The organism is Microcystis aeruginosa NIES-843, assembly GCF_000010625.1.
Taxonomy (GTDB): domain Bacteria; phylum Cyanobacteriota; class Cyanobacteriia; order Cyanobacteriales; family Microcystaceae; genus Microcystis; species Microcystis aeruginosa.
In genome coordinates this window covers 3,600,001-3,657,671 of the sequence record NC_010296.1, presented here as the reverse complement: position 1 = coordinate 3,657,671, position 57,671 = coordinate 3,600,001, and the positions used below count along the sequence as shown (strand labels likewise).

54 protein-coding genes and 6 pseudogenes (2 of these 60 only partly in view) are annotated in these 57,671 nt (G+C 42.3%); 40 read left to right on the top strand and 20 right to left on the bottom strand.

Annotation, left to right across the window (positions count from 1 at the left end; genetic code table 11):
• The 6 genes from lepA to MAE_RS17205 all read left to right on the top strand — a co-directional run.
• On the top strand, positions 1-777 hold the 3' portion of the coding sequence (gene lepA / locus MAE_RS17230; protein ID WP_002762209.1) for a translation elongation factor 4. The gene continues 1,035 nt to the left of window position 1, outside the view; 777 of the gene's 1,812 nt are visible here — the last part of the coding sequence; its start codon lies off the left edge, out of view; the stop codon is at positions 775-777.
• 56 nt (positions 778-833) lie between these two features.
• Positions 834-2,012 carry an AAA family ATPase gene (locus MAE_RS17225; protein WP_012266710.1) on the top strand — a complete coding sequence of 393 codons (1,179 nt, stop codon included), beginning with the start codon at positions 834-836 and terminating at the stop codon, positions 2,010-2,012.
• 386 nt (positions 2,013-2,398) lie between these two features.
• Positions 2,399-4,213, top strand: coding sequence for an ABC transporter ATP-binding protein (locus tag MAE_RS17220; protein WP_012266709.1), 1,815 nt, complete (start codon positions 2,399-2,401; stop codon positions 4,211-4,213).
• 59 nt (positions 4,214-4,272) lie between these two features.
• The gene (locus tag MAE_RS17215) at positions 4,273-4,626 is read left to right on the top strand and encodes a DUF4164 family protein (RefSeq protein ID WP_012266708.1); all 354 of its coding nucleotides are present in this window, start codon (positions 4,273-4,275) and stop codon (positions 4,624-4,626) included.
• A 427-nt stretch (positions 4,627-5,053) separates the two neighbouring features.
• Complete coding sequence (locus MAE_RS17210) at positions 5,054-5,368, top strand: DUF4164 family protein (RefSeq protein ID WP_012266707.1); 315 nt, start codon at positions 5,054-5,056, stop codon at positions 5,366-5,368.
• A 673-nt stretch (positions 5,369-6,041) separates the two neighbouring features.
• Positions 6,042-8,687: a cation-translocating P-type ATPase gene (locus tag MAE_RS17205; protein WP_041804182.1), complete on the top strand. Its 2,646-nt coding sequence runs from the start codon at positions 6,042-6,044 to the stop codon at positions 8,685-8,687.
• Positions 8,688-9,241: 554 nt separating this feature from the next.
• On the opposite strand, the gene hemB is transcribed toward MAE_RS17205, so the two are convergent.
• The gene (hemB, locus tag MAE_RS17195; protein WP_002759384.1) at positions 9,242-10,228 is read right to left on the bottom strand and encodes a porphobilinogen synthase; all 987 of its coding nucleotides are present in this window, start codon (positions 10,226-10,228) and stop codon (positions 9,242-9,244) included.
• Positions 10,229-10,848: 620 nt separating this feature from the next.
• Between hemB and MAE_RS17190 the strand changes: the two genes are divergently transcribed.
• Both MAE_RS17190 and MAE_RS17185 read left to right on the top strand, forming a co-directional pair.
• The gene (locus MAE_RS17190) at positions 10,849-11,214 is read left to right on the top strand and encodes a phasin family protein (protein ID WP_002797138.1); all 366 of its coding nucleotides are present in this window, start codon (positions 10,849-10,851) and stop codon (positions 11,212-11,214) included.
• Between the two features lie 59 nt (positions 11,215-11,273).
• Complete coding sequence (locus MAE_RS17185) at positions 11,274-11,654, top strand: hypothetical protein (RefSeq protein ID WP_012266703.1); 381 nt, start codon at positions 11,274-11,276, stop codon at positions 11,652-11,654.
• A 79-nt stretch (positions 11,655-11,733) separates the two neighbouring features.
• Here the strand turns inward: MAE_RS17185 and MAE_RS17180 are convergent, their stop codons facing one another.
• From MAE_RS17180 to MAE_RS17170, 3 genes are all read right to left on the bottom strand, one after another.
• Positions 11,734-11,883, bottom strand: coding sequence for a hypothetical protein (locus tag MAE_RS17180; RefSeq protein WP_041804180.1), 150 nt, complete (start codon positions 11,881-11,883; stop codon positions 11,734-11,736).
• 196 nt (positions 11,884-12,079) lie between these two features.
• Positions 12,080-12,667 carry a retron system putative HNH endonuclease gene (locus MAE_RS17175; RefSeq protein ID WP_231859642.1) on the bottom strand — a complete coding sequence of 196 codons (588 nt, stop codon included), beginning with the start codon at positions 12,665-12,667 and terminating at the stop codon, positions 12,080-12,082.
• A gap of 40 nt (positions 12,668-12,707) precedes the next feature.
• Entirely contained in the window at positions 12,708-13,988 is a 1,281-nt protein-coding gene (locus MAE_RS17170) for an AAA family ATPase (protein ID WP_012266700.1), read from the bottom strand.
• 286 nt (positions 13,989-14,274) lie between these two features.
• On the opposite strand from MAE_RS17170, the gene MAE_RS17165 reads away from it, so the two are divergent.
• Positions 14,275-15,465, top strand: a complete 1,191-nt coding sequence (locus MAE_RS17165; protein ID WP_012266699.1) for a class I SAM-dependent methyltransferase — start codon at positions 14,275-14,277, stop codon at positions 15,463-15,465.
• A 228-nt stretch (positions 15,466-15,693) separates the two neighbouring features.
• On the opposite strand, the gene MAE_RS17160 is transcribed toward MAE_RS17165, so the two are convergent.
• The 4 genes from MAE_RS17160 to MAE_RS17145 all read right to left on the bottom strand — a co-directional run bounded on the left by MAE_RS17160 (position 15,694) and on the right by MAE_RS17145 (position 17,836).
• The gene (locus MAE_RS17160; RefSeq protein WP_002738935.1) at positions 15,694-15,933 is read right to left on the bottom strand and encodes a DUF4327 family protein; all 240 of its coding nucleotides are present in this window, start codon (positions 15,931-15,933) and stop codon (positions 15,694-15,696) included.
• A 676-nt stretch (positions 15,934-16,609) separates the two neighbouring features.
• Positions 16,610-17,098, bottom strand: a complete 489-nt coding sequence (locus tag MAE_RS17155; RefSeq protein WP_012266697.1) for a diacylglycerol kinase — start codon at positions 17,096-17,098, stop codon at positions 16,610-16,612.
• A 28-nt stretch (positions 17,099-17,126) separates the two neighbouring features.
• The gene (ybeY, locus tag MAE_RS17150; protein WP_002739052.1) at positions 17,127-17,639 is read right to left on the bottom strand and encodes an rRNA maturation RNase YbeY; all 513 of its coding nucleotides are present in this window, start codon (positions 17,637-17,639) and stop codon (positions 17,127-17,129) included.
• A gap of 11 nt (positions 17,640-17,650) precedes the next feature.
• A complete protein-coding gene (locus tag MAE_RS17145) occupies positions 17,651-17,836 on the bottom strand; it encodes a DUF3285 domain-containing protein (RefSeq protein ID WP_002739193.1) in 186 nt (61 codons plus the stop codon).
• 165 nt (positions 17,837-18,001) lie between these two features.
• Between MAE_RS17145 and MAE_RS17140 the strand changes: the two genes are divergently transcribed.
• The 7 genes from MAE_RS17140 to MAE_RS17115 all read left to right on the top strand — a co-directional run bounded on the left by MAE_RS17140 (position 18,002) and on the right by MAE_RS17115 (position 23,509).
• On the top strand, positions 18,002-19,453 hold the full coding sequence (locus tag MAE_RS17140; RefSeq protein ID WP_012266696.1) for a RecQ family ATP-dependent DNA helicase: 1,452 nt from the start codon (positions 18,002-18,004) through the stop codon (positions 19,451-19,453).
• A gap of 514 nt (positions 19,454-19,967) precedes the next feature.
• Positions 19,968-20,486: an AbfB domain-containing protein gene (locus MAE_RS30175; RefSeq protein WP_080507012.1), complete on the top strand. Its 519-nt coding sequence runs from the start codon at positions 19,968-19,970 to the stop codon at positions 20,484-20,486.
• A gap of 296 nt (positions 20,487-20,782) precedes the next feature.
• Positions 20,783-20,995: a hypothetical protein gene (locus tag MAE_RS17135; protein WP_002738649.1), complete on the top strand. Its 213-nt coding sequence runs from the start codon at positions 20,783-20,785 to the stop codon at positions 20,993-20,995.
• An 84-nt stretch (positions 20,996-21,079) separates the two neighbouring features.
• Positions 21,080-22,045 (top strand): hypothetical protein, encoded by a 966-nt coding sequence (locus MAE_RS17130; protein WP_002738865.1) that lies wholly within the window; start codon positions 21,080-21,082, stop codon positions 22,043-22,045.
• 30 nt (positions 22,046-22,075) lie between these two features.
• On the top strand, positions 22,076-22,309 hold the full coding sequence (locus tag MAE_RS17125) for a hypothetical protein (RefSeq protein ID WP_002739041.1): 234 nt from the start codon (positions 22,076-22,078) through the stop codon (positions 22,307-22,309).
• A gap of 607 nt (positions 22,310-22,916) precedes the next feature.
• Positions 22,917-23,192, top strand: a complete 276-nt coding sequence (locus tag MAE_RS17120) for a hypothetical protein (RefSeq protein ID WP_002739245.1) — start codon at positions 22,917-22,919, stop codon at positions 23,190-23,192.
• Positions 23,189-23,509, top strand: a complete 321-nt coding sequence (locus MAE_RS17115) for a clan AA aspartic protease (protein ID WP_012266692.1) — start codon at positions 23,189-23,191, stop codon at positions 23,507-23,509. The genes MAE_RS17120 and MAE_RS17115 overlap by 4 nt, the downstream gene beginning before the upstream one ends.
• Here MAE_RS17115 and MAE_RS17110 read toward each other — a convergent pair.
• A pseudogene (locus tag MAE_RS17110) lies at positions 23,496-24,539 on the bottom strand (IS630 family transposase). The gene MAE_RS17115 and the pseudogene MAE_RS17110 sit on opposite strands and share 14 nt — an antisense overlap.
• Positions 24,540-24,973: 434 nt before the next feature.
• On the opposite strand from MAE_RS17110, the gene MAE_RS17105 reads away from it, so the two are divergent.
• The 10 genes from MAE_RS17105 to MAE_RS30155 all read left to right on the top strand — a co-directional run bounded on the left by MAE_RS17105 (position 24,974) and on the right by MAE_RS30155 (position 29,140).
• Entirely contained in the window at positions 24,974-25,249 is a 276-nt protein-coding gene (locus MAE_RS17105; RefSeq protein WP_002752933.1) for a hypothetical protein, read from the top strand.
• A complete protein-coding gene (locus MAE_RS17100) occupies positions 25,246-25,626 on the top strand; it encodes a clan AA aspartic protease (protein ID WP_041804179.1) in 381 nt (126 codons plus the stop codon). The genes MAE_RS17105 and MAE_RS17100 overlap by 4 nt, the downstream gene beginning before the upstream one ends.
• 481 nt (positions 25,627-26,107) lie before the next feature.
• On the top strand, positions 26,108-26,326 hold the full coding sequence (locus MAE_RS17095) for a DUF4160 domain-containing protein (RefSeq protein WP_041804178.1): 219 nt from the start codon (positions 26,108-26,110) through the stop codon (positions 26,324-26,326).
• Complete coding sequence (locus tag MAE_RS17090) at positions 26,307-26,621, top strand: DUF2442 domain-containing protein (RefSeq protein ID WP_012266687.1); 315 nt, start codon at positions 26,307-26,309, stop codon at positions 26,619-26,621. Before MAE_RS17095 ends, MAE_RS17090 begins: the two co-directional genes overlap by 20 nt.
• A 170-nt stretch (positions 26,622-26,791) precedes the next feature.
• On the top strand, positions 26,792-27,022 hold the full coding sequence (locus MAE_RS17085; protein WP_002779924.1) for a DUF433 domain-containing protein: 231 nt from the start codon (positions 26,792-26,794) through the stop codon (positions 27,020-27,022).
• A gap of 3 nt (positions 27,023-27,025) precedes the next feature.
• The gene (locus MAE_RS35195; RefSeq protein ID WP_231859641.1) at positions 27,026-27,202 is read left to right on the top strand and encodes a DUF5615 family PIN-like protein; all 177 of its coding nucleotides are present in this window, start codon (positions 27,026-27,028) and stop codon (positions 27,200-27,202) included.
• A gap of 401 nt (positions 27,203-27,603) precedes the next feature.
• Positions 27,604-27,879, top strand: coding sequence for a hypothetical protein (locus MAE_RS17075; RefSeq protein ID WP_002752924.1), 276 nt, complete (start codon positions 27,604-27,606; stop codon positions 27,877-27,879).
• Positions 27,876-28,244 carry a hypothetical protein gene (locus MAE_RS17070; RefSeq protein ID WP_002752923.1) on the top strand — a complete coding sequence of 123 codons (369 nt, stop codon included), beginning with the start codon at positions 27,876-27,878 and terminating at the stop codon, positions 28,242-28,244. Before MAE_RS17075 ends, MAE_RS17070 begins: the two co-directional genes overlap by 4 nt.
• Before the next feature lie 109 nt (positions 28,245-28,353).
• On the top strand, positions 28,354-28,569 hold the full coding sequence (locus MAE_RS17065) for a PEP-CTERM sorting domain-containing protein (protein WP_080507010.1): 216 nt from the start codon (positions 28,354-28,356) through the stop codon (positions 28,567-28,569).
• Between the two features lie 418 nt (positions 28,570-28,987).
• Positions 28,988-29,140 carry a DUF4160 domain-containing protein gene (locus tag MAE_RS30155; RefSeq protein ID WP_012266684.1) on the top strand — a complete coding sequence of 51 codons (153 nt, stop codon included), beginning with the start codon at positions 28,988-28,990 and terminating at the stop codon, positions 29,138-29,140.
• A 213-nt stretch (positions 29,141-29,353) separates the two neighbouring features.
• Here the strand turns inward: MAE_RS30155 and MAE_RS17060 are convergent.
• A pseudogene (locus tag MAE_RS17060) lies at positions 29,354-30,445 on the bottom strand (ISAs1 family transposase).
• A gap of 76 nt (positions 30,446-30,521) precedes the next feature.
• Between MAE_RS17060 and MAE_RS35800 the strand changes: the two are divergent.
• Positions 30,522-30,653, top strand: coding sequence for a hypothetical protein (locus MAE_RS35800; RefSeq protein ID WP_269453992.1), 132 nt, complete (start codon positions 30,522-30,524; stop codon positions 30,651-30,653).
• Complete coding sequence (locus tag MAE_RS17055; RefSeq protein ID WP_002752921.1) at positions 30,634-30,942, top strand: DUF2442 domain-containing protein; 309 nt, start codon at positions 30,634-30,636, stop codon at positions 30,940-30,942. The genes MAE_RS35800 and MAE_RS17055 overlap by 20 nt, the downstream gene beginning before the upstream one ends.
• 71 nt (positions 30,943-31,013) lie before the next feature.
• On the opposite strand, the gene MAE_RS32490 is transcribed toward MAE_RS17055, so the two are convergent.
• On the bottom strand, positions 31,014-31,235 hold the full coding sequence (locus tag MAE_RS32490) for a hypothetical protein (RefSeq protein ID WP_148204762.1): 222 nt from the start codon (positions 31,233-31,235) through the stop codon (positions 31,014-31,016).
• A 239-nt stretch (positions 31,236-31,474) separates the two neighbouring features.
• On the opposite strand from MAE_RS32490, the gene MAE_RS17050 reads away from it, so the two are divergent.
• Positions 31,475-32,959, top strand: coding sequence for an IS1380-like element ISMae9 family transposase (locus tag MAE_RS17050; RefSeq protein WP_012264152.1), 1,485 nt, complete (start codon positions 31,475-31,477; stop codon positions 32,957-32,959).
• 1,750 nt (positions 32,960-34,709) lie between these two features.
• Here the strand turns inward: MAE_RS17050 and MAE_RS17045 are convergent.
• Positions 34,710-35,384: pseudogene (locus MAE_RS17045) on the bottom strand (ISKra4 family transposase); the annotation flags it as partial.
• A 79-nt stretch (positions 35,385-35,463) separates the two neighbouring features.
• Between MAE_RS17045 and MAE_RS33470 the strand changes: the two are divergent.
• The 4 genes and pseudogenes from MAE_RS33470 to MAE_RS17030 form a co-directional block, all read left to right on the top strand.
• Complete coding sequence (locus tag MAE_RS33470) at positions 35,464-35,613, top strand: hypothetical protein (RefSeq protein ID WP_012263821.1); 150 nt, start codon at positions 35,464-35,466, stop codon at positions 35,611-35,613.
• Positions 35,614-35,802: 189 nt separating this feature from the next.
• A complete protein-coding gene (locus MAE_RS17040; RefSeq protein ID WP_012265278.1) occupies positions 35,803-36,873 on the top strand; it encodes an IS630-like element ISMae27 family transposase in 1,071 nt (356 codons plus the stop codon).
• 771 nt (positions 36,874-37,644) lie between these two features.
• A pseudogene (locus MAE_RS17035) lies at positions 37,645-38,253 on the top strand (IS701 family transposase); the annotation flags it as partial.
• Positions 38,254-38,473: 220 nt separating this feature from the next.
• A pseudogene (locus MAE_RS17030) lies at positions 38,474-39,100 on the top strand (IS701-like element ISMae34 family transposase); the annotation flags it as partial.
• Positions 39,101-39,119: 19 nt separating this feature from the next.
• Here the strand turns inward: MAE_RS17030 and MAE_RS27945 are convergent.
• The 3 genes and pseudogenes from MAE_RS27945 to MAE_RS17010 all read right to left on the bottom strand — a co-directional run.
• A pseudogene (locus MAE_RS27945) lies at positions 39,120-39,506 on the bottom strand (ISKra4 family transposase); the annotation flags it as partial.
• Positions 39,507-40,481: 975 nt separating this feature from the next.
• Positions 40,482-41,339: an IS5-like element ISMae4 family transposase gene (locus tag MAE_RS17015; RefSeq protein ID WP_012266673.1), complete on the bottom strand. Its 858-nt coding sequence runs from the start codon at positions 41,337-41,339 to the stop codon at positions 40,482-40,484.
• 595 nt (positions 41,340-41,934) lie between these two features.
• Positions 41,935-42,660, bottom strand: a complete 726-nt coding sequence (locus MAE_RS17010; RefSeq protein ID WP_012266672.1) for a GDSL-type esterase/lipase family protein — start codon at positions 42,658-42,660, stop codon at positions 41,935-41,937.
• Positions 42,661-43,319: 659 nt separating this feature from the next.
• Here MAE_RS17010 and MAE_RS17005 point away from each other — a divergent pair.
• The 5 genes from MAE_RS17005 to clpB all read left to right on the top strand — a co-directional run bounded on the left by MAE_RS17005 (position 43,320) and on the right by clpB (position 48,498).
• Positions 43,320-44,213, top strand: a complete 894-nt coding sequence (locus tag MAE_RS17005; protein WP_012266671.1) for a methylenetetrahydrofolate reductase — start codon at positions 43,320-43,322, stop codon at positions 44,211-44,213.
• A 119-nt stretch (positions 44,214-44,332) separates the two neighbouring features.
• The gene (locus MAE_RS17000) at positions 44,333-44,635 is read left to right on the top strand and encodes a hypothetical protein (RefSeq protein ID WP_012266670.1); all 303 of its coding nucleotides are present in this window, start codon (positions 44,333-44,335) and stop codon (positions 44,633-44,635) included.
• Positions 44,636-44,657: 22 nt separating this feature from the next.
• A complete protein-coding gene (locus MAE_RS16995; RefSeq protein WP_012266669.1) occupies positions 44,658-45,092 on the top strand; it encodes a GNAT family N-acetyltransferase in 435 nt (144 codons plus the stop codon).
• Positions 45,093-45,145: 53 nt separating this feature from the next.
• Positions 45,146-45,274 (top strand): hypothetical protein, encoded by a 129-nt coding sequence (locus MAE_RS32480; RefSeq protein ID WP_422730579.1) that lies wholly within the window; start codon positions 45,146-45,148, stop codon positions 45,272-45,274.
• Between the two features lie 563 nt (positions 45,275-45,837).
• Positions 45,838-48,498: an ATP-dependent chaperone ClpB gene (gene clpB / locus MAE_RS16990; protein WP_012266668.1), complete on the top strand. Its 2,661-nt coding sequence runs from the start codon at positions 45,838-45,840 to the stop codon at positions 48,496-48,498.
• Between the two features lie 101 nt (positions 48,499-48,599).
• Here clpB and MAE_RS16985 read toward each other — a convergent pair whose 3' ends face one another.
• On the bottom strand, positions 48,600-49,139 hold the full coding sequence (locus MAE_RS16985; RefSeq protein ID WP_002797116.1) for a zinc ribbon domain-containing protein: 540 nt from the start codon (positions 49,137-49,139) through the stop codon (positions 48,600-48,602).
• A 164-nt stretch (positions 49,140-49,303) separates the two neighbouring features.
• Positions 49,304-50,380, bottom strand: a complete 1,077-nt coding sequence (gene acsF, locus MAE_RS16980; RefSeq protein ID WP_012266667.1) for a magnesium-protoporphyrin IX monomethyl ester (oxidative) cyclase — start codon at positions 50,378-50,380, stop codon at positions 49,304-49,306.
• A 578-nt stretch (positions 50,381-50,958) separates the two neighbouring features.
• Here acsF and MAE_RS16975 point away from each other — a divergent pair.
• A complete protein-coding gene (locus MAE_RS16975) occupies positions 50,959-52,065 on the top strand; it encodes a hypothetical protein (RefSeq protein ID WP_012266666.1) in 1,107 nt (368 codons plus the stop codon).
• Positions 52,066-52,390: 325 nt separating this feature from the next.
• Here MAE_RS16975 and lpxC read toward each other — a convergent pair whose 3' ends face one another.
• Both lpxC and MAE_RS16965 read right to left on the bottom strand, forming a co-directional pair.
• On the bottom strand, positions 52,391-53,203 hold the full coding sequence (gene lpxC, locus MAE_RS16970) for a UDP-3-O-acyl-N-acetylglucosamine deacetylase (protein ID WP_002797109.1): 813 nt from the start codon (positions 53,201-53,203) through the stop codon (positions 52,391-52,393).
• A 99-nt stretch (positions 53,204-53,302) separates the two neighbouring features.
• Positions 53,303-55,288 (bottom strand): BamA/TamA family outer membrane protein, encoded by a 1,986-nt coding sequence (locus tag MAE_RS16965; RefSeq protein WP_012266665.1) that lies wholly within the window; start codon positions 55,286-55,288, stop codon positions 53,303-53,305.
• Between the two features lie 561 nt (positions 55,289-55,849).
• On the opposite strand from MAE_RS16965, the gene MAE_RS16960 reads away from it, so the two are divergent.
• On the top strand, positions 55,850-57,064 hold the full coding sequence (locus tag MAE_RS16960) for an ISL3-like element ISMae36 family transposase (RefSeq protein WP_012266664.1): 1,215 nt from the start codon (positions 55,850-55,852) through the stop codon (positions 57,062-57,064).
• 83 nt (positions 57,065-57,147) lie between these two features.
• On the opposite strand, the gene MAE_RS16955 is transcribed toward MAE_RS16960, so the two are convergent.
• Positions 57,148-57,671, bottom strand: partial view of an Hpt domain-containing protein gene (locus tag MAE_RS16955; protein WP_041804175.1) — the 3' portion only. It continues 355 nt past the right edge of the window; 524 of the gene's 879 nt are visible here — the last part of the coding sequence; the start codon falls outside the window, past its right edge; its stop codon occupies positions 57,148-57,150.

Sequence of the window (57,671 nt, the reverse complement as noted above, 5' to 3'; positions counted from 1 at the left end):
GGTTTCTTGGGACTGCTACACATGGAAATCGTCCAGGAAAGACTAGAAAGGGAATATAACTTAGATTTAATTACCACTGCTCCCTCGGTAGTTTATCAGGTCACTACCACCGATGGCGAAATTGTCGAGGTGGATAATCCTAGTTTGTTACCTTCCCCACAAAAACGGGAAAAAATTGAGGAACCTTATATCCAAGTGGAAATGATTACTCCGGAAACCTATGTAGGCGCTTTGATGGAATTATGTCAAAGTCGTCGGGGAGTTTTCAAGGATATGCGTTATTTTACTAAAACTCGCACCGCTTTGATTTATGAGTTACCTTTAGCGGAAGTGGTGACAGACTTTTTTGATCAATTAAAATCTCGATCGCGCGGTTATGCTAGTATGGAATATCAATTAATTGGCTATCGGGAAAATGAGCTAGTTAAATTAGATATTATGGTCAATGGTGATCCCGTTGATGCTTTAGCGATGATCGTTCACCGGGATAAAGCTTATTATGTTGGTCGCGCTTTAACTGAAAAGTTAAAAGAGTTAATTCCCCGGCATCAATTTAAGGTTCCCATTCAAGCAGCTATTGGTTCTAAAATTATCGCTAGTGAACATATTCCCGCTTTAAGAAAGGATGTCTTAGCTAAGTGTTATGGTGGTGATATTAGCCGCAAGAAAAAGCTGTTAGACAAGCAAGCAAAAGGGAAGAAACGGATGAAAGCGATCGGAACTGTTGATGTACCCCAGGAGGCATTTATGGCAGTCCTAAAACTCGATCCTCAGTAAAGTCTAGAGGGTGAGTTAATCCTCACCCTTTTTAGTTTTGGCAGTGGGGAATTATTATGAAACTTTTGAGATTATCCTATCAAGATTTATCCTCTGGATTAAGTATAGATTCTTGCAAATTTTTTCCAGATTTGAATTTATTAGTTGGTATCTCAGGTGCAGGAAAAACCTCGATTTTAAAGGCTATTAGTAATTTAAAAAGAATCGCTAACGGTGAGTCTATAAATGGAGTCAAATGGGATGTAGAACTTTTAACCAATGATCATGTTCGTTATCATTGGTTGGGTGAATTTGAGGTTAGAAAAGCTCGTTCTCTCATCAAGATTGAAGAAGATGAAGTCAATGGTAATGACGGCGAAAATAGGGTTAGTATAATTAGTGAAACTCTTTTAAAAGATCAAGAGGTTTTGATCGCAAGAAATCAAGAGGTAATTGAGTTTAAACATTCAAAGACACCAAAACTACCATCTTATTTAAGCTGTATAGAGCTTTTCAATCAAGAAGAAGATGTTTTCCCTGTTCGACAGGAATTTAACAAAATGATTTTCAATCCACTTGAGTTTAATATCTCATATTCAGCAGTTGATAAAATCTTGGAAAACGACGAATATGCCAAATATAACTCTCTCTCTGAATTACAATCGAGTCAACTTCCTATTTCTGACAAACTACTGATCACATATCAAAAATATCCCGATACGTTCGAGATAATAAAGAGAAAGTTTTTAGATATTTTTCCTCAAGTTGAAGATTTAAAAATAGAATTTTTAGAACCATTGAAACTAGGTGATCTGATTGTTTCATCAAATAGAATTGTTTTACTTGAAGAGCCACCTCGCGTACAAATAAAAGAAAAAAACTCTCATGTCTGGATTGTAGAACCAAATATCTCCTCTGGAATGATAAAAAGCCTGATGTTCTTAGCAACGATCGAATTATCTCCTGATGGGAGCGTTATATTAATCGATGAATTTGAAAATAGTTTGGGGGTTAACTGTTTGGACACTTTAACAGAAGATTTATTAGTTAATTATCGAGATTTACAGTTTATTATTACCAGTCATCATCCCTATATAATTAATAATATCAGTCCTGCCTATTGGAAAATAGTCACTCGTAAAGGAGGAGTAATTCAGGTACACAATGCAGCTGATTTTCATATTTCTAAAACTCGACAAAAAGCCTTTATTGATCTTATCAATGTCTTAGAAGAATTTCCCCAAGGAATTAGTTAATCGATGAATATTTATTTTTTAGTTGAAGGAAGAAGTACCGAAAAAAAGCTTTATAATACAGCGTATCGATAAAACCGAACACTTAAAAACCTTTCAGAAATTTATTAATTTTTGTGATAATATTCGCCAAAATTTCCGATAAATTGATCTGTGGTGCTTCTGCCAAGGATGAAATATAAGCTGATCTGGCATCGTCTCCTGACTAATAGCTGATTGAGAATACAAGACTATGACAAGGCTTTTGTCCTATAAATTTCTAGGTCGGCAGATTTTTGTAGTATTGTAGTATAATGGTAACTCCAGAAAAACAATCCCAAAAGTGCCTTTAGTCTCTTCAGTTAGCAGTTACCAGATAGAAGTTAAAAATTGGCAATTTACTTGATGTTATGGCTTCCTTACGCGATATTCTCAGTTACTATCGCAATTATCAAAAAGCCGCCTTTTTGAGCATTGCTGCATCCAGCGTCTTTGAAATTATCGATCTGATGGTTCCCTACGCTGTCGGACAGATTCTTAATGTTCTTTCCGATCAACCTTTAGATGGATTCGTGCAATCTTTGGTCGATCGCACCATGGTTTTAACTCCCTTTGCCTCAGAAAAGTGGGTTAGTTTGGCAGTATTATTAGGCTTAATTTTCCTAACCACGGTAATTAAAGCACCAATTCAGCCTTGGCTGGGTGTATGGTTTCACTGGGAAATATCCTTAAGAGCGCGACGAGATCATCTCAACAAAATTATTGCCAAAATTCTCACCTTACCCCTATCTTTTTACGATGAAAATAATCCAGGACGCATCGCTAACCGGATCGCCAAAGGGATAGAAAATCATACTTGGACTTATCCCGAAGTGGCGGGAATGATGATCCCAAAATTGTTTAGAGTTTTCGGTATTTTTCTTGTTATTTGGGTAATTCAATGGCAGATCGCCCTCGCTTTTGTTGTTTCTTTTGTATTAATTGTAGCTTTTATTTTGAGAGATTTAAAAGATTTAATGCAAAAAGAAAGAATTCTGGATCAGCACATCGAAAATACCCAAAGTCGCAATTCTGAGATTATTACTAATATCAAAACTGTCAAAGCTTTTGCCACAGAAGGACAGGAATTATATCGTCAGAAACAGCGTTTAGAGAGAGAATTTACCTACGTTATCTATCGCATTCATAAGGGTTATGTGGACTTAATTACTTGGGAAAAAACCCTCGTCCAAGCTAGTTTATTTGGAGTATTTTTCTTTACTCTCCTAGCCACCGTTCAACAGAAAATCTCGATCGGGCATTTTATCACCACCTATACCCTCGCTAGTATGGCCTATGCGGAATTAGATCCCCTATCCCAAATGGCAGAAACTTTCGCTCGTCGCTATGCTTCTATGGCACGTTTACAGGAATTTATCAACTTGCCTAGTGGCACTGATGCTGGTAGTCTTTTAGCCGATCATGCCCAACACAATCCCTATCATTTTACGGGGAAAGTAGAATTAAGTAATCTTAGCTTTGGCTATAGTCCTGAAAGAAGGATTATAAAGGATATTAATCTTCTGATTGAACCCTATCAAACCGTGGCATTAGTGGGAAAATCTGGTTCAGGAAAATCCACTTTAGTTAAGTTACTTTTCCGCTATTTTGAACCGAGTCAAGGGCAAATTCTGATAGATGGCGAGGATATTAGTCGCTTGGATGTGACTTGGTATCGGCGACGGTTAGCGATTGTCCATCAAGAAGTAGATGTGTTTAATGGTACGGTGTTAGAAAATCTCACCTACGGTAATCCTAATATTAGCTTTGAGAAGGTAGAAGAAGCCTGTAAAATTGCCCGTGTTGATGAATTTATTCAGGAATTACCTAATGGTTATTCCACTATTGTAGGGGAAAGGGGCGTGCGTCTTTCGGGGGGACAAAGACAGCGTTTAGGAATTGCTAGGGCGTTAATTGTTGATCCAGATGTGTTAGTTTTTGATGAAGCCACTTCTAGCTTAGATTATGAGTCAGAAAGAGCCATTCAACTAGCCATGAAATCCATCTTAGGCACTCGCACCACGATTATTATCGCCCACCGTCTCAGTACTGTTCGAGAAGCTGATCAAATTGTCGTTTTGGATAATGGTCGCATTGTCGAGATCGGTAGCCATGACCAATTATTAAATCAGCAGGGAATCTATCAACGTCTCCACTCTTTACAAGAAAGCGGTGAACTGGTTTAGTTTTAAGATAGTCCCCGATAGCAGACCGAGAAAATATGATCTAATGGGAGTTGATCACCATGTCTAACGAAACCGTTACCTATTCCCTAGAAGCTGTTTTGACTAGGATTGAGGGGAAAATTGACAATCTCCAAAAAGATGTTAACCAAAAATTTGAAAGTCTCCAAAAAGATGTTGACCAAAAATTTGACACTTTCCAAAAAGATGTTAACCAAAAATTTGACAAAATCGACGAACGGTTAAATAAGCTAGAGGTAGGACAGGCAAAGTTAACCGAAAAGGTTGAGGGAATCGATAATCGCCTAAAATCAGTGGAAGGAACCCAAAAAAATCAGGTCTGGACATTAATTATTCTTTTGGCAAGTGCGATCGCTACAGCCGGTTGGAAAGTATTTTTTTCAGGTAATCCCTAGAACCCACATTCCGCACCCTAGTTGTTGAAATCAAAAGTTGCTCTAGCCCTTGTATAGTAAGACTTTTAGCGATTACTAAGAATTATGAAGTGTCACACTCTAGTCAGCGATCGCCAGCTTAATGAGAGTTTCTCTCAATAATTTAGTATCAGAACTATCAGATTTTTAGGGCTAATTGTGCATCGGCTGGGCAAACAAACTAGCCTGTAATTCAGAGCCGGCAATCGTTTTGACGATTTAGATAAAATTTTCAATGTGACACTTTAGGGTGCGGAATGTGGGCTAGAATTAACCCGTGGCTATTAGTCACAGTTTCAAGTTTTGTCATCCCAGAAAAACGATCTTCTCAGACAACCTCGAACCGGTTTAGTCTTAAAATAGTCCCCGATAGCGGACTGAGAAAATATATCTAATGGAAGTTGATACTATGTCTAACGAAACCGTTACCTATTCCCTAGAAGCTGTTTTGACTAGGATTGAGGGGAAAATTGACAATCTCCAAAAAGATGTTACTCAAAAATTTGAAAGTCTCCAAAAAGATGTTAATCAAAAATTTGACAAAATCGATGAACGGTTAAATAAGCTAGAGGTAGGACAGGCAAAGTTAACCGAAAAGGTTGAGGGAATCGATAATCGCCTGAAATCAGTGGAAGGAACCCAAAAAAATCAGGTCTGGACATTAATTATTCTTGGGGCAAGTGCGATCGCCGTTGCTTTCCTGACAACCTTCTCAAAGATTTGATCTAATCTCAGACAGAATTGACATACCCCACGCCGTAAACGGACGTGGATTTTTCTAGCATCACTGCTGTGAATTTCTGGCTCAACGAGTCCACTTGAATTAGATTCCTGGCGAAATCCCACCTAGAGGTGGTTCTCTCCTCAGACTTTCGCGACCTTACAGAAGCCTGTTTTCGTCTGCCCGACGATACAGTTCCAAACCTCTAAAATAATTGGTTTCTTTGGTACTTGGTGCTGAGAGCTTTTACCTATAGGAGCATTCCCCTAGAGAACCCCATAACTCTAGTTTTCAAGGTGCGTTCATCGGTTGATGACTGGGTTTTTTCAGCGGTTGCTTACCCGGCCCCCTATTTTTAATATTATACATCATATAAAGTCGCCCTCAAAGGGCGAGGCTTTAAACCCAATTTTTCGGTAAGCCGGAGGCAATTACCAACGGGAGCATCTCACTTACGCGATAAGTAATTATACTTAGCCTAAAAGCCACTCTTAATCGTGTCTTGGAACGAAATAGAGGCTTTTAAAGACTGCGTACATGGAGAATTAAAACAAGAATTACCCTCGAAAAGCCTATTTTTCCACTAAGTATTTATGCTCATTGCAAAGGTGAGATGCTCCCATTACCAACTCTTTATATGCGAGAATAGCCTGTGTGAAAAACCTAGGTAAGTGTTATGGTTGCACCTATGCAAAATAGGCAGTTTAACGGGTTGTCTAGCCAAGAAGCTGGCGATCGCTTGAAACAGCATGGCTACAACGAACTGCCCTCAACCCAGCATCGTACTTTTTTAAGGATCGCCCTAGACATTATCCAAGAGCCGATTTTCTTGCTCCTGATTGCCTGTGGTGTCATCTACCTCTTTTTGGGTGATGCTCAAGAAGCTCTGATTTTGTTGGGGTTTGTCTTTTTTATTATTGGCATCAATCTTTACCAGGAGCAAAAAACGGAACGTTCTCTAGAAGCACTGCGGGACTTATCCAGTCCTCGGGCCTTGGTGATTCGAGATGGGGAGCGGCAGCGGATTGCGGGGCGAGAAGTGGTACAGGGCGATTTGATCGTGGTGGAGGAGGGCGATCGCGTTCCTGCGGATGCGATTTTGCTGTGGTCGACTCACTTGACGATTGATGAATCGCTGTTAACCGGGGAGTCTGTTCCGGTCAGGAAACGCACCATCCAGCTGGAAGAAGACCCAGAGAAACTTTCAGCAACCTTGAGACCGGGTGGAGACGACTTACCCACTGTCTATTCTGGCACTCTTGCGGTGCAAGGGCAGGGCATTGCCCAGGTGCAAGCAACGGGCATACATACTGAAATGGGAAAAATTGGCAAAGCTCTGCAAACGGTTGAACCGGAAGACACGGTCTTACAGAAAGAAACCCGTCGCATTGTCGGTAAATTGACGATGATTGCGCTTGCCATTTGCGCGGCGGTGGTCGTGATTTATGGACTAACCCGGGCCGATTGGTTGCATGGCTTTTTGGCAGGATTAGCCCTGGCGATGGCAATTTTGCCCAATGAAATTCCGGTGGTGCTGGCCATCTTTCTGGCTCTGGGAGCGTGGCGATTCTCGCAAAAACAGGTACTAACTCGTCGCATTCCAGTGGTTGAAACCCTGGGTTCTGTCACCGTTCTTTGTGTCGATAAGACTGGAACCCTGACATTGAACCAAATGGCCGTCAAACAATTGTTGGTTTACAGCGGCTCCAATGCTTATCTGTACGATGTGACGCTCCACGAGCGCGAACCCTTGCCCGAAGTCCTTCATCCCCTGATCGAGTTTGGCATTCTAGCGAGTCGCAAAGATCCCTTTGACCCGATGGAGAAAGCGTTGCAGCAAATTGGTTGGGATTACCTGGCCAAGACTGAACACCTGCATAGCGATTGGCAACTACTGCGCGAATATCCCCTGTCCACCGATCTCTTGGCCATGTCCTGTGTCTGGGAATCCCTGACGGGGGAGCTTACCGTTGCGGCAAAAGGGGCCCCAGAAGCGATCGCTGATCTCTGCCATTTCAGCCCGATTCAACAACAGGAGCTTGCCGAACAGATCCAGTCCATGGCCAGAGAAGGTTTGCGAGTTCTGGGAGTCGCTCAAGGACGCAAAATTGGAACATTACCCAAAACTCACGCTCTTGAGTCATCTGGGCCTCTAGCCTACTTGGAATCTGACGATCGCTTACCTGTGCAACAACACGACTTTGAGTTTGAATTTGTGGGACTCATCGGCCTGGAAGACCCGGTGCGCCCTACTGTTGCACCTGCGATCTCCGAATGCTATGGTGCGGGAATTCGCGTTGTCATGATTACGGGTGATTATCCGGTAACAGCCCAGAACATTGCCCGTCAGATTGGACTCAGGCCTTTAGACAAGGTGATCACCGGTAGGGAACTGGAGCAAATGGGTGAGTCGGAACTGCGCGATCGCATTCAAAGCACCAACATCTTTGCCCGTGTCGTCCCCGAACAAAAACTATTGATTGTCAATGCACTGAAACGCTCCGGGGAAATTGTGGCCATGACCGGTGATGGTGTCAACGATGCCCCGGCCCTCAAGTCTGCCCATATCGGCATTGCCATGGGTGAACGGGGTACCGATGTAGCGCGAGAGTCTGCCGATCTGGTCCTGTTGAAAGATGATTTTTCATCCATCGTCGAATCGGTCAAACTGGGCAGACGTATCTTTGACAACCTGAAAAAGGGGATGGCCTATACCTTGGCCGTTCACGTTCCGATCGCCGGTATGTCCTTGATTCCAGTCATGTTTGGCTGGCCCTTGGTGCTACTCCCGATCCACATTGCCTTTCTGCACTTAATTATCGATCCGGCCTGCACGGTTGTGTTTGAAGCTGAACCGGCAGAAAGCGATATTATGCGTCGCCCCCCCCGTAATCCCAAAGAACCCTTGTTCAGTCGTCGGACGTTGCGATTGGCCTTGCTTCAAGGAACCAGCGTTTTAGTGGTACTGGTTATTGTATTTGCGATCGCCTATAACAACGGCAATAGTGAATTTGATGCTCGTGCCTTAGCATTTACGACATTGATTATCTCCAACCTCGCTATGATCTTAACCAATCGTTCCTGGTCCCGAACGATTCCAGAAATGCTCCAAGCTCCTAATCAGGCTTTGTGGTGGGTGATCGGCGGTGGACTCCTGTTTTTGGGATTAGTTCTCTATGTTCCCCTGCTACGACACCTGTTCAGCTTTTCATTTCTACATACTGATGATTTGCTGGTCAGCTTAGTTTCTGGAGTTGTCAGTATTTTCTGGTTTGAAGGACTAAAACTGTGGAACCGTCGGCACTTGAACATCCAAAAATAAAAAGCATCATAGATTCCACGATCGGTTACAAATTGTTGCAGCAGTGCGCTATGTAGGGTTTGCTGAAAAAGTTTTTCCTGGGGGCAGGGTGTGGGGTGTGGGGTGTGGGGTGTGGGGTTTTACCAGTTTTGAGGTGGCCAATTACCTAATTTTCAGGGAAAAAGTGCCTAAATTTCCCCCCGATCACTCCCAGATCCAGTACTTTTTGATTGACAAAAGGTCTAAAAGTCTTACCCAACAAAGTTTTTAGATTTATTCAGCCAGCCCTATGTAGTTGCTGGAATGAGAGGTTATCTACCGCTCCTGAACTCAATCGTTGGAAAGTATTTTGGCTCTTCTGGTTTCTGTGTGGAAACGAGGTCTATACTGATAGAATATCCGCAAAGTAGTCCTAAAAGTCTTGCCAAATAAGCACTTCAGGATTACATAAGCAAAAATTGTCACACAAAAAATTCGAGAAGAGCCAGTATTTTTTTCAGGTAATCCCTAGAATTAAGAGTAGCAACCTCACCACCCCCTTATCCTGATCGGCATGGTGGGTTCAATCATCAAGTTTAACCCTCTGCTAACCAGCGCACGGCATCCTTAGCGTGGTAGGTTAAGATAATATCGGCACCCGCCCGTTTAAAGCTGGTTAAAGTCTCTAAAGTCACTCGTTTTTCGTCAATCCAGCCATTTAACGCCGCCGCTTTAATCATTGAATATTCCCCCGATACATTGTAGGCAGCCACGGGTAAATTAGTCATTTCCTTGATTCTCCAGATAATATCCAGGTAAGACAGGGCAGGTTTTACCATTAACATATCTGCTCCCTCTAATACGTCTAATTCCACCTCTTTTAAAGCTTCCCTGGCATTACCCGGATCCATTTGGTAGGTTCTGCGATCGCCGAATTGGGGGGTAGAATCGGCGGCATCCCGAAACGGCCCATAATAGGCAGAGGCATATTTAGCCGTATAGGAAAGAATCGGTGTATCACTATAACCGGCCTCATCCAATCCTTGACGAATTGCCTGCACAAAACCATCCATCATTCCCGACGGTGCAATGATATCCACTCCCGCTTTTACCTGGGAAACGGCGGTTTTTTGCAATAATCCCAGAGTGGGATCGTTTAACACCCTGCCGGTTAAATCTCCCGTTTGTAGATAACCACAATGACCGTGGTTAGTATATTCACACAAACAAGTATCAGCGACAATGAGTAGATCGGGAACTGCCTCTTTAATTGCTGTGGCCGCTTTTTGGACAATACCATGATCGTGCCATGCTCCCGTCGCCTCTGTGTCTTTACTTTCCGGCAGCCCGAATAAAATAATCGCTGGGATTCCTAAATCCCGCACTTCCTTGGCTTCGTCAACAATTTTATCGATTGATAATTGGTACACCCCCGGCATCGATTTGACTTCTCGGGCAATACCTTCCCCCGCCGTGGCGAAAAGGGGATAGATAAAGTCATTGGCTGTCAAGACGGTTTCACTCACCAGACGGCGCATTTGAGGGGTTTGACGCAGACGACGGGGGCGATGAATAGGAAACATAGTTTTTTGTGATTAAATCGGGAATCTTGTCTCGATTCTTTAGTTTAAATCTTTGCTGAGGATGAACACAAATCGATTCAGCCGGCAGCCAGCTGCCGGCAGCTATCCGCAATATTTAGTTATTTTGAGCTTAATCAAACTATTTAGGTCAAAAATGACCTGATGAGGCTCTATCGTCGTTTTGAGGGCGAAAAACCAGCAATTTGACTAAAATTTAATCTTTATAGCGATCAATTTTGGTGTCGCCACCACCGCATCTATTTACAAAACTTTACCTCATCAGTTATCAGTTACCAGTTACCAGTTATCAGTTATCAGATGTGATACTAAATCCGTTTATTAAAAACTGATTATTTATTCTCCCTTTTGCCTCTTGCCTTTTGCATGAGTGCCTCTCCTCATAACTAGCTTATACTCAACGGATTTAGTATGAGTTTTCAGTTCACCGATGGCTCTCTTGGATATTGGCTGAAAAATGTTCACGGTGTTACATTAGCGGCGCAAGCGTTCACTGATTACTGTTTACTGTTCACTGTTCACTCACTCCCAAAACCCATCTCCATTTGGGAGAAGGATCGTTTATTCTAGGAAGTAAGAGCGATCGATTCAGGATTTTTGCTATGGCGAACTTAGGTGATTTAGTCAAAAAAGCAGTTTATTTGGGCGTAGGCATTGCTACTTATGCCGCCGAAAAAGCTGAAGTAAATTTACAAGAATTAAGAAATCAAGCCCAAAAATTAGCCGATGAAATGATTTCTCGCGGCGAAATGACGACAGAAGAAGCGCGCAAATACGTTGATGAGTTGGTGAAACAGGCACAACAGCAAACGGTGGCAGGTAACGAATCTAATATTCCCCATGAACCCCGACGGATAGAAATTATTGAAGATGAGGAGGACACCAAAGCAGCCGATCCAAAAGTAGATGAATTGCGGCAACAGGTGGAACGTCTTCAGGAGGAATTACGGAAACTGCAACGGGATTAAAACCTAGATTTTAGCGACAAATAATTAATTATTACCAGACAAGGGATGCAAGTATAAACATGAACGATTGGCCGAAAGATTTTTGGGAAGTGATCGAAACTGTGGCACTGGGAATTGAAACTTTTTTCCAAGAAGTTACCCAAACTATCGAAGAAATCAATGAGGAAATTATCATCGATCTGGAACAGTTTATTCAAGAGGTTTTACCCCAGGAATTAGAAGAATTTTTTAACCTCGATGAGTCCCTATTTTCGGAATTAGATGAACCCTCGGATTTTACCCTCACTCCTAAGGTTAACCCCGATCCTAACACCCATCCTGCTTGTATCGGTTGCCGTAATTATCACGGTTATATCTACGGAGGTAATCTTCTCGTCTGCGGTTTCCATCCCTACGGTTGGGATAGTGATAGTTGTCCCGATTGGCAAGCAGAGGATTAATTATTTTTCTATAAAATCAGGTAGGGTTATTATCCCTACCCATAACTTTTATCTCAAAGCAACTATCTGTCATTTTTAGTTAAGAATTACTCTTGGGAGCATGGTAAGGTTCAGAATCAAAAGGCTGCATCCCCACATCGGGATACTCATCATTGTTGGGGCTAAAAATGCGAGCAAAAGCCTCCGTTAGGTACTGGACAAAATTGTGTAACGTATCCTTGATATTCATTGCTTTTCTCTCCGACTCTCGACAACAATCTCTTTTTCGGATCAGGTTGATTCACCCCTCCATCCCAATTATCTGGCCAGAATCTCATCAATTGTTGACTTTTGAGATAATTCTTGAATAATCTTCATAAGACTTGATATTTTTTCTTGTTTATCTAAACTTTTATAATAATCCTTGTATTTTTGTAAAGGAAAGATTATTCAATTAAATCGCTGAACAGATATTTGATTGTTGTCCAGAAAGGAGTGTATCTTTGTTGATCATCTAAGCATAAATATCCATTGACAAAAACTTTTAATTGAGCATTATCTATCTCCTCATCCAAAAAAGGATCGATGGCTGCCTTACGAAGTGCCTTGAGTTTATTGAGGTTTAATCCCAACTTTTCGATAGTATTAATTGCTTTTTGATCATCTTCTTGTGCGGGTTTAATTGTACCATCATAGTTAAAGGCAAAGTGAGACTCACAATCGGGATTAAGTGGAGAGATTAAGAGATTTTCATCAAACCAGTTATTTTTTAGATTACCACAGTGCCGAGGTTCACTAGGCGTAAGATTTGCCTGACAGGAACATAGCAAATTGGCATAATCTAAGGGATCAACAGTGGGATCACTCTGAGGTTTAAAATGTTCTATATGGCATTCACCATAAACCAATCGACTTTCACAATAACAACATATTTCCCCCTGTTCTGTCATCAACGCTTTAATTAGTATTTCTTTTAGTTTTCCCCCTAAATTTCTAAAGTCGGGCTGCCAATCTGAGTAGCTTGCTCTTTCCAATTCTTAAACTCTGGTGGTTCTTGTCTTTTTCTAATATACTTCATTTTCCGATAATTTCCTTGCGTCGAATAATAACTTCAGCTTTAATTAATTCTGGATCATCTTGAATTTTAGCTCTGAGATCATTGATTTTATTTTTAGCTGCCTCTAATTGATTTTGAGATATTTGTTCATAGATATCTTTCAAAGCTTCAGCGATTTCCTTGGGACGAGTTGTCTCTAATCCCATCAAATCTTCTAAAATTCGATCAACATTTTTGCCGTAGGACTCTTGCACGGTATGAACTTTTATTCCCATTTCTGTTTGTTCCATGAAGTGTAAACTTTCTGGTTGAACATGAGTGATAATATTAGGAGAATGGGTGGAAATAAAAAAATGACAGTTAGGAAAAACTTCTAGTAATTTAGGTACTACAAATCTTTGCCATTGAGGATGTAAATGTAAGTCAATTTCGTCAATGATAATAACACCATTACCCGTTAAGGGATCAGGATTTTGAGGATTAGCAATCGCCATTCTTCGAGCTAAATCTCCCAGCATAGCAATCAGACATTTTTCTCCATCAGAAAGTTGATTAACAGTAACTATTTCATTCTTTTTTGTTACTTCCATTCTCAAGGGATTACGACGGACGCTAAGATTAGTAAAATCGGGTAGAAAACGTTCGATCGTTTCCCGAACTGCTTCCAATTGGGGATCGGGAAAACAAAAACCTTCTGGTTTAATTAGATAATCCTGATATTTTCTATTTTCATTTTCTAAATCTTCGCGCTCGCGAAACCATTCAAAAAAAGTGCGAAAATCTGATCCACTGGTTAAAGCATTTTCGTAGGCACTTAGAGAATCAAATTGATGTTTTGTTTTAATTTTTAAGGGTATATCTACCACTGCTCGATTAACAGAATAATAAACAAATAAAGGTAAGTTAATTTGTCCTTGATGTTCAGTAATTTGTCGTTGTATTTGTTGAGTGTATTCATTTAATTGGCTAAAATTACTCCGTTCTCCAGCGTGGATATATCCAGTCCTAGTTTTTACTATTTTCCAAGTAATCTCTTGACTATCTTCCGTCAACCCAGTGATTTCAATTATAGCCGTACCCTGACCATTATTAATCTCGGTTTCGCTAATCTTTCGTCCACTGGCATTAGTATTTTTTAGGCGATTAACTAACCATGAAAGCATAATCGCCAAACTATCTAAAATGGTGGATTTTCCAGCACCATTAACTCCTATAAATACGTTTAATTGACGATGAAAGTCGATGTTTAAACTAACTACACCTCGATAATTATCAAGCTTTATAGACTTAATTCTCATGGTTTTTTGTATCGGCAAGATTTGCTTATATTTGAGATAATTGTTAGAGAATGACTCTCGAATAATTGCCAGTAAAACTTAGATAGGGTTAAGAGACAGTAGGACAAGGAATAGAAAAAAATATCGACCAAAGAAATAATATCTAGTTTTGGCACAGAACTGGATAGTCATAATGATTATTTATCATTTACCCTCGACTAACTCAAAAAAACCCCGGCTGACTTTCCCGATCGCTGCCGTCTGTGAGACAATCGATCGATTGTTATCCTAAACTCCGCCAATTTTCATGTCCGACGACGCTACTATTCGCACTGCTGTACAACGTCTCTACAATACCTATCCTTTCCCCCCCGAACCGCTCCTAGATGAACCTCCTCCGGGTTACAATTGGCGCTGGAATTGGATTGCTGCCTATAACTTTTGTTGTCATCGTAAACCTGAACGAGAGGATATCCGCATTCTCGATGCAGGTTGTGGTACTGGTGCGGGAACTGAATATCTGCTTGCGCTCAACCCTTTCGCTCATGTAGTCGCGATAGATATCAGTGAAAAAGCTCTAGAAATTGCCAAAGAACGCTGTAATCGTTCGGGAGTTGCGACAAAGCACCGAGGTTCTCTGGATTTTCACCATTTACCCCTTGAATCGGCCACTAATCTCCCGGGAGAATTTGATTTAATTAACTGCGTCGGGGTGCTGCACCATCTCCCGGACCCGATTAAAGGTATTCAATCCCTCGCGCAAAAACTGGCCCCCGGTGGTCTGCTGCATATTTTCGTCTATGCTCAATTGGGACGCTGGGAAATCCAGTTAATGCAATCTGCGATCGCACTTTTGCAGGGAGACCGACGCGGGGATTATAAAGATGGGGTCGCTGTCGGCCGAGAGATTTTTGCCTCTCTACCAGAAAATAATCGCATTTTGAAACGGGAAAAAGAGCGTTGGTCAATGGAAAATCATCGCGATGAGTCCTTCGCTGATATGTACGTTCACCCCCGGGAAGTGGACTACAATATCGATACCCTCTTTCAACTGATTGATGCGTCAGGATTAGCCTTTATTGGCTTTTCTAACCCTTCCTACTGGCAATTAGACCGTTTATTGGGTAAATCCCCCGAATTGATGGCTAGAGCGCAAAATTTAGGGGAAAGGGAACGTTATCGCTTGACGGAATTATTAGACCCAGAAATCACCCACTATGAATTTTTCCTCGCTAAACCACCGATTTTGACTGCCGATTGGTCCGGGGATCAAGTCCTAGAGAATGCAGTGGCCGAAGTTCATCCCTGTCTTTACGGTTGGCCTAGTGCAAGTGTTCTAGATTACGATTATCGGCCGGTTAATCTCTCGGAGACAGAATTTGCTTTTTTACAAGCTTGTGATGGTCGTTTAACCGTGGGAGAAATCGACGCTCAAGTTGCTTTAGGATTAACTGCTGTGCGTTCTTTACAACAGCGCCAACTACTGATTTTAAGTTAGGGAAAATTTGGGGATGTTAGAGATAGCGTCCCTTGGCAATGGGTAACTTTTAAACTAACTTGGCTAAATCTTACAAAAACTTCTTTTTTCTCAACAATTATCCCCCTCCTATCCCCATAGTTTCAGCCCCAGAATTAACCGGGGCTGAATTATAATAGTTTAAGAAAGTGGACAAGGCTGCTAAATTTCTGATCAGTCCGATTTTTGCCCATCGGCAAACGGGAGAATTTAATCATTATCCCAAGATTCCGAGGCGATCAAGTCACCAATTTGATCTCTGAGAAGGTAGTCACATCGTTCTAGTTCACATTCAACACAAACCCACTCCCGGGGGGGAATGAACTGACAGAGGGTGTAGATCGGTTGGTGTCTGCTCACTACCCCCTGTTCTACCATCTGACGGACTTCGTCCTTAATCATCCTGATAGAGTAAGCGGTGGGAGCGGTGGAGAAAGTTATGGCACTCATGGGAGATTTCCTGCAAGATCTACAAAAGAAGTCTTATCACTAACTATATTCTAACCTATATGGGGACAAAAGAGATTTTTTGCTGTATCGACGATTACAATTTTTTATATATAGCGAAACCCTCTCCCCTCGCCAGTTTAGGCTTAGGTTAAGAAAAGTTAAATTTATCGGCTAAAAGCTGTCGAGTCCCCTTATGCCAAATCAGTTATCAGTGATCAGTTATCAGTGATCAGTTAAGCTGTTGACTATCTAGGGTTGGCTGAATAAATGTGAAATGTAGGCAAGGTAAGGGTTTTGGGGCTTTTCTTGCGAAACAGGTGCAAGATTTTGAGAGAATCGTGGTTCAAAACCTTGCATCTTCATCGGCCCGCGTCCTGTAGGGGCGAAGCATTCGGGCAATAACCTATCGGTGAAACCGGAGATTTTCTATCCGAATGCTTCGCCCGTACTTTTTCAGCAAACCCTATCTAAATTACTGGTTAAGACTGCACCGCAGTGCCGGAGTTGGCAGCAGGGAGAGGAAGTTCGAGCATTTGTACTGAATTTTCCCCTAAGCGTTTTAAAATCAGTACAGCTTATCAGTGATCAGATTTGAGTTTTCAGTTCACTGTTCACTGTTTACTGTTTACTGGACGGCTACGCCGTGCCTTTGGCAACACTGAAAAAAGCTTCCAGCTTAAACTAATAAATGGGGAATAAAAATAAAAGCCGCTACGAGTAAAGCGGCGATCGAGGCGATTAAAACGGCACCAGCGGCACAATCTTTCGCTATTTTGGCTAAATCATGGTAGGATTGCCCCACTGTCAGATCTACCACTGATTCTAGGGCAGTGTTAATTAATTCTAAGACCATCACCAGAGCGCAGGTAAGGGTGACAATCGCCATTTCCATGGCATTAACCCGCAAAAATAAGCCCCAACTAACCGCTACTAGGGTAATCAGGGTGTGAATGCGAAAATTTCTTTGACTAACAAAAGCATAACGGACTCCGGCCCAAGCGTAGCGAACACTGACTAATAGATTCGAGGCGACTTGCCAAGCGTATTCTCTTTGAGTCGAATTGTTGCCCTCACTCACCTGTCCCGATCGAGGGATAAAATTATTGTTGAGATAGGGATTAGATAGGCTGGTAGATTGGTTGGCTTGATGATAATTTGTCTTCATATTCCTCAATAATGCTTGACAAAAATAACTAACTATGTATCGGCATTTCGACGGTTTTTAACAAAGTTTCCTGTAAAGATAGCATTTCTAACAGACTTGTTTCATCGGGATGGTCCCAACCCAAAAGATGTAAACAAGCGTGGGCAGTTAACCAGGCCAATTCTCGCGCCAAAGAATGATTTTGTGTTAAAGCCTGTTGTTGTGCTGTCTCCACAGAGATGATAATATCCCCCAAATATAAAGGTTCTGTCTCTAAAATGCGCTCATCGACTGGGAAATCCACTTCGAGAGTGGCAAAAGCGAGAACATCCGTCGGTTGATCTTTGTGGCGATATTGGCAATTATAGGTCTGAATTTCTCGATCGTCTGTTAAACGCAAACTTAGTTCATAACCGGCGGCAACGGGGAGATAATCCGATAGATAGCCTAACCATGTCTCCAACCAATAGTGCCAAGTTTCCCCATCCACAGGACTATTTCCGGGATCAAAATAATTATCCTGTAGGCATAAATCCACCCCTAGGGGCAAAGTCTCACTCACCAGATTTCACCCTAGGGACGCGTCAGATAGGAAATACCGACAAAAAAGCCTAATAGGGCTGCTGTAGTCAAAAAAAAGTGTTTTAACGAGATGCCTTTTTTCTTGACCATATTCCGCATCGCCAGCTTGACGTAACTGGGTTGCGCTTCCGTGGCGGTTTCTACTGCGGGGTCAGTGGTGCTAACAGGTTCAGTCATCAGTAATTCCCCAGACAAGGATTGATCGCTATAAGTGTAACAGATTATTAAAAAAGTGCCAAAAAAATTCAATTATGGGAAAAATTATTACCCGTCCGGGATAGTCAAAACCGCTCAACTCCCCCACACCCCACACCCCACACCCCACACCCCAGCAGTTAACCCATGTCTTCCCACAATACCGAAAGCATCCAGACTATTTTTCAAAAAATTTGGGGCTATGATAGCTTTCGCTTTCCCCAACAGGAGATTATCGAGACAATTCTAGCGGCAAAAGATGCTCTGATTGTCATGCCCACGGGATTCGGTAAATCTATCTGTTTTCAATTGCCCGCTTTATTAAAAACTGGCTTAACCCTAGTGATTTCTCCCCTGGTTGCCCTGATGGAAAATCAGGTGGAGGAATTATTAGCCAAAAAACTACCCGTCGCCCTGATTCATCACGAAATCCCCCGACAACAGAGAAAGAAAACCTTAGCAGCGATCGCAGATCAAACCCTGCGACTTCTCTATCTTTCCCCAGAAACCCTCTTAAGTCCGCCCCTCTGGTCAAAATTAACCCTTCCCCACGTTAAAATTAACGCTCTCATCCTCGACGAGGCCCATTGTTTAACCCAGTGGGGCGATAATTTTCGTCCTGCTTACCGTCGTCTTGGGGCTGTCCGTCCCGCTCTGCTGCAATCAAAACCGACCGGCAGCCAAATAGCGATCGCTGCTTTTACCGCCACCGCTAACCCCGCCACCCGTGAGACTCTCACCCGCATCTTACAACTAGAAAAACCACAACTTTTCTTAATAAATCCTTACCGTCAAAACCTTGACTTAAGCACCAAAATATGTATTAGCCCCGGTTGTCGTCGTCATCAACTATTAAACTTCCTCACCAGTCAACCTCGACAATCCGGCCTGATCTATACTCGTTCCCGTCGCCATAGTGAAAATTTAGCGACATGGTTGCAATCTCTCCACTATCGCACCAGTGCCTATCATGCCGGTTTATCGCCCTTTCAGCGTCGGGAAATAGAACAAAATTGGCTGCGGGGGGATTTAACTTTTGTTGTCTGTACCTCAGCTTTTGGCATGGGTATCAACAAACCCGATGTGCGTTGGGTTGTCCACTACCAACCCCCAGCTTTACTATCGGAATACCTACAGGAAATCGGCCGCGGTGGTCGCGATGGCGGCAAAATGCAGGCTCTCACCTTAATTAGTGAACCGACGGGATGGTTAGATAATAGCGATAAAAACCAGCAAAAATTCTTTAACTCCCAACAGGAACGCCAATACCGACAAGCTTGGCAAATTTTAGCCCAAATTCCCCTAGAGGGCAAAGTAGAGGCGATTAGTGCCGAATTTCCCGATGGTGCGCTCATTCTCTCCCTTTTACACAGTCTCGATCGCCTAGAATGGCTCGATCCTTTTCATTATCGGCTTATTTATCGCCATAATTCCGCCAAGATGACTTTTAAACCCAAAAATGAGATGTTTCCCTACCTCTATACCCGTCGCTGTCGTTGGCACTTTCTCTTAAATGCTTTTGGTTTTCAGGAAAATGCCGATAATTTTCGCTGTGGTCATTGCGATAATTGTCGTCGCAATCGACCTCTGGCAAACTAGGGAGCGCCAGAGCAGGGAGAGCAGAGCTTTTGTACTAAATTTTCCTGTCTTTTTTCTCCTCCTGTCTCGGATTCTCCTCACTTAAGGTCAGATTTTTGATTTTTGCAGGAGATTTATAGCGGTTTTCCCAGAAGTTAGTCCCGATTGAATCTATCAAGGGATTTACCATACCTTACCCGAAATAATAGTGAAATTCTGTGACAAAGTGCAGCCAGATACAAGAATCTTTGCTAGATTTCTAGAAAGCTTCTGTGATAAGTCTCCTTAAAAGGAGGCTGTTTGCAGTAAGCTAATCTGGCTAACACGCTTTTGGGCGTGATATCGGGAAAAGTTCGGGCGATTGCGCCTAAATGGAGTGATATGCCGAAAGTTGAATCATATCGTTACTCTGGAGAGTTTTTTACGGAAAGTTTCTGTATAATATGTAGTTATGCCGAAGCCCGCGAAGTCCGTTAAGGTTGTCTGTTTTAGGTTTCTCTACTACTAAGGCTCAATATCAAATAAAGGAAAGAAAATGAATTTATTGAAATCAAGTTTAATTGTGTGTGTAAGTGTAGGTATGGTGCCTGCTATTCTTAATCAAGCACCTGCAACAGCTCAGCCACGCTTTATATATGCTCGATTTGAATCTGTAAATTACCCAAGAAGATATATTCGACACAGAAACTTTCAAGGATATGTTGAGCCTATTAGCACGAATCTGGATGAACTTGATTCAAGCTTCAGAATTAGAACAGGCTTGGCAGACCCCAACTGTATTTCGTTAGAATCAAAAAATTTTCCCGATTATTTTTTGCGTCATCAAAACTTTCGTATAGTGCTGTCATCTAATGATGGTAGTACACTCTTTAGGAAAGATGCTACATTCTGCCCTAAAACTGGATTGAGTTCTAAAGGTGGCACTTCTTACGAATCCTCGAATTTCCCTGGCTATTATATTAGACACCGAGACTGGGAACTTTGGCTTGATAAATTCAATGGTAGCCGCCTTTTCCGCGATGATGCAAGTTTTCTTAGAAGACCTACCCCATAGTGCGATCGCAAAGATTAAATTTTGATAAGCGATCGGGGCATAACAAATCATTGGAGCGGACAATATTAGGGATTTTGGTGTTGAGTTGAGAAGCGATCTATTGCCGCTCAATTCAACCGTTATGCCGACAAGCTTCCGAATAGTCCCTAGTTAGGTTAAATTACACATTCACGAGGAAAAAAGTCATACCACGTCTTAAAATTCAGATTGATGCTGACCTGTTTAGTGCAATTTCTGATGAGGAAAAAGCAAAAATTTCAAGAATCTTAGAAACAACTAATTTAGCAGATGAAGGAGTGGATATTGAAAGTAATGGAGTAGCTAGTGGGCAAGCAGCGATCGCTGATCCTCAAGGCATTTTTGATAATATAGGAAAAGATTTATGTAAAATTGGTTGTGATACGGCGGTGGCAGCAGCAGCTTGCAGCGGTTTAAGCGGGGGAGTCGTTATCGCAGCTTGTATTCCAGCAGCGGCAGCAGCCAGAGAACTTTGTCGTGATGCGTGCTAAAATTTTCTAAAATCTAGGCTTAAAGATTTAATTATTCTGGATCTTTAAGCCTGTTTTTTTATCAAATAAGGAGTTAATTAAAAAATGAGTAGTCGTCTAGTTCCAACCCCTGAATTATTACAAGATGCTAAGAACTTTAAGGGTGAGTTTTTAGTAAGAATTTTTGGTGCGTTCCCTCAAATAGTAGGGGCTTCTCTACTAAGTGGAATACCCAATAATAGCAATATTGTTGGTGTAGGTTATGGGGTAAAAATTTCAGGAGATACTGTTATTGATGATCTTGCTTTAAGAGTTTACGTTCGTTCTAAATTACCCAAAAGTCAAATTCCTAATAATGAACAAGTTCCTGAAGAAATTAATGGTAAACTCACCGATGTAATTCCCGTTTATGACTTAAGTGCTTTAGCTAGACCTGTTGAATGTGGGACTTCTGTGGGACATTTTAATATTACAGCAGGAACATTAGGCTGCTTAGTTAAAAAAACAGCAGGAGATGATAATGAAATCTTTATTCTCTCTAATAATCACGTTTTAGCTGATTCTAATCAAGCTCAAATTGATGATAATATTATTGAACCTGGTAAATTGGATCAAGGAACTGAACCAATTGCTAAATTAACAGACTTTGAAACCATTTTTTTAGATGATAAGCCTAACTTTATTGACGCCGCGATCGCCAAGGTTATTAACAATAATGATGTCAGACCTAGTATTCTAACCATTGGCAATGTGCAACAACCTCCGATGACATCTGCTTTATATCAATCTGTTCGTAAACATGGACGTACAACAGGACACACAATAGGTGTAATAATGGACATTGCGGCAGATGTTCGAGTCCGCTTTGGTCAAAAAATCGCTAATTTTGAAGATCAATTAGCCATTCAAGGGGTTAATGGTTTGTTTAGTCAAGGAGGAGATTCAGGTTCTTTAATTGTTGATGCGATGACTCGTCGTCCTGTGGGATTATTATTTGCAGGAGGCGGAAATCAAACCTTTGCTTGTCCCATTGATAAAGTGCTGTCTCGGTTTGATATTGATATACTGTAAAGGTAAAGAGTGATCAAGGAGAGGGTAATTATGAATTCTCATCAAGAATTGTCCCAAAGCAAACCTGATTTAGCGACTGTCAAAAAGGCTGTTAAAAAAGAATATCAGCAAATTGCAGGAATTGAAGGGGTAGGAATTGGTGATGGTGTTATTAATATTTATGTTAGTAACCCAGATGTCATTAAACAGCTACCTTCTACTTTTCAAAACGTCCCTCTTAATTGTGTTATAACGGGAATTATTGAAGCCTTAAATACTCCATAATCTCCTTGATGACTTAAAAAACACAAGGATGGACTCAAGACCTTTGAACTTAAGACTATATGCTCAGAGACGGTTGATCCGTCCCACAAGTGCGATCGCTGATCTTGTAGGGTGCGTTCCCTAATGTGGCTCCTACTGCTCCAGCGATCGATTTTTGGGGAACGTACCATGCACATTAGACCTCTTGCATAAATCCGAAAACAAACGATAGAAACAATAATGGGAAGGACTTTCAGTTAATTATTTATTAGTAGTTGATAATCTTCAAAAATGTGGCTCTTCGGGAATTGTTATGCAAATAATTAACTTAAAATAAAATTCGATGAGAGCGCCTACGCTCAAAAGTAGCTGAAATTTATACAGTGCGATCGCCGATCTTGTAGGGTGCGTTCCCTAATGTGACTCCTACTGCTCCAGCGATCGATTTTTGGGGAACGCACCATGCACATTGATTGCAGCTGTGGGTTTAAGTGCGATGCCGAAGGCACTGCGTAGCAGTACACCAATCTTATAGAGACTTAGTAGGATGGGCATTAGCTCATCCTACAGACCTGTGAGATATTATAGAGGGGTCTCCAGAAGTCAAATCGTAATCAGGAGTTAGTATATGCAAGCAATCCTTTTAAGCCGTGAAGAAGTTGCTCAACGTGCAGAGAAACTGTACGAAAGCAGAATCCGCCAAGAGGTGGAAGTTGAAGAAAACATTGGCAAGATGGTTATCATTGACATTGAAACAGGTGACTACAAAGTTGATGAAAATGGCTTACACGCTGCTGACTTATTGAGCGAGAAACACCCCCATGCTCGGCTCTTTGGGATCAAAATTGGCTACAACGTTGCTGCCGCTTTTGGTGGGGGTGTTATGGAGCGTGTAGTTAAGTGATTTCAGGTATTGTGGCTAATGGACACCCGCTTATCACTATCCCATTTCGGATTCCAAATCGCGCTGACTTTCCGATTGAGTTTGTAGTAGATACAGGATTTACAGATGAGCTTTGTTTACCACCCGAAGCAGTAGCATTACTGAATCTTCCTTTCAGGTACGATATGCGTGCGAATTTAGCAGACAACAGCCAAGTAATGCTGCCTCTTCACAAAGCAATTATTATCTGGAATGGTGAGGAGCGAGAAACTCGTGTATTTGCCACAGGGCGGCGACCCCTGGTTGGAACTGCTTTATTATACTTTAGACGTTCATAATCTGAGATTTATTAAACTTCTGAAATCGTAGAGTGAGCAAGGAATCCAGTTCTTTTTTATGTTTCAGGTGGGCATCATTCAGACATTCATAAATAGCTGAAGAAAAGTCAGAAAAGTTTTCATAGTATTTACCATACAAACATTTCTTTTTGACAAATTTCCACAGCCTTTCAATTAAATTTAGATTAGGCGAATAAGACGGCAAATAGAGTAGCTCTATTGACAAAGAAAGAGCCAATTCTTCAACAATTTTACATTTTTGATAGCGGGCATTATCTAAGACTAGAGTGATGGGAATAGTTATTCCTAAAGCAGCTATTTTTGACCGGAGTTCACAGACTTGAGTTGCTGTAATATAAGTGTCATTCGTAACCAGAATAACTTCATGAGTTATTGCATTTAATGCTCCTAAAACATTGAAGCGTTTACGCCCGCTCGGTGACTTAACAAAAAGTCTCTCAAAACACCAAATAAAACCGAGAAATGCTCCCATGACGAAGTGAGCGGCATCAACAAAAAAAACAGCCCTTTTTCCTTCTTTAGCCTCATTTAGTCTGGGTTCTAGCTTTTTTTCTTTGTAGTCCTCTTGTTCATCCCGGTCAGCTTTAGAAGGAAGAGAACCTACTTTTAAACATTTCATTCCCATTGATTTTAAAAATTTTCTAACTTGGGTAGGACTTCGTTTTATTCCCGTTAATTCTTCTCTCCTATATACAGCTTCATTTATTGTGGCTGGTGGATTTTTCTCGAAGTATTTTTTGAGCGTTTCTTTTTGAGACTCTAATTCACTTTTAGGGCGATAGAAGTTGATTTGTTTTAATTTTTCTATTCCGCCTTCTTCATAATCTCGAAGATAGGTTAATAAGGTATTTGGCGAGATTCCTGCTAACTGACAAATTTTTTGGTGCGGTATCTTTTGGCTCTTTAACCAGAGAACTTCCATCTTCAGTTGAACCCGGGGATGGGGATGATGAAATCTTTCCTAAGACAGTGAGTTCTTTTCTTCTTCCGTGAATTCTAGGTTAATCATGTTTTTAATGAGTGCTTTGCTTCTAATTATGACTCTTAAACTATATTATTGTCCTTGAGTAAAAAATGCAAGTTGTAGCCGTGCAAAGTATAGATAGCCATGAACTTGTGATTCAGTTTACGGAAGGTGGGTTGGTAACGATTGATGATTTGTAGTGCGATGCCGAAGGCACTGCGTAGCAGCACGCCGATCTTGTAGGGTGCGTTCCCTGATGTGGCTCTTACTGCTCCAGCGATCGATTTTTGGGGAACGCACCATGCACATTTACTGTGGGTTTAAGTGCGTTCCCTAGTGCAAGTTAAAGTCAGATGTAGGCTGGGTTGACAAAAGGAAACCCAACAACTTCTAGTTTAATCCCCTCCGCCACCTCAACGATAGACACCTCCATTGCTCAGGGTAAAATGAAGGGGCATAGTTGAAAAGAGGTCAAATCTATGACAGTTCGACAACCCCGCTACAGCAAAGAAGAGTTTGCCCGACGTGGCGATGAGATTTATGAATCTCAGGTGCGCCCCCAAATTGAGGAAGGTAATCATGGCAGAATTGTGGCGATCGACATCGAAACTGGAGCGTTTGAGCTTGCTGACGATACGATGACTGCGACTCGGCGACTTTATGAACGATTGCCTGATGCTCAGCCTTGGGTTGTTCGGATCGGCTATCGCGCCGTTCATCGTTTCGGCGCACGGAGTTTGAAAGACGCTCTATGATGATGCAGGGTTACGTCAATCAGAATTACGAAGCAATGCTTTCCTTGGTTGTGAGGAACGGCGACAAACTTAAATCCATTACTGCTGTGATCGATACAGGGTTTACAGGGTTCTTGAGTCTCCCGATTGCTACTATTAGAGAACTTGAACTGTCTTGGAGTTACCGCGATCGGGCAACCTTGGGCGATGGTAGCGAAGTCTTATTTGATATCTATGATGGCATGGTGATTTGGGGTGGGCAGTATCGAGAAATCGAGATTAACGCTGCAGAGACAGAGCCATTGATTGGAATGAGCCTGTTGCGCGGTTATCGGTTGCAAGTCGATACAGTCAAAGGCGGATTGGTTACGATTTCGGAGTTACCGATCGCAGTTTAGAAGCTGATCGTCAGACACGGTCTAACAGGAACGTTAGTGCGATGCCGAAGGCACTGCGTAGCAGATCGCTGATCTTGTAGCTTGGGTTGACGAAAAGAAATCCAACACCTTCGGAACTAAACTGCGAACGCTAATCTTGTATTGTTCTTAACCTTAAATAGGGTTTGCTGAATAAATCTAAAAACTTTGTTGGATAAGACTTTTAGACCTTTTGGAAATCAAAAAGTACCAGTTCTGGGAGAGATCGGGGAAAATTCAGGTACTTTTTCTCTGAAAATTAGGTAATTGACCAGATGAGAATCGGTAAAAACCCACACCCCACACCCTGTTCCCACACCCTGTCCCCACGAAAAACTTTTTCAGCAGACCCTAAATAGCCTTTGGCCTACATGAGCATATTCACAGATTGACAGTCAGCGAGGCATTCAGCTATGTTTGAGATATTTAGAGCAAAACTTTTGAATGCCCACGCTGTTGACCGTTGGCCCATATCGATTCTTTTGCTACGCAGGCGATCGCTTCGGAGCCACCTCACATCCATGTTGAACGAGATCGAGAGATCGCTAAATTCTGGCTTCAGCCGCTTCGTCTTCAGAGTAACCAAGGATTTAACCGCACCGAAATTAACCGCATTCAAAAACTTGTTCAAGAAAACCAAGAACAATTACTAGCAGGCTGGAATGACTTTTTTAACGAATGAAGTATTTGAAACATTGGCTATTCAGCAATTGGCCATCACAGATGACACACTCAGTGTAGATTTGTCTGATGGGCGCACTATATCTGTTCCCCTGGCATGGTATCCTCGGCTCCTGCATGGCTCAATTGAGGAGCGCAATGATTATCGCTTGATCGCTGGTGGCAGTGGAATCCATTGGAATCAACTAGATGAAGACATTAGCACTAAAAACTTGATTCTTGGCCAACCATCAGGGGAAAGTCAAAAATCCTTGAAGCGTTGGTTAAATAATCGAGTGCGATCGCCGATCTCGTAGGGTGCGTTCCCTAATGTGGCTCCCACTGCTCCACCGATCGATTTTTGGGGAACGCACCATGCACATTGATTGAAGTTGTGATACCAAATCCTGTTATAATAAAACGAGATATTGTAGGGTGCGTCCCACGCAGCCTTTACCTTTTTGAAAACACTTTCAATGATGTAGCTATGGACTGGGAAACTCGAATTACACTAAATCCCGATATTTTGGTGGGAAAACCTATCATTAAAGGAACAAGGATTGCGGTTGAATTTATCATCGATCTTCTCGCCCAAGGTTGGAGTATTGATGAAATTCTGCGAAACTACCCAGGTATTACAGTAGAAGATATTCAAGCTTGTCTTAGCTATGCTAGTGTAATGCTCAAATCTGAGAAAGTCTATGCTATTCCTGCTTAACTGATGCGTTTTCTAGCGAACGAAAATTTCCCCCTTGATGCGGTTGAAGCCCTACGACAAAATGGCCATGATGTCCTGTGGATTAGGGTGGAATCCCCCGGAATCTCGGACCGTGAAGTTTTAAGTCGCGCCCAAGCAGAAAATCGTATTCTCTTGACATTTGATCAAGATTTTGGATAACTCGCCTTTCGTTCAAGGTTGCCGGCCAGTGTTGGTATTATTTTGTTTAGAATAAGAGTACCTTCTGCATCTGTAGTCGCTGAGAAAGTTGCCAAGGTTATCTCATTGCGGGATGACTGGTATGGACACTTTACAGTTATTGAAGAAGACAAAATTAGAATGAGAGACTTAACGGTGAGATCGCCGATCTTGTAGGGTACGTTCCCTCATGTGGCTCCTACTGCTCCAGCGATCGATTTTTGGGGAACGCACCATGCACCTTGATTGAAGCGCCGATTCAAATTTGAAGTGCACCACTGGGGGGCTTGCGATGAGGCGGCTCATCAGTAGTAGAGCGGGAGCACTTCGTTAGAATAACTCAAAGTATAATTAAGGCAAAATACTGAGTTGAGGTCAACCAGATGGCAGTTCGTCAACGGCGTTATCCCAAAGATGAGTTAGCCGAGCGAGGGCAAAAACTCTACGAATCTGGCATTCGGCAGCAAGTCGAAGCCGGTAATGAAGGTAAGATTGTAGCGATCGACATTGAAACTGGAGAGTTTGAAGTCGATGAAAACGTTGTGCCTGCAACTAATCGGCTCTTTGAACGTCACCCCGATGCCCAACCTTGGATCATTCGTATCGGACATCGCGCTGTTTATCATTTCGGGGCACGGAGTTTGAAGAAAAATCCATGATGGAAGGTGTTGTAAATTTGCGGCGTGAAGCCACGCTAAGGATTGTAGTCGGAAACTCAAATCGGCAACTGCAAGCGGTTGACGCGGTGATTGATACCGGGTTCAATGGATTTTTATCTTTGCCCTCTACAATCATCGCTACATTAAATTTACCTTGGAGTGGTTCTGATTTTGTCACGCTGGGTGATGGCAGTGAAACTTATTTTGATCTGTACACTGGGACTGTGATATGGGATGGGCAGTACCAAGAGATTGATATTGCAGAATCAGAAACAGAGCCTCTACTAGGAATGGCGCTGCTTTACAGATATCGGTTGCAGGTCGATAACATTGAGGGCGGTAAGGTCAAGATTGAAGCCTTATGAGCCAGTGCTAGAAGAGATTCGGTGAGGCGCGGTCTAACAACGCAGCCGTAGGGTGCGTTCCCTAATGTGACTCCTACTGCTCCACCGATCGATTTTGGGGGAACGCACCATGCACATTGATTGCAGCTGTGGGTTTAAATGCGATGCTGCTCCTCCCGCTACAACCCCGGAACCCTCTGCCCTCGTTGGTCTGGGGGCTGTCGTCGCTCTGGGAGTTGGCTTCAAGCGCCGCCGCGCCCAAGCAGACAAAAACTCAGCTTTAATTGAAGGTATTACAACAGGATATCTGCAAGGGTCTCTTTTTTTGTGGGTAATTGTGAATTAGAGAAATTGACATTTGACATCCTCGCCGCCGTAAAACGGACGGCGATTCCTCACCACGCCACTTTTTTAGGGTGGTCGCGTCAATGGGGTTGACGCAGATAGCGAAAAACGCTTAATTGCTTAAGTCTGACTCTTTCGACCCGTCCGTTTTGAGTGTCCGAATGCTGGACGGCCACTTTGAACAAGTCGAAAAAATCTAATGTTCAACCTTATTTCCTAGAAAGTTTTACTCGTTCAAGGCCGAATTTGAATTCTTTTCTGAACAAAACCCCCTACTATCTGTGGTCAAGGTTCAGTTTTTAGCTTGGTTATCGCTTTTTCCATTGTAGCTTAAAGCCGTCCTAAAAGGACGGGGTTTTAACCCAAATTTTCGATAATAAGAGCATAGAGCTAAATATACCTTTAAAATAGCTTTTCTCATGCCTACCGTCCTTCAAGTTGGGCCTTACAGTTTTATCTTTTTCAGTTCAGATCAACAAGAGCCAGCCCATATCCATGTCAAACGCGATCGCAAACTCGCTAAATATTGGCTTGATCCCATTACCTTAGTAGGGTTGATTCATTTAAATTAAGTACAGCGGATTTTGAGTCAATAAATTTGAATGAAAATTCTCAAGTTTATCTTTTTCTAATCAAAAAAGTTAGTGACAATAACTAATCTTTAATCCTCTGCCAATATTGATTATGAATAAATTGATAAAGCTTGTTCCCAAGCCACTAAAAGCCTATCTCTCTTCAAATTTTCTGAGAGTACATCCTGTTAATTTAGCTAATTTTTCTGCTTCTTACGTCGATAAAACTATCAGTTTTTCCCAACGTTCAGCTAACCACCTCTGTCCCTCTGTTATTGAGAGAAAACCCAAACCTCTGAAAAGATTCAATCCTATAGTTGTGAGAATTGACCAATTGCTGGCCGCTTGAAAATCACTTATCTCGCTTTTATCTTCCTCAAAAATTACATCTTTTACCCAATGTAACTGATTTTCTATTTTCCAATGTCCTCGAATAATTTTAGCAAATACTTGGGCGGATTCGGTTAGGCTACTGATATAGTAAGCTGTTTCTTCATAAGTTTTATCCCCGCGACTACCCCTTCTTTCTACTTTAATAATTCGGCGCAGATTTTCAAACCCTTGTCTTTCATTTTTCCTCACTTTAAAAACTTCTATTTTTCTGGATATTTTTCGACCATGACTATTATTTTGTTCAAGAAAGCAACTTTCTGGCTTTGAGGAATTACTCAGGTCTTGTATTCGCTTATAAAGATTTTTCTGATTTCCTTTAACGGTGATAACATAGTCATTTTTACTCTTGGCTATTAAGCTGATTGTTTTTTTCTGACAGTGTAAAGCATCGCCAGTAAAAACTTTATTTTGGAGAGAGCAATCCTGAATTATAGCTTGATCTTCGTCGATTTCAGACCCTTTTTTGTTTTCGATTCTTTTTAAGTGTAATACTCATCCACTTTCTTGAATAAACAATGAGACAAACATAATAAAATTTTGTTGTTCATTGTTAGGATTCTTTAGGGTATTTTTGAGACTTTTTCCATCTATGCCTAGCCAATTTATATCACTTCTTTGTCCATATTCTTGTAATGCCCATTCATTAAACATTTTTAACAAAATCTGCCATTCAACTCCCATCATTACCCTTCTAATTGTTGAATAGGATGGGACTCTTTCTGGAATTATGTTAAATTCTTGACTGAGCCTGTGCCGATTATTTTTAGCGAACTCTCCTAGCTCTCTATAACCTGAGTATCCTAGCATTGTTCCCAGTATTATTACTATTAATACTATCCATAAAGGGTGTCTTTTTCCTTTATCTTTCCGAAAGTCCTTGACTTGTTTTAGTTTTTCTATTAAGCTCAACATATGTTTGAAAAGTTGGCGGTCACTTATCATTTTACCTGACAGTGATCGCTTTTACTTTTGATATTCTGATGGGAGAATGAAACAGCCCTACATTACCTTAGAGAAAAACCGAGGATTCAAAGAACATGAATTAAACCAGATTGCTAAACTAATAACAGAACATCAACCCGCAATCCTAACCCCATGGCATGATTACTTTGACCCTTGAAACCGAGCCAATTGCCCATCAAGTGACCCTAACCGACGATAAATTAATAATCGACCTAGCCGACGGTCGCAGCATCACCGTTCCGCTAACATGGTACCCTCGTTTACTGCACGCCTCCCCCGCCGAGCGTCAAAATTGGCAACTCTTAGCGGATGGATGTGCTATCGAATGGCTCGATCTAGATGAGCATATTGGTATCGAAGGACTATTAGCTGGTCGGCGCAGTAGCGAGAGTTCACGCTCCCTGAATCGATGGTTAACAACTCGCAGACAAACTGTAACCGAGTAAATGGGGACAATGTTTCTGTTGTGCCACCCCAACTCCTCCATTCTTGCCCTGTAATTTATATCAAAATTTACTTAAACCTTGACAATGAGGCAGAGGCTTAACAACGAGCGATTGCGCTTTTCTTGGCGCTCTGCGATCAACCCTGCCAGATGGCAAATCTCACGCTTTTTTTGAAAAACACCAGTGCGATCGCTATCGCTGTAGGGTGCGTTCCCTAATGCAAGTCCTACTGCTCCAGCGATCGATTTTGGGGGAACGCACCATCCCGCATTTCTCACAAAAAGTACGATCACCAACCCCCGAAGCCTTACAAAATCTGGGTTTTGACTGGGTGATCGCCTTGTAGCAAAAACGACAGTGTGTTGTTAGGATTCAACTTAAGCTCATCATCAATTAGACCTTGAAAAAAGAACAAATTTAAAATGAGTATTTTTAGGTTAATTAGTTGATAAAGTCTCAATTTTAAGTAGAGAATGAAGTCAAAAGCTTGCTATAATTTAATCATTAAAACTATTTAAAGTATGTCAAGTTTATGACTCCTAGTTCAGACCAGTCTCGACTCAATCAATTAAATTTTGGAAACCTCAATGGAAGACAAGTAATCGCTAATTTTGAGGGAGGAAAAATCACCTCAGATGCAGGAATTATTTTGATGGCAGAGTTAGACCAAAAGCTAAAAATAACGGCTCGGTTTGCCGAATGTTTTCGAGATTATCGAAATTCATCCTATCTAGATTATTCAGTTCATGAACTACTCGCACAAAGAGTTTATGGGATAGTTTTGGGATATGAGGATGTCAATGATCATGATAAATTACGTCATGCTCCAGCTTTAGCAATAGCATTGAAAAAACTAAATTTTATTGACTCAGCCCAAGCAAATTTAGCGGGAAAAAGTACAATTAATCGACTAGAATATTGTCCGGAAACAGTCATCAATCAAGAGAACAGTCGTTACCATAAAATCGAGCCTAACCCCAAAGAAATTGAAAAAGCTTTTGTGGACATCTTTCTAGAATCCTACAAAAAGCCACCGAAACCAATTATTTTAGACATGGATGTCACCGATGACCAAGTGCATGGAAATCAAGAGGGAGCGTTTTTCAATACTTATTATAAAGGAGTGTGTTATGCTCCTTTGTATATTTTCTGTGAGCATCATTTATTAGTAGCTAAACTCCGGTCTTCTCATGTAGATACTGCTGGGGGAGCATTAGAAGAATTGCAGCGAATAATCGGTATAATTCGAGAAAAATGGTCAGATACGCAGATATTAGTACGAGGAGATAGTGCCTATTCCCGTGAAGATATCATGAAATTTTGCGAAAGTCAAGCAGGAGTTGATTATGTTTTAGCAATGGCAACGAATAGTCAATTAAAATTACGAGCGACCGATGTAATTGAGAAAGCTAAGGCAGATTACGAGCAAAGACTTCAGCCAGTTACTGAATTAATGGAGACGTTATTTTCTCCCGATGAAGAGTTAGGAGAATTGGCGAAATTGGTACCAGAATCGACTTGGTATCGTTCCCTATGTTATCAAACCCAAAAATCCTGGAGCCGTTCAAGAAGAGTGGTGACAAAAGTTTGTCCTGGTAGTGAGGGCGTAAAAATTCGCCACGTTGTGACTTCTTTACCTGCATCAAAGATTCCCCCATCTAAACTTTACACTGAAAAATATTGCCCCAGAGGTGAGAGGTCAAATCGAATTAAAGAGCAACAATTAGACTTATTTGCTGACCGGAATTCGACACAGACATTTGAGAGTAATCAATTAAGACTTTGGTTGTCATCAATGGCTTATGTTTTAATGCAAGCTTTTCGTCAAAATTGTTTGGCTAAAACTTCTTTTGCCAAAGCGACAGTGGGAACAATTCGCCTTAATTTCCTTAAATTAGGAGCTAGAATTACTGTTAGTGTCAGAAGAATTTTAATCGCAATTGCCAGTTCTTGTCCCTATCAAGATATTTTAGCGATAGCTTACTCTAGAATTCAAGCGATAGCGGGAACTGGATAAGTTGAAGAGTTTTCAAAGATCATTAAATAGTCTTAAAAATGGCTGCTTATAAATTCAGCTAACTTTGTCGTGAACATTTTCCCTAATTGACGGAATTTTTCCAGTAATTCAGGAATTTTTTGATTAGTTTAGTCAGATTATTCCTTGATAACTAGGCGGGTTTCTCTTATTTTTGAAAAACACCAACTTTTAACCTCCAAATTAGGTTCTTAATTCAGTTTGTGAGAAATGCGGGACCATGCACATTTATTGAAGTTGTGATCCCAAATCCCGTTACAATAAAATGAGTAAAGACGAGGTTTTAGACCCGATTTTTTTGATACCATTTAGTGAATAATCGACCTCTGGTAAGCTAGGGAGCGCCAGAGCAGGGAGAGTAGAGCTTTTGTACTAAATTTTTCATGTCTTTTTTCTTCTCCTGTCTCGGATTCTCCTAACCTAACGGAAGGTTTTTGATTTTTGCAGGAGATATATAGCGGGTTTCCCAGAAGTTAGTCCCGATTGAAACGCTTGCCTATCTAGGGGTTGCTGAATAAATCTAAAAACCTTGTTGGATAATATTTTTAGACTTTTTTGAAATCAAAAAGTACCAGCGATTGGAGTGATTGGGAGGAAAATTCAGGGACTTTTTCCCTGAAAATTAGGTAATTGACCGCCTGAAAATGGGTAAAACCCTACACCCCACACCCGTTACAGTAGAGCAGGAAGTCGCCTTCCCACCCCCTGCTTCAAAACCGGACTTACGACTTTCGCCGTATCCGGCTCCTGAGTAACTAGGCTACTGTCATTAGTAGAATAATAATGGGAATTATTATTTCCTTGTCTATTCAACCCTCTTGGCTGTATCCCCACCAGACAAGATTGTTGGTTTTAGGGCGTATATGACCGTTGATTGTTGCTTAGACTTCCTAGTTACCCGTCCTTTGTCAGCATATCTTTGATATTACTCAAAGCCTTGGCTTTTAAGGACATCCTCTCCCTCTATTGACTTGCGGATGGTTTCCTACTGCCCCGAACGGGCAGAGTCAATCAGGGTTACTTCGTTCCCTATAACCATTGGTTGAACCCTTAGGATGATACTGTCCACAACAGAGTAACGGGAATGCCTTACTGATAGTGGTATGAGCTATCAGCCCCAACTCTGTTAACTTTTGTTTCGAGCCTGTCAGCCTTTTGGCTCGTGGGTGTTGACGATGGTTAATTCGTATCTTCGCCCCAGGGCTATCCATAGGTTCTGGCTCAACGGGTTTCTGATTTAGGCTATCAGATACCGCTTTTTTTTCCTCGCTCACTACCTCAGATGTACCAAGTCTAAAGCAGCAGGAAATGCCGTCACTCTAGGCATCTAGAGGACAGGACTAAGGTTATTACTAACCCGCACCTGTAGGGTTATAAAGTTATCAAGGTACTACATTTACCAAGCGGCTAATCCTCTAAACGTCTTACTGTCTAGTTTCTAGCCAACGAATCGCACCACACCCCACACCCTAGCCCCACCAACAAACTTTTTCAGTAAACCCTATCTATCAAGGGATTTACGATACCTTACCCGAAATAATAGTGAAATTTTGTGACAAAGTGCAGCCAGATACAAGAATCTTTGCTACATTCCCAGAAGGCTTCTGTGATAAGTCTCCTTAAAGGAGGCTCTTTGCAGTAAGCTAATCTGGCTAACACGCTTTTGGGCGTGATATGGGGGAGGATACAGGGAGCAAGTCAGTTTTGTCAGAACATAAATACTATTCAATAGCTAAAGACTGTTATTTAGGTAAGCACAGCGGTGTTTAAGCACTTGAGGGATATTTTCTTCATTCCACTGGGCTCCAGAAATTTTCAGTCGTCGGTCAATCTGTTTAACCGTGGATTCAACGGCTCCCGAAGCAATAGAGCAAATCTCTTCTTGTTGATAGTAATTATAATTAACAATTCGATGACGATGAATCTCTAAATAACGACAGAAATTTTCAGCTCGTTCGTTTTTTAAAGGAGAGATTAATGCTATTGTTTCCTCAATTTTGCCCTGCCATAATAAACTTGCTGCTTTTTTCAATCTCTTCACTGAACCGCCGACTTTATGAAGATTTTCTACCAAATGAAACCAGTCAAGTATTTCTCTTTTTTCTCCTGGACAATCCCAGTTTTTCACAATTTTCCCAATACCGGGATGTCCGTCTCCCAAACAGGTAAGGGGGTCAGATAAAGGTTGTTGATTAACCCAATATATTAACGATTCATTCTCTCCAAACCAAGCTTTTCTTAGGAAAGTATCAACACAGATTGCTTGATAATCTTTCCAGATACAAGCCTCTCCCTTAGTTTCGGTTCTTAAGCGCACTTTTCCTCCATCTAGACTAATTTCTTGAACGGGGTTTCCTGATTCTTCTTCGGCAAATTGGTGGCGATGGACTAATCGTTGTTGAGTCCTAGTGGGACTTAAACGCCAAATAAAGATCAAATCGAGTATAATCGTTAAAGAGTAAGCACTTTACGTTGAAAGATCAGCGATGAAAGAGACAACCCCAGCCGCAATGCCCCCATGCTTTGACCGATGGTGTCGGCGGTTTGACAATTGCTTCAAAAACGAAGCGCAAAAAAACGGCTTCAGACAATATTTAGGGTCTGCTGAAAAAGTTTTTCCTAGGGGCAGGGTGTAGGGTGTGGGGTGTGGTGCGATTCGTTGGCTAGAAACTAGACAGTAAGACGTTTAGAGGATTAGCCGCTTGGTAAATGTAGTACCTTGATAACTTTATAACCCTACAGGTGCGGGTTAGTAATAACCTTATACCATTTTTCAAAAAGTATGTCATACTTGGTAAAGGTATAGTTTGTGTGGTAAAAAGGCAATGAGTGGAGTCCCTAATATTAATGTTGCTGAGTCAGTAGAAGACTTAAAATCCTTGTTGAAGCAACAAGTAACCTCTTTAAACTTTGCTAAAGTACAATCCCTGTATCTACTAAAAATTAAGGAGGTAGAAACGGTTCGTCATCTCGCCGTGTTAATAGGACGCTCAGAAAGAACTATTCATCGCTGGTTAAGTTGTTATCGAGAAGGAGGGATAGAAAATCTCTTGTCAGAACCAGAAAAACTGGGAAGACCCAAAAAGATTTCAGTGGAAGAAGCCGCTCTAATTCAGAATGAATTAAAAGACCCAGAAGGATTTCAAAGTTATAAAGAAATTCATTTTTGGGTATCAATTATTTTAGAAATACCCACCAGTTATATAACTGTTTACCGTCTCGTAAGAAATGAATTACAAGCTAAATTAAAAGTGGCTCGACCTCAAAATTTAAAACAATTACCAGGAGAAGTAAAAATATTCCAAAATAATCTATCTGAACAGCTACAAGCTTTACTAGAAAAGGAATCTGAAAAAGTTAGTCAATATTTAAAAGTCCGCTTCTGGTGTCAAGATGAAAGTCGCTTCGGCTGTCATACCATTGTCAGAGATAAAATAACAATTAAAGGCATAAAGCCCCTTGGTAATTTTCAGTATAATTTTCAATATCTCTGGCTCTATGGTTTAATAGAACCTCGAACAGGTAGCAGTTTTTTCTATGAATTTTCTCATTTAGATGGGGAATGTTTTAATCAATATTTAACGCTTTTTTCTCAAGCTTTTTCTGAGGAATTACATATTATTCAATTAGATAATGCTCCCGCACATACGGCGACCGACCTAGAAATACCTGATAATATTATCCTATTTTATCAACCTCCCTATTGTCCAGAAGTAAATCCAATTGAGAGAGTTTGGCTATATTTGAAAAACCTATTGGCCTGGGGCAATTTTAACTCCCTTGATAACTTAAGAAGTAAACTTTACCATCTTTTAAATTCTCTATCCAATGACACGATCGGGTATTTGACGGGATGGTCTTGGATTTTAGAAGCTCTATGTCTGTCAGGAATTTAGAAAAATGGTATTAGTCCTGTCCTCTAGATGCCTAGAGTGACGGCATTTCCTGCTGCTTTAGACTTGGTACATCTGAGGTAGTGAGCGAGGAAAAAAAAGCGGTATCTGATAGCCTAAATCAGAAACCCGTTGAGCCAGAACCTATGGATAGCCCTGGGGCGAAGATACGAATTAACCATCGTCAACACCCACGAGCCAAAAGGCTGACAGGCTCGAAACAAAAGTTAACAGAGTTGGGGCTGATAGCTCATACCACTATCAGTAAGGCATTCCCGTTACTCTGTTGTGGACAGTATCATCCTAAGGGTTCAACCAATGGTTATAGGGAACGAAGTAACCCTGATTGACTCTGCCCGTTCGGGGCAGTAGGAAACCATCCGCAAGTCAATAGAGGGAGAGGATGTCCTTAAAAGCCAAGGCTTTGAGTAATATCAAAGATATGCTGACAAAGGACGGGTAACTAGGAAGTCTAAGCAACAATCAACGGTCATATACGCCCTAAAACCAACAATCTTGTCTGGTGGGGATACAGCCAAGAGGGTTGAATAGACAAGGAAATAATAATTCCCATTATTATTCTACTAATGACAGTAGCCTAGTTACTCAGGAGCCGGATACGGCGAAAGTCGTAAGTCCGGTTTTGAAGCAGGGGGTGGGAAGGCGACTTCCTGCTCTACTGTAACGGGTGTGGGGTTTGACCGATTTTGAGGGGGTCAATTACCTAATTTTCAGGGAAAAAGTCCCTGAATTTACCCCTGATCACTCCCATATCTGGTACTTTTTGAGGGGAAAAAAGTCCAAAAGTCTTATCCAACAAGGTTTTTAGATTTATTCAGCCAGCCCTATTTAGGAGGATTATTAGGGGAAAGTGAGAGGAAAAACCTCACTCAAATGGCCAATAATGCCGTCGGAGTAGTTTATAACCGATTACATCACTTTTTGACCGAATCTCCTTGGTCAGACCGTCAGGTGAATGAATGTCGGTTGCAAGTGATGAACCAATGCCGCCAGACGCAAATCCCCCGAGGATTTTCCCTGATTGTCGATGACTCAGGACATCGAAAAAGTGGCAATCTGACCGCCGGAGTTGGCAGGCAGTACCTAGGAGAAATTGGCAAGACAGACAACGGAATAGTCGCCGTCACTACCCATCTCTACGACGGCAAAAAAAGTGTACCCCTAGACAGGGAAATTTATCAACCGGCTAGTTCCTTAGCCGAGGGGAAAGAAGACAAAGAATTTAAGAAGAAACCAGAGATAGCGATAGATTTAATTGACCGGAGCTTAACCAGAGGCTATCGACCGAAAATCGTCTTAATAGATGCTGGTTATGGCAACAACACAAATTTTCTCAAAGCCCTGGAAGAAAGAAAGCTAAAATACTTAGGGTCTGCTGAAAAAGTTTTTCGGTGGTGGCAGGGTGTGGGGTGTGGGGTGTGGGGTGTGGGGTTTTACTCATTTTCAGGTGGTCAATTACCTAATTTTCAGGGAAAAAGTCCAGGAATTTTACCCCCGATCACTCCAAGGCTAGGCACTTTTTGAGGTCAAAAAAGCCTAAAAACCTTATCCAACAAACTTTTTAGATTTATTCAGCCAGCCCTACTTAGGAGGATTGGCAAAAAATCGAAAAGTAATTATTGAAAAAGAAGGGGGTGTGGAAGAAACAATCCAGCTTGAGCAACTAGCAAAAAGCCTATCAGAAAAGGATTGGGAGAAAATCACCCTAAATCTAGATAAAGAAAAAACGGTTTGGGTAGCGGTATTCAGAGCGAAAATATCTCAACTAGAAGGAGAAAGGAACTTGGCGATCGTCATGAATGCAAGTTCAATGGAAAAAGCCACAGAGGTGGACTATTTCATCACCAATGTAGTTGAGGCAGATACAGTAACAGCGTCGTGGATAGTGAGGACTTACACCGAAAGAAATTGGGTGGAAGTATTCTACCGAGAAGCCAAAGGATGGTTAGGGTTAAGGGAATATCAAGTCAGGGATAAACGAAGCTTACTTCGTCATTTTATCTTGGTGTTTTGTGCCTATACATTTATCCTGTGGCATCAGTTAACTGGGGGATTGCAAAGGCAGTGGGCGAATCGACCTTTAAACACTTTTGTGGAAGCCTTGGAAGCTTTTCGGACAGCGATGTCTTTCCGTTTCTTTGAGTGGCTGACCGAGAATCGGGATGTGTTTGCCGCTTACAAAGCCAGTTTAGGCTTTGTTTGGGCTTGAAATTTGTTTAAGTCCCACTAGCCGAGACCTTCATCCCTGTATAAAATTGAAGATCTCTGGCGGCATTTTCATAAGAAACATTGGCACTAGCTCTTAAACAACAGCGTTCTAAGTAAGGACTAATTTGGTTATTACGAGGAATATTTAAACGGATTGCTTGTTTTTCTGTCAGGCATAATTCTCCGATGATGCTTTTTATTTTTCTCGGTCTCCCGGCTTGAGTTCCTGTCGTTTTTGTGACCAAAAAAAATCCTAGTTTCGGAGTTATATATTTTCAGGTCTGTTCTCTTATTGTCGTCTCTATTCCCTCTAAAGTTTGGATTTTTTCAGCCTCAGCTTCCTGATGAAGAATCTTGGCTATCGCTTGAATATGTTGGTTAAGTTCTTGTTGTTGCTCTGGAGTCATTTTTGTCTTTTCCCCACTCTTTTCTCTATCCCATACCCAATTGATGCTTTTGTCAAGTAGTTTATTTGTTCTTCAGCTTTGACTTGCTCCCGTCTTAGATGTTTATTAAATTGGCATTTTGCTAGTTGATTTTACATGGTAAGTTCGGAAGAACCATTATTTTTATTAATAAATATTTTACACAATTCATACCAGGTAAGCAAGAGGGCTACGCCACTACTACCAAATCATTACCGATTGATCCATGGTCGAACAGTCCACTCGCCTAAGTTTTCCAACAATTCCTATTTTTTCATAATTAGGGGTCTCAAGACCCCCCTAGCGGCCACCGAGACAACCTTCACCAGCTAAGTATTTTTACTCAAGTCTCTGGAGGGGGACAGCTTATGTGACAGTTGAGGGTGCGGAATGTGGGATACAAGTACTGGCCCTCGAAAATCAGGAAATTTACTGGAAAGTCGAGAGGTATTTTCGGATAGGCCCGCCAAACGTCGGCATTTTTGCCGCAATTGCCGTCATTTTGGTGATAATCCCTATCTTGCCTGTGCAGCTCATGTTACGCTACCCCTAACCCATCCTACAAATAATTAGACATCTCCAAAAATTATAAGTACCTAAGCAAAATTAATTACACATCTAAGCCACTACTCCGTCAGACTTCTGGTGTGAGGAAACAGTAGACCTCTTGCATAAATCCGAAAACAAACGATAGAAACAATAATGGGAGGGACTTTCAGTAGAACTCTTGCAAATTAATTATATGTTATAATGATGGGTTAACTAATTTTCCCCAAAAAATTAGTTAATCAGTACATTTGTCCTGAATGAAAACTTGAAGTTTAACTTTTAACTCAAAACTCTTTAGAGCTGCTTTAATTTGGTTATCAAAACCTCTTTATTTAAGCGGCACAAACTATCTCAATTATAAAAATTGAGAATAAATTCTCCTTGACTTGATTAATCTTTAGGCAACTTTTAAGAAGCTGCTATACCTATCCCTAACTCACAGTTATAAATAGCCGCCAACAAGTTAACTCTTAAACTATATCTTCGACGACGATTCCGATATTTACAGGATAAGATTTTAAAGATTTTGAGTTTCCTATTTATATGTTCAATGATAATCCTTTCTTTGGCTAAAGCCTTGTTATACTCTTTTTCTAACTCTGTTAATTTTCTATTTTTCGATTTCTTTTTCGGTGTATAACTATTACTATGGTATGCAGCTATTCCCTGATAACCACTGTCTTCTATGCTGGTAGTTAAAGGATGAAAACGAACTCGACTTTTTTTAAATAAACTAAAATCATGACCTCTACCTTTCCCACAAAAGACACAGATAATTTCCTTTGTATTTTGATCAGCTACTAATTGGGATTTTAAAGTATGATAACCTCTTTTACCCCCCAAAAAATCTTTCTGTTTCTTTTGGGGGCGTTCAATGGGAGTTTCCGTTACATCCATTACCGTTATGACCGGTATCTCTGCTTGATTGAGTAAAGCTTTTTTTCCTTTTAAACGGAAGTTTCCCGATTGTAAAAGCATTTTTTCCGTCTTATTTACAATCCGACATATAGTTGATTCTGATAGTTCCCAGCTTGTACCAATGTGAAAATATGTTCTATATTCTCGCCAATATTCTAACGTTACTAAAACTTGTTCTTCTATAGATAGTTTAGGTTTCGGTCCCCTTTTAGATGGTGAATTAGAGTCGGCTTCAACACTTTTTACTGATTCTACCATCTTTCTATAGGTTTGTTTATACACACCGAAACGGCGTTTGAATTGTTCATCTGATAAGTTTTGATAATCCATAATTTTGCTAATAAACATAGCAAAATTATAGATGATTTCCTGACCTAAGATCACATTTTATTCTTTTTTCCACTTCAATCTAAGAATTGAGAAAAAAGCAAAACCTTATATTATACCATAAAAAAATTATGCAAGAGGTCTAGTTAATTATTTATTAGTAGTTGATAATCTTCAAAAATGTTGCTGTACAAGGATCGACTTAAGACTTTTGCAAGAGGTCTAGTGAACTGAAAACTCAAATCCGATCCCTAATAGCTGTCTCCCGTCTCCCGTCTCCCGTCTCCCGTCTCCTGTCTCGGAGTCTCCTGTCTCGACTAGGAAATTAATTTTGCACGACTACTTAACTCAGTCACAGCCTGCTTTTGATTTATGTACTAACTAAACAGTTCGATGGCTGGAATGTATATCTATCGTTGCTAATTCAATTTTACTGAAAAAATATGAGGCAATTAAAATAATTTTTATTCGGATAGATTCCTTAACTAGAAAGACTTTTAGTCTTGAGATAATATTAGGTCGAGGTCTATTGGGTTGTCTCGACAGAAGAGGAAGAAGTGAACTTGTTGAACCAAGAATCTAGCGTCAATGTCAAACAAACTGAGAACAGAGGACATCACTTTTCGGCAATTCCTGTGAACGGTTGAATAAAACCATCCACACCGACAAAGGAGGTGAGGGGCGACCAGTTTAAAATATCCTCTAAAATTGATTGATAGCCCTGGACATTGGGATGAAGTCCATCTTCCATTAATCTTTCTTGACACCACAGATCACCCCGGTTCATCCAGAGATCAAATAAATCGAGATAGGGAATATTTTGCTCTAGACAAGCTTGTTTAGTGGTTTCTTTAAAACGATACTGATCGCGATGGTTGAAGTAAAAGCAATCTAAAAAGGGCATTTTCCGCTCATCCACGGGAATCATACCTATAAACAAAACCGGGCAAAGAGAACGGGCCCGGCCGAGTAAATGTTCAATTTGAGTTTGAAAAAGATCGTGATCGGTATAAGTACGACCATCGGGCCGGCCTAAACGGGCTGTATCATTAACACCGACGGAGAGAAGAATCAGGTCGGGGAGACGATTGCGAATTTCTCCCCTGAGACGAAATTCCTGTTCTAAACGTTCGGACACTTGTACCACTCGATCGCCGCGAATCCCCAAATTATACAGGGCATGACCGGCACTTTCCATCCACAAACGACGTAGGCGTTCGGCCCAACCGCCACCCACGGGGTCGCCATAGCCATAAACAAGGCTATCTCCTAAAGCGACGATTTTGAGGGGATGGGTCATGATTGCGTCTTTGTCTTTAGTAGGAGGAGGAAGAGTTTGCATGATCGCTCGATCGAATCGGTTGTCCTTTACACTTGTAAACGAATTTGGTTAAACTGTCCGTGTATTATACTACATTAGAAATTTTTTCCTGCCAGTTAACTCATCTGATATCAGCCAAGCACCAGCACTGACCAGTATAAAACAAGGCCGCCCGATGATCATTCCTTGCCTCCGAGTCATTTCCGGGCTAAATCTACTATAAAATTTATCTTAAATGTCGGGGTGAAGACCCTCGGTTTTACAGACGGGATGAAACCCCGACCAGTATAGAAACAGCGAAGCACAACTAAAACTCTGCTGTTTTAAGATAATTTGTGCTAAAGTGAAAGCAAGCGGAAAATCAGATGTGTAGTCGTGGCACGCGAACTGACCGTTGTAAAAAGGCTAGTGTCACCAACTCAAAAAGGTTGCCCCAATACCTCACTGCCCTCTAACAAAAAATATGGCATAGGTGGGAGATAAAAATAATCAAATAGGGTAGGGCATACCCGAATTTAAGCTTGGGGAGTAGTCCACAAGAGTGCTTGCCTTATAGGTGTAGTCGGACTAGACATGAAAATGTAAGACCAAAATTAGCATTGCTAGTAGAGGCAAGATTCAGCCCAAGAATCCCTCGGTTTTACCGATGGGAGTGTCAAGATTAAAACCTAGATAAATTGATGACTACTCGTTTACGACGCGCGGTTCAAGACCGAGAATTTTTGATTACAGCCGAGATTACTCCCCCGAAAGGGGGTAATGCCAGTCATATGCTAGAAATGGCCCTCTGGCTAAAAAATCGTGTTCATGCGGCTAACATTACCGATGGCAGTCGCGCCGTAGTGCGAATGTCCTCTCTGGCTGCCTCCGCTATTCTCTATCAACACGACATCGAACCCATCTGTCAAATGGCCTGTCGCGATCGCAATGTGATCGGATTACAAGCAGATCTCATGGGCGCTCATGCTTTGGGATTGAGAAATATACTAGCTTTAACTGGAGATCCCGTCAAAGCAGGAGATCACCCCCAGGCTAGAGCAGTTTTTGACCTAGAATCGGTACGTTTGTTAAAATTAATCGATAAATTGAATAAAGGTTTTGACTTTAACGATAAATCTTTACCGGATGGACCCCTAGAACTTTTTGCTGGGGCTGCCGTTGATGTGCAGTCAAAAAGTAAGTCTGGTCTTCAACGCCGTTTTGAGCGTAAAATCGAAGCGGGAGCGCAGTTTTTTCAAAGTCAATTAGTTACGGATTTCGAGTGTCTTGATAAGTTCATGCAGCAGGTGGCCTCGCTGGCCGATAAACCGATTCTAGCGGGGATTTTTCTGTTAAAATCAGCTAAAAACGCCGTATTTTTAAATAAAAATGTGCCGGGGGTACAAATTCCCGACCATATCATTCAAAGACTCGCCGATGCAGCCCATCCCCTCGAAGAAGGCATCAAAATCGCCGCCGAACAAATAAAATTAGCCCAGCAGTTATGTCAAGGTGTCCACATCATGGCGATTAAACGGGAGGATTTAGTCCCAAAAATTCTCGACGTGGCCGGTATCCCGCCAGTACATAACTGAGATGAAAAGTCAATAGTTTTTAGAAAAAATTAACTTTCATTTTGACTAGCGGTCTTTTGACAAGAATTCTACCCCTAACCTAGGATGGTAAGGCTCAAAGCATCTTCGGGGTTAAAAGCATGGATTCCAATCTAGGTCAAGAAAAAGAGAATAGTTGTGGTGGGCGAAAATGGTTGTCGATCGGTATTGCCCCCACTGGTATAATTTCTATTGGCATTGTTCCCATGGGCGTTATTTCCATCGGTATTGTTCCTATGGGAATAGTTTCCATTGGAACCGTGGCCATGGGGACAATTGCGGCCGGTTTTGTGTCCATGGGACTTTTTAGTATTGGTAGCGTTGGGATGGGATTAAATAACGGCCATTTTTCCAATCTTAATTCTCCCCCTGCTGAATCCCCCCATAAACATCATCAGCATTAAAATCAAGATTTGACCAGCAATCATGAATTATTCCATCCGTGCCGCCGTTGCTACCGATGTCAAGGCTATTTTTGACTTAATTGTCGCCTTAGCGGCCTATCAAGAACTCAGCCATTTGATGACAGGAAATAGTCAAGCTTTAGGGGAGCATTTATTCGGAGAAAAACCCTACATCGAAGCATTGGTGGTGGAAGTAGAGGGTAAAATAGTCGGTTTTGCCCTATTTTTTGCTAACTATTCCACCTTTATAACTAAACCGGGGATTTACCTAGAAGATATCTTCGTTTTACCCGATTATCGCAGTCAAGGTATCGGGAAAGCTTTACTAATGGCTGTGGCTAAAATTGCCGTCGCTAGGGATGCAGGACTTTTAGAATGGACTGTCTTAGAGTGGAATCAACGGGAGCATCTCACCTTTGTAACCCCTAAATCAGGTTTTTATGTCAAGCTATTTTGAAAGCCTTGCTAGAAAACAGTTTTAGGGATAAGTATAATTACTCACTTGCATAAATGAGATGCTCCCGGAATCAACTGGCGATCGATTTTTATGGAAAAATGGGGGCTAAGGTCTTCAAAGAGTGGCAAATTTGTCGCCTCACCGGGACAGCTTTAACCCAATTGGGTAATAGCGATAAATAAGTCAGTCCCGATGCAACAAGTTACACCGTCAAGCATGAAAATATTCTGATCCTAAATCCGGTTATTAAAAACTGATTATTTATTCCCCCTTTTGCAGGAGTTTCTTTCCTGATATGTGGCCTAGACTCAACGGATGGCCGTATTACTTCAGATCTGATTACTCAATCCAAGCTTTTGGGGGGTAGAACCCCCCAAACCCCCCGCGCATTAGTTTTTCGGTGGGATGCTTACACGCAGCCGCTGACGCATCTGTAATAATTTGAGAGTCACTTCACTCGCAGGAGTGCCTCTCCTGATATGTAGCCTATACTCAACGGATGGCCGTATGATTGACGAATTTGCCTTATTTCAGCTTCTATTTTCAAGTCAGGAGATAGGAGTCAGGAGATAGGAGATAGGAGATAGGAGACTTTTTTATTTATTCTCCCCACACCCTACACCCCACACCCTACACCCCACACCCTCTTTCAAGTCAGATCCTTTGTTGAGCCTGGAACTTTGTGATCGATCGAGACTCCTTGCTATACTATACCTCTGACACTGGCTTTCCTCATTGGTGCAGAATGCAACCCACAGACTCGAATAAATTTACCGAACAAGCTTGGGATTCAATCGTTAAATCGCAAGAAATTGCGCGACGCTTCAAAAACCAGACCTTAGAGGTGGAACACGTTATTATTGCCCTCCTAGAGCAGAATAACGGTCTAGCCACCCGGATTTTACAAAAAGCTAATATTGAAATTCCCCGACTGCAACAACAGCTAGAAGTCTTCACCAACCGACAGCCGAAAGTGGCCATCGTCGATCAATTATACCTAGGTCGTGGTCTTGATCTGCTGCTCGATCGAGCGGAAGCATCCCGGGAAAGTTGGCAAGATAAATTTATCTCCGTCGAACATCTTCTCGTCGGTTTTGCCGAAGATGAAAGGGTTGGCCGGAAATGTTTACGCACTTTCAATCTTGACCCCCAAGATTTAGAATTAGCCATCAAAGCTATTCGCGGTACTCAAAAGGTTACTGAACCCAATCAAGAGGAAAAATACGAAGCTTTAGATAAATATGGCCGGGATTTAACAGCGGCGGCCAAAGAAGGCAAATTAGACCCGGTTATCGGTCGCGATGAAGAAATTCGACGGGTGGTACAAGTCCTCTCGCGACGGTCGAAAAATAACCCGGTTTTAATCGGTGAACCGGGAGTAGGAAAAACCGCTATTGCGGAAGGATTAGCCCAAAGGATTATTAACGGAGATGTTCCCGAATCTTTGAAAAATCGTCAGTTAATTTCCCTCGATATGGGAAGTTTAATCGCTGGGGCAAAATATCGAGGCGAATTTGAGGAAAGATTGCGGTCAGTCATGAAAGAAGTTACCCAATCAGAAGGGCGAATTATTCTCTTTATTGATGAACTGCATACCGTTGTCGGTGCGGGTTCTAGGGAAGGGGGATCGATGGATGCAGGCAACCTATTAAAACCTATGTTAGCTCGGGGAGAATTGCGCTGTATTGGGGCGACAACTTTGGATGAATATCGCAATCATATTGAAAAAGATCCCCCTTTAGAAAGACGTTTTCAACAGGTTTATATTAAGGAACCTTCCGTGGAGGATACTATCTCGATTCTCCGGGGTTTAAAAGAACGTTATGAGGTGCATCATGGGGTGACAATTACCGATTCGGCCCTAGTGGCAGCAGCTACCTTATCCCATCGTTATATTAGCGATCGTTTTTTACCGGATAAAGCGATCGATTTAGTCGATGAAGCGGCGGCAAAATTAGAGGTAGAAAGTACCACTAAACCCGCCGATTTGGAAATGATAGATCGTCGCTTAATGCAGTTACGGATGGAAAAATTCTCCTTAGAAAAAGAGGAGAAAAAAGATCGAGCTTTTCAAGAGCGTTTAGAAAAAATTGTCGAAGAAATTGAGGAATTAGAAAGTAAACAAAAGCCCCTCGCTGACCAATGGCAAACGGAAAAACATATCGCCGAGGAAATTAAATTATTGCGAGAGGAAGAAGAACAATTGCGCCTACAGGTGGAACAGGCGGAACGAGCTTATGATCTCAATAAAGCGGCCCAATTAAAGTATGGCAAACTAGAGATTTTACAGGGGGAATTAGAAGTAAAAGAAAAAGAACTAGAAACTATTCAAGCGGCAGGTTCGACCCTATTAAGACAACAGGTAACTGATGCTGATATCGCCGAAATCGTTGCCCGGTGGACAGGAATTCCCGTCAATCGTTTAATGGAATCGGAACGACAAAAATTATTAGAATTAGAGTCTCATTTACAGAAAAAAGTTGTCGGACAAAATGAAGCGGTCACGGCAGTAGCAGCGGCGATTCGACGCGCACGCGCAGGAATGAAAGATCCCTCCCGTCCGATTGGTTCATTCCTATTTATGGGACCCACAGGAGTGGGTAAAACCGAGTTAGCGCGGGCCTTAGCAGGGTTACTGTTCGACTCCGAGGAAGCCATGGTTCGCATCGATATGTCGGAATACATGGAAAAACACGCGGTTTCGCGGTTAATCGGCGCTCCTCCGGGTTATGTGGGTTACGAGGAAGGGGGACAACTATCGGAAGCGGTGCGTCGTCGTCCCTATTCTGTGGTTTTATTGGATGAAGTGGAGAAGGCCCATCGGGATGTTTTTAACATTTTATTACAAGTGCTTGACGATGGGCGCATTACCGACTCTCAGGGGCGAGTGGTGGATTTTCGGAATACGATTATCGTCATGACCAGTAATATTGGCAGTGACCATATTTTAAATGTTTCCGAAGATGCCGATTATGAGGAGATGCGGAAACGGGTTTTAACAGCTTTGCGGAGTCATTTTCGTCCCGAATTTTTGAATCGTATCGACGATTTAATTATTTTCCATACCCTGAAAAAAGAAGAATTGCGTTATATTGTTCGTCTGCAATTACAGCGTCTGGAAAGATTATTAGGAGAACAAAAAATCAATCTAGAATTAACTACGGCTGCAGAAAATCATATCGTTACTGTTGGTTACGATCCCACCTACGGTGCGCGACCTTTAAAACGTGCTATCCAACGGGAGTTAGAGAATCCTTTAGCCACAAAAATTCTCGAACAAGCTTTTATGGAAGGGGATACGGTGGTAATTGATTGTCTAGATGAGGTGTTAAGTTTTAGCAAAAAGGAGCTAGAAAAGGAAGAGCAAACATTAGAATTAGCTGTGGTTAACCTCAGTTCGGATTAAACCCAGACAGGGGATATATTCCCCCTCTGCGGGTCAATTCAGCCAATATAAACAAAATTTTGCCCCAAAAGGCCTGGTGAATCTAGCTAAACAGGTTTTGCCTATTGCTGTAACTGATGACCACAGCTACTACAAAAGCGATCGGTTGCCGCTACTTTTGCCCCGCATTGACGACAAAATCGGACTTTGCTGACGGTTTTTGCGTCTCCCATACTCATTTTCATCTCTCCCATCTCCATTTCCATGGGGGCAAAATTCATCGACATATTACCCATTTTCATCGGTTGCATCGGTTGCATCGGTTGCATCGGTTGCATCGGTTGCATCGGTGAGGAGGAGAAACTGGTAGCAGTGGTCGATTGAGAGGACTGAGAAACTCCAGAGGTATGAGGAGAGGAAAAACCGATACTGCTCCCTTGAATTTGGATTCTGTGGGGTCCGGTTTCAGTGATAATTTCAATAATTGCCCCTTGGGGAATTATCTCTATTTGGGGTTCTTTTGTCCAAACTCCCGTGGCAAAACTACTGCTAGACTGCTGTTGTTGTCCCACAGCACCACTAGCGAGGGTTACAATCGTCTGCGGCCCTTGATTATCGAGATAGAGACGTTGTCCTGTGGGTAATTCACTATAAATAGCCATATTTTTGACAGGAAAAAGTAAAAAGTAAAAAGTAAAAACCTAGTTCACACCCCTAGGATCCAGTCTAGCGAGGATACAAATGTTAGAGGATTTTCTTAAGAATTTTATCGACAAAAAAAGGGTGGTTTAACCCACCCTCACCATGTCTCAAGAAAACAAACTTTTTAACGGACGCTACCGGCTAATTTATCGACCCGAATCGGTTTCATCAGGTACAATTTGAGGAATTGCCAAGCGTTAGAGGCGAAGATAGGCAATTTCTTCAGGAATTTAACCGGTGCGGGACTGTTTTCGCTATCGATCGCCCGTAATCCCTCGTTATTGCCAACACAAATCTCTAGGCGATCATAAAATTCAGGACTATCCACATCGAGAACAATCGGGAAGACGCGGCCGGCGGTTTCATTGGTCTTCTCGATCACATACTTATCGTACTCGCGAGCGTCCAAACCGAGAATGGCGTAGAAACCAGAACGCTGAGTATCATTGAGATACATAGTAGCGAAGACCGAAAGCAGGAAGAAACGACACCAGAGACGAGCGCGCCAATCATTAAGAATATCAGGCTGCGCGCGCATGATCGCATCAAAGAAGTCCCCGTGACGGTTTTCGTCTTGACACCAATTCTCAAAGAAGTTAAAAATCGGATAAACCCGATCTTCGGGATGTTGTTCGAGATGACGATAAATGGTGATATAGCGCCAGTAGCCGATTTTTTCGGAAAGATAGGTGGCGTAGAAGATAAATTTCGGTTTAAAGAAGGTGTAGTTACGGCTTTTGGTTAAAAATCCCAAGTCAAGGGAGAGGTTAAAATCCGATAAAGCCTTATTAAGGAACCCAGCGTGACGCGCTTCGTCCCGGGACATGAGGTTAAAGCATTCCGCGAGAACGGGATTTCTGTTTTTTAAACGTCTGCCGAGTTCTTTGTAGAGAAGAAAGCCGGAAAATTCAGCCGTGCAGGATCTTTCCAGAAATTCCACGAATAAGCGGCGAGTTTCGCCATCAATATGCTCCCAAGAGCGATCGAATTCTTGATTACGAACGAAGTGATGCCGGTTATAATCGGTACGGAATTCCTCTAAAATCGCTTTCAGTTCTTCCTCGTTAGCGGCGATCGACATTTCCGCCATCGCTTCAAAATCAGTGGTGTAGAAGCGGGGAGTGAGGATCGTTTCTTTAGCGGGAACTTTTATACCCGGACGGATTTCCTCGAATTCTGGTTTTTGGATCGTGCTGACCATAGGGATTATTGATTTTACTCTGGGATGATGATTGAGACGAGTAAAGGCTCTGAGATGATAATGACGAGCCGTGAAAAAACGGCTAGGATTCACTATAGCAAGCTCTCAGCCCTAGACTCTCTTCCTGTTCATTAAAAGTTACAACTCTTAATTAAGCTGTGTGAACAAACGCGGCTTTTTCGCTCCCAGTCTTGACAAATGTTCGGAGAGGTGGGATTTGTTCGGTGATCAGTAAACAGTCATCGGTAATCGGTGAACTGAAAACCCACATCTGATAACAAAGGCCGAATCTAAAACCTAATTGGTTAAGCTAAAAGCTTTGATGTGCTTAGTTTCTACCTTTCTAGAATCCCGGAAAACTCCTGTTATTTTAGCTTGTTGTCAGAAATTTAGTTAAACAAGGTTTTTGGCAATATGCTAATCTGACTAACAAGCTTTTGGGGGTGATATACGGAAGACTTCTTGCGATTGCGCCTAAATGGAGTGTTATACAGAAGGTTGACCCATATCGTTACCCCGGAGAGTGTTATAGAGAAAGTTTCCGTATAATATTTAGTTCGGCGAAGGAAGCGACGTTGATGACCATCCACACTTCGGGCGACGCTATCGCCCCCAAGTACTCCATCATCATTCCAGGGGAGACCGTGGCCCGTGCTTCGGACTACCTGGAAAGGTTGCGAGCCAGCCGGACACAACCTGGAGACTGTCTGCGTGAGCGCCTCCAGGACTCGAACCTTCAAGCACTGACAGAACTGGAGCTTCTCGGCAAGTTGCTCGACACCAAGCGACCTCAGATCTTCGCCGAGATGGCCGTGTCCGGAGACGGCTCCGATTGGAACCTGACCGAACTCGGTCTACTGGGCGATATCTCGATCGCTGTACCGGTGACCGTCTTCGACGACGGCAACCATCGTTCCCCGACGCCGCACGCACCTCCCTTTTCGGCGATGTTGGTATTTACTCCAGGCGCTCTCCTGTGTAATGGCTGGGGGAATACCCCGGCCGATTGGAGCGAGGCGACTGCGGCGGATGGGCGGTTGTCTACAGAGGGGTACTACAACCTGTACCGGCGCAGACTCTTGCCAGTCTTCCGGTATATAAACTGCCGAGCAGCTAAGCCGCAATCCGCCTTCGTGACCTTACCGGGCCTCGGCTGCGGGCAGTTCGCCGGTCCGTTCCGGGGTCAACTTGGCGCGCATTTGCAGATGGCTTTGCAGAGACTCTTGACCGAGCACGGCACCTCTCTTCCAAACCTGAAGGCCGTCTACTTCGACCCGTACAGCGAGTGCGAAAACGCCCGCGTCGAGATTGAAGGCATATCGTTCATAGTCCGTCCGCTGCGGCTGCCGGGGAACGAGGAGAAGTCGCAGCTGTGCCACCCGGTCGCCTATGCGGAGCGGGGCGACGATTTTTCTGGATGCGCCCTGTACAGTTTGGTCGCCTGGGACCATGTCTCTTGGCCGGGCAACGACTTCTTCGGGGGCTCTCGCGCCACCGACGATGGTGTCAAGGCCGCCGCGACCAATTCGATGTCGGCGCTTACCGGTGTTGAGGGGCAGTACGACCCAGGGCAGGGGAAGTACCAGCCACCTCAGCCCTACCGCAACTGGGAAGCGGTGGTCGAAGATGGCAAGCGCACGCGACGCCTCCGATTGTGGAACCCGTTGACCGTGTGGCAGCTGTAGGGTGCGTTCCCTAATGTGACTCCCACTGCTCCACCAATCGATTTTGGGGAACGCACCATGCACATTTATTGAAGCTGTGGGTTAAAGTGCGATGCCGCTCTGGTGGGTTGAGTTCTGGATTGGCAACCTGTCACCGAGCAAACCCGACGATGTTGGAATGATTCTGATAGCTGACGGCTAATAGCCAAGGGTCAACAATGCTAGGATAAAGGCTTGAGTAGAGAACGATCGAGCGAAAGCCATGTCATCGATAGAAGTAAAAACCCCGCCTCCAGACAGCCCCACTTCCCACTCCCCTATACCTTTTAAACAGAATTTAGTATAATTAACCCTGAATTGCTTTAGCTAATTGAACGTGAAGTTTATGACTGGCTTTAAAAGCCATGTAATGAGCGGTGGGAATAGTTCCCAGTAAACTCAAATCACCAATTAAGTCCAATAATTTATGTCTTACTGGCTCATTTTCAAACCGTAAAGGAGGATTTAACCATTGATTTTGATCGCAGACTAAAGCATTTTCTAAACTGCCTCCTTTAATTAAACCAGCCTTTTGTAAATATTCAATTTGATCGGCAAAACCGAAAGTCCGGGCGGATGCGATCGCTTGACTAAAACTTTCCTGATCAGGACTCCAACTATACCATTGATTACCGATGGGTTTATAGGTAAAATCGATCCCGTAGGTAAAACGTAATTCAGGGGAAGGAATCGCCGCCACAAAAGCATCTCCTTCGTACAACCAAATCGGTTGAGAAATCGTTAAATCTGATGGAGAAAAAGAGTTATTTAAACCGGCATTTTCGATCGCTTCTACCCAGATTTTGGCCGAACCATCAAGGAGGGGAATTTCCGCACCATCCACCTCAATGCGAGCATCCTCTACCCCCAAAGCGGTTAAGGCCGCTAATAAATGCTCAACGGTTCTGACCTTGGCTTCTCCTTGTCCCAATTCCGTTGATAAAGTCGTTTGGTAAACCGAAGAAACTAGAGCGGGAATAATCGGTTGATTGGCTAGATCTCTGCGGACAAAATAACGTCCTTCCCCCGGATTTGCCCCACAGACGCGCACCCGGGTTATCTCCCCCGAATGTAGGCCAATTCCCGATAATTCAAATTGTTTAGCGATAGTAGAAACCATAATTATCAAGTAATAAAGCTTTTATCAGTGAACAACAAAAAGAACTAAATTTATCGATAACTGATAAGTGATAACTGATAACTGATAACTGATAACTGATTAGAATCGTTCCCCGATACCGAAATGGAGACGAGAACTACCATCGACATTAAAACCGTAGTCAACCCGAATTTGGCCGACAGGAGATTGTACCCGAACACCTAAACCGTAACCGAGACCAGTACCGGGTAAATCCCGGACAATACCGGGTTGACCGGGGACATCACCTTGGGAACCAATAGTAGTGCCGAAATCGACAAATAACGCCCCCCCAATAATAGCGACAATGGGAAAACGATATTCGGCCGTCGCTTGGAAATAACTGCGACCGCTACCCACTTCTCCCTCGGCGTAACCCCGTACAGAGTTACTACCCCCAACGATAAAAGCATCGTAGGGGGGTAAATCCCCTAATACTGTCCCTGCTTGCACATTAAAAGCGAGGGATTGCTGACCTTTAAAAATATCGGTTTCAAAGAGATTAAAGGAATTAATAAAGCGAACGGGGATAAAGTAACTGTAACTACCCCGAACACGAGTGCCGAAAATACTGCCAGAACCGACCGGGACAGTTTGTTCTAAACCTAGACGCAGGAAAGAACCACTGGTGGGCTGCAGGGGATTATCGCGAAAATCTCGAATAGCGCCAATATTTAGAGAAAGTAGATCATCGATCCCAGAGGAACTAAAAGCCAGTTGTTGACTGCCAAAACCGTTGAGAGGTGCAGACAGGGGGGAGATGTCACCATTGGCATTTTGCACCTGTACCTGTTGATAGTTAAAGCCTAGGGAAACCACCCATTTTGGTTTCGTAAACACATCGGCGGCCAAAGGACGGACAAAAGTAATACCGCCACCCGTCCGGACAATACGGGGACTATCATTATCGTTAAGCGTCCGAATCGAGGAATTTTCCCCATCATAAACCAGAGAAATCGACTGTCGCCGGAAAACGTTCACCGTGTAGGAAGTGCGGAAATTATCCGTGGCAATCCAAGGATCGGAAAAACTCAGATCGAATAAAAATTCCCGTTCCCCTAACTGGACTTCTGCCCCTAAAGTTTGGTTATTACCGCCAAAATTGCGCTGTTGATAGCTAACAGTCCCGAATAAGCCCGCATTCGAGCTAATACCACCCCCAGCGGCTAGGGAACCGGTATTACCTTCCACCACATCGACGTTAACAATCACCTCCCTTGGGTCGCTGCCGGGAGAAAAAGACAGACGCACATCCTCGAATAAACCGAGACCGAAAACACGCTGTAAATCCTGTTGGGCCGTATTGCGGTTAAAAATATCCCCCGCTTTTAGGCGCATTTCCCTAGTAATGATAAATTCTCTAGTTTTACCCTTGACCGGTTCCTGTTCAACGTTAAAGTAGCGTACTTGAATTTTTTCGATTAAACCTTCGGAAATGACCAGAATCACCCGACCATCGGGAGTGACTTGCGGCGCACCGATTACCTGGGCCAGATCATAGCCGTTTTTGCTGTACCAGTCATTGATTTTTTTTACCCCCGCCTGTAATTCCCGCAAATTCAGGGTTTTGCCGTATTGACTAGCGAAAATTTCCTCGACCACCCCGGCAGGTAAAATCGATTTGTCCAGGGTTTCCGGGGCAATTTGAATCTGTACGCCCTGAAAAACGGGGTTAGGTTGCACCTCAAAGGTGACTCGCACCCCTAGAGGCGTATCTTGGGGAACTGCCCGCACATCGGCAAAAAAGCCCGTGGCAAAAACGGCGTTAATATCTTCTTGCAGTTGCGATCGAGTCGTGCTTCGTCCTGGTCGGGTGCGAATGGTATTATAAACTAGATTTTCTAATTCTCGATCGGCCCCCTGTACTACCACTTCGGCCACCAAAACTCGCGACTCCTCCGCCGGCACCGGTGGGGCTGTTGTGGGAGTTTCTGCGGGGCTTGGGGTTTCCGTCGGGGTTTCCGTCGGTGCTGCCACGGGTGGCGTAGTTTCTCCCGTCGCAGGAGGAGACTGTACTATCTGCTCGACGCGGGGAAAAACCGTTTCTTGCGGTTCTTCTTCGGCCATTACCGTCCCGTGAAATAATCCGAAAATAGCCAGCAGCAGGGCCAGCGAGGAATATCGCCCCGAAAATTTGAGATTTTTAAGCACTTCCACACACCCATTAACACCATTATGGTTTTGTTTGTTTTCTCTGCCCGAGAAATTTAACGAACGTTAAAACTCTAGCAGATTGCTTACTCTCAGTAAATCCCAGCTTGACCGGTGACTAAAGAGATACTGCATCAGGTCTGATATTGGTCAGCCGTCAGCATTAAGTTTTTATCTTGCCATATCTTAGCTTTTTCCGGTTTGGCTCTATCCCAATTCACCCTCTAGAATTATTGCCACCTCGGTGGGCGCACAATTAATTACATATCTTCCTAACTCACCAAAATTAAAAACATGGCTCTTCGGGAATTGTTATGCAAATAATTAACTTAAAATAAAATTCGATGAGAGCGCCTACGCTCAAAAGTAGCTGAAATCCATACAGGGAAGGACTTAAGGCACAAACAGGTTAATACCAAAAGATAGACAATTGAGTTAAGATTTGATATAATAGCCAAAAACGAGATTATTTTACTTATGATACTTGACAAATTTTTGAACCTAAAAGGAACCTGTATTCAAGGCTATCTACACCTAGAAAATATCGGTATAGTTTGCCGAATCGAATCGAAAAATCAAAAAGCAACCTGTCCTCGTTGTGGGTTAGAGAGCGATAAACTCCACCAAAATCATCGACATTTAGTCAAAGATTTACCAATCTCAGGTCAACCAGTATACCTACAAATTAATCGTCGTCAATTTAAGTGCGATAATTGTCAGAGACCCTTTAGCGAAGAGTTAGATTTTGTCGCCAAGAAACGAACCTATACGAAAAGACTAGCCGCAAATATACTCGAACAATTAAAAGAAGGAGATATTTTAAATGTTAGTCGAATAAATGACGTAACGGAAGAAGAGATTCAAAGAATGATAGAGGACATCGCCGAAGAAATTACAGAGCCAGACCTATCGGAATTAAAAAGACTAGGAATTGATGAAATCGCTCTAGTCAAAGGACAAAAAAATTACTGTGCGGTTTTAGTAAATTTAGATACGGGAAAACTAATAGCTATTCTAGAGAAGCGAACACAAGAAGAGTTGAGAGAAACGCTTACGGGCTGGGGAAAAGAGGTGTTAGAGCAAATTGAAGAAGTGAGCATAGACCTTTGGTTGCCTTATAAAAATTTGGTGAAAGAATTGATGCCATCGGCCGAAGTAGTCGCCGATAGATTCCATGTAATGAAACAAATTAATCAAGAGTTAGACGAACAGAGAAGAGCAGAAAAAAGAGCCGTAGAAGCGCAGAAAAATAAAAAACAGAAAGCGGAAAAAGAAGCGAAGCTAGAAGTTTTAAAGCGAAGTAAATATAGCCTGTTAAAAAATGAAGAAGATTTAACGGAACCCCAAAAAATTAAACTAGAAGCTATCAAAGAAAAATTCCCAAATTTGAAAAAGATGCAGGAATTAAAGGAAGAATTTAGAAAGATTTATGAAACCTCAGAGAATCCGACAGAGGGAATGCTATCCATCTCGGAATGGTTGGCAAAATCCTCCAGTGTTTTTACCAAGAGTTGTCAAACAATCCGAAACTGGTTTGGAGAAATAATTAGTTATTTCGAGCGAAGGACAACGAATGGGGTGGTCGAGGGAATCAACAATAAACTTAAACTAATAAAACGGAGAGGCTATGGCTTTAGAAACTTTCGGAATTTTTGGGTTAGAAGTATGTTATCTTGGCATCTTGTATGTTGATTTAGCATAAAGGGTAACGAAGAGCCAAAAACATTAAGTTTATTCTCCTGGGAATCCCCCACCTTTTTACACCAGCGCAGATGTCAACGTCTCATTTGTAATAACTGTACCAGTTGCGAGACCTGTTGGCGATTAAACATTTGCAGCAGGGTACTAGCTACTAATTCCGGTTCTAGGGTGATCAGGATTTGTGGTAATTTGGCGGTGGCTAATAACTGCAATTCTTGACTGACGGTGATTTCTTCCCCGCGACCCCATTCCAATAAATCACTAGCTTGTTTTAATTCTTTAATAATAACCGGGGCGAGAGTGCGGTAGGAATGTTTGGGGTTAGCCAGGGCTGATTGGGCATTTTTAACTAAATATTGCCACTTTTGCTGTTCTGAAGCCAATTGAGACAGAGATAAAATTAATTTTTCTAATTGCTGACGGGAAGCACTGGTTTCTTCCTGTTTGAACAGTTGTAACATCTGTTTGAGGATATCTCTGACGCTGATGGAGATAGAAGAGGTTGCCGCAATAGCTGGGGTAGATTTTTTTTGGTCGAGAAGATAGTTAAGATGGGACTGTAATTCGGCAAAAGTCGGTTCACCTTTTTTAACGATAG

Coding starts and splice junctions, on each gene's coding strand:
- MAE_RS17100 (WP_041804179.1), top strand. CDS start 25,246: ATGATGATGCAGGGTTACGTCAATCAGAATTACGAAGCAATGCTTTCC.
- MAE_RS17005 (WP_012266671.1), top strand. CDS start 43,320: ATGACTACTCGTTTACGACGCGCGGTTCAAGACCGAGAATTTTTGATT.
- MAE_RS17220 (WP_012266709.1), top strand. CDS start 2,399: ATGGCTTCCTTACGCGATATTCTCAGTTACTATCGCAATTATCAAAAA.
- MAE_RS17155 (WP_012266697.1), bottom strand. CDS start 17,098: ATGAAGACAAATTATCATCAAGCCAACCAATCTACCAGCCTATCTAAT.
- MAE_RS17130 (WP_002738865.1), top strand. CDS start 21,080: ATGAGTAGTCGTCTAGTTCCAACCCCTGAATTATTACAAGATGCTAAG.
- MAE_RS35195 (WP_231859641.1), top strand. CDS start 27,026: ATGCGTTTTCTAGCGAACGAAAATTTCCCCCTTGATGCGGTTGAAGCC.
- MAE_RS17070 (WP_002752923.1), top strand. CDS start 27,876: ATGATGGAAGGTGTTGTAAATTTGCGGCGTGAAGCCACGCTAAGGATT.
- MAE_RS17140 (WP_012266696.1), top strand. CDS start 18,002: ATGTCTTCCCACAATACCGAAAGCATCCAGACTATTTTTCAAAAAATT.
- MAE_RS17075 (WP_002752924.1), top strand. CDS start 27,604: ATGGCAGTTCGTCAACGGCGTTATCCCAAAGATGAGTTAGCCGAGCGA.
- MAE_RS16975 (WP_012266666.1), top strand. CDS start 50,959: ATGACCATCCACACTTCGGGCGACGCTATCGCCCCCAAGTACTCCATC.
- MAE_RS16960 (WP_012266664.1), top strand. CDS start 55,850: ATGATACTTGACAAATTTTTGAACCTAAAAGGAACCTGTATTCAAGGC.
- MAE_RS17000 (WP_012266670.1), top strand. CDS start 44,333: ATGGATTCCAATCTAGGTCAAGAAAAAGAGAATAGTTGTGGTGGGCGA.
- MAE_RS16995 (WP_012266669.1), top strand. CDS start 44,658: ATGAATTATTCCATCCGTGCCGCCGTTGCTACCGATGTCAAGGCTATT.
- MAE_RS17170 (WP_012266700.1), bottom strand. CDS start 13,988: ATGAGAATTAAGTCTATAAAGCTTGATAATTATCGAGGTGTAGTTAGT.
- MAE_RS17215 (WP_012266708.1), top strand. CDS start 4,273: ATGTCTAACGAAACCGTTACCTATTCCCTAGAAGCTGTTTTGACTAGG.
- MAE_RS30175 (WP_080507012.1), top strand. CDS start 19,968: ATGAATTTATTGAAATCAAGTTTAATTGTGTGTGTAAGTGTAGGTATG.
- hemB (WP_002759384.1), bottom strand. CDS start 10,228: ATGTTTCCTATTCATCGCCCCCGTCGTCTGCGTCAAACCCCTCAAATG.
- MAE_RS17160 (WP_002738935.1), bottom strand. CDS start 15,933: ATGAGTGCCATAACTTTCTCCACCGCTCCCACCGCTTACTCTATCAGG.
- MAE_RS17090 (WP_012266687.1), top strand. CDS start 26,307: ATGACTTTTTTAACGAATGAAGTATTTGAAACATTGGCTATTCAGCAA.
- MAE_RS17125 (WP_002739041.1), top strand. CDS start 22,076: ATGAATTCTCATCAAGAATTGTCCCAAAGCAAACCTGATTTAGCGACT.
- clpB (WP_012266668.1), top strand. CDS start 45,838: ATGCAACCCACAGACTCGAATAAATTTACCGAACAAGCTTGGGATTCA.
- MAE_RS16985 (WP_002797116.1), bottom strand. CDS start 49,139: ATGGCTATTTATAGTGAATTACCCACAGGACAACGTCTCTATCTCGAT.
- MAE_RS17205 (WP_041804182.1), top strand. CDS start 6,042: ATGGTTGCACCTATGCAAAATAGGCAGTTTAACGGGTTGTCTAGCCAA.
- MAE_RS35800 (WP_269453992.1), top strand. CDS start 30,522: ATGAAACAGCCCTACATTACCTTAGAGAAAAACCGAGGATTCAAAGAA.
- lpxC (WP_002797109.1), bottom strand. CDS start 53,203: ATGGTTTCTACTATCGCTAAACAATTTGAATTATCGGGAATTGGCCTA.
- MAE_RS17210 (WP_012266707.1), top strand. CDS start 5,054: ATGTCTAACGAAACCGTTACCTATTCCCTAGAAGCTGTTTTGACTAGG.
- MAE_RS17185 (WP_012266703.1), top strand. CDS start 11,274: ATGAACGATTGGCCGAAAGATTTTTGGGAAGTGATCGAAACTGTGGCA.
- MAE_RS17225 (WP_012266710.1), top strand. CDS start 834: ATGAAACTTTTGAGATTATCCTATCAAGATTTATCCTCTGGATTAAGT.
- MAE_RS16965 (WP_012266665.1), bottom strand. CDS start 55,288: ATGGCCGAAGAAGAACCGCAAGAAACGGTTTTTCCCCGCGTCGAGCAG.
- MAE_RS32480 (WP_422730579.1), top strand. CDS start 45,146: ATGAGATGCTCCCGGAATCAACTGGCGATCGATTTTTATGGAAAAATG.
- MAE_RS17065 (WP_080507010.1), top strand. CDS start 28,354: ATGCACATTGATTGCAGCTGTGGGTTTAAATGCGATGCTGCTCCTCCC.
- MAE_RS17055 (WP_002752921.1), top strand. CDS start 30,634: ATGATTACTTTGACCCTTGAAACCGAGCCAATTGCCCATCAAGTGACC.
- MAE_RS17040 (WP_012265278.1), top strand. CDS start 35,803: ATGAGTGGAGTCCCTAATATTAATGTTGCTGAGTCAGTAGAAGACTTA.
- MAE_RS17165 (WP_012266699.1), top strand. CDS start 14,275: ATGTCCGACGACGCTACTATTCGCACTGCTGTACAACGTCTCTACAAT.
- MAE_RS17085 (WP_002779924.1), top strand. CDS start 26,792: ATGGACTGGGAAACTCGAATTACACTAAATCCCGATATTTTGGTGGGA.
- MAE_RS33470 (WP_012263821.1), top strand. CDS start 35,464: ATGAAAGAGACAACCCCAGCCGCAATGCCCCCATGCTTTGACCGATGG.
- MAE_RS17120 (WP_002739245.1), top strand. CDS start 22,917: ATGCAAGCAATCCTTTTAAGCCGTGAAGAAGTTGCTCAACGTGCAGAG.
- MAE_RS30155 (WP_012266684.1), top strand. CDS start 28,988: ATGCCTACCGTCCTTCAAGTTGGGCCTTACAGTTTTATCTTTTTCAGT.
- MAE_RS17190 (WP_002797138.1), top strand. CDS start 10,849: ATGGCGAACTTAGGTGATTTAGTCAAAAAAGCAGTTTATTTGGGCGTA.
- MAE_RS17180 (WP_041804180.1), bottom strand. CDS start 11,883: ATGAATATCAAGGATACGTTACACAATTTTGTCCAGTACCTAACGGAG.
- acsF (WP_012266667.1), bottom strand. CDS start 50,380: ATGGTCAGCACGATCCAAAAACCAGAATTCGAGGAAATCCGTCCGGGT.
- MAE_RS17010 (WP_012266672.1), bottom strand. CDS start 42,660: ATGCAAACTCTTCCTCCTCCTACTAAAGACAAAGACGCAATCATGACC.
- MAE_RS17105 (WP_002752933.1), top strand. CDS start 24,974: ATGACAGTTCGACAACCCCGCTACAGCAAAGAAGAGTTTGCCCGACGT.
- MAE_RS17015 (WP_012266673.1), bottom strand. CDS start 41,339: ATGTTTATTAGCAAAATTATGGATTATCAAAACTTATCAGATGAACAA.
- MAE_RS17050 (WP_012264152.1), top strand. CDS start 31,475: ATGACTCCTAGTTCAGACCAGTCTCGACTCAATCAATTAAATTTTGGA.
- MAE_RS17145 (WP_002739193.1), bottom strand. CDS start 17,836: ATGACTGAACCTGTTAGCACCACTGACCCCGCAGTAGAAACCGCCACG.